Raw genomic sequence first — 47,853 nt, 5'->3', positions numbered from 1 at the left:
CGCCCGGGAGCCGTCGGCGCGTTCCCGCGCCGCACCCGAGGAGGAACCGCATGGCCATCGTGAGCCTCGCGAACGTCAGCAAGTCGTACCCATCGCCCGAGCGGGGCGCCCCGCGCATCGTCGCCGTCGACGACGTCAGCCTCGAGATCGAGGCCGGCGAGGTCACCGGCATCATCGGCTACTCGGGCGCGGGCAAGTCCACGCTCGTGCGGCTGATCAACGCGCTCGAGCCCGTGACCGAGGGCACCGTCACGATCGACGGCCGCGCGATCACCGGGCTGCCGGAGCGGGAGCTCCGCGCCGTGCGGCTCGGCATCGGCATGATCTTCCAGCAGTTCAACCTCTTCGAGGCGAAGACCGTGGCGCAGAACGTCGCCTACCCGTTGAAGGTCGCCGGCTGGGGCAAGGCGGAGATCACCGCGCGCGTGCAGGAACTGCTCGACTTCGTCGGGCTCGCCGACAAGGCGCGCGCCTACCCGGACCAGCTCTCGGGCGGACAGAAGCAGCGCGTCGGCATCGCGCGGGCGCTCGCCACCCGCCCGCGGATCCTGCTCGCCGACGAGGCGACGAGCGCGCTCGACCCCGAGACGACGCAGGAGGTGCTCGCGCTGCTGAAGCGCGTGAACGAGGAGTACGGCGTCACCATGGTCGTGATCACGCACGAGATGGACGTCATCCAGTCGATCGCGACGAAGGTCGCCGTGATGGACGGCGGCCGGGTCATCGAGCAGGGCGACGTCTTCGACGTCTTCTCCGACCCGCAGCACGCCTCCTCCCGCAAGTTCGTCTCGACCGTCGTGCAGGGGGTGCCGTCCCCGGCGGAGCTCGCGGTGCTGCGCGAGCGGCACCCAGGCCGGATCGCGACGTTCTCCTTCCGCGACGGGGATGCCTCGCAGGCCCGCGTCTTCGTCGAGCTCGCCCAGGCCGGGCTCGAGTTCGAGCTCGTGTACGGCGGCATCAACGACATCCGCGGTCGCGCCTTCGGCCACCTCACGCTCGCGATCCGCGGTGAGGAAGCCGCGATCGACCGGGCGCTCGCCCGCATCGGGGAGCTCGTGGCGGTCACCGAGCCGCCCGTCGGGGACGGCGCGCAGAACGGGGAGGCCCGCTGATGGACAAGCTCATCGACCTCGGGCCCGAGTTCTGGACCGCCGCCGGCGAGACCCTCTACATGGTGTTCTTCACCATGCTGTTCGGCGGGCTCGCGGGCCTCGTGCTCGGCATCGGCCTCTACGTCACGCGCAAGGGCGGGCTGCTGCCGAACACCGTCGTGAACAACGTGCTGAACGTGCTCATCAACTTCTTCCGGCCGATCCCGTTCATCATCTTCATCGCCGCGGTGCAGCCGCTCACCCGCGCCGTCATCGGCATCGGGATCGGCACGAACGCCGCCGTGTTCGCCCTCTCGCTCGCGGCCTCCTTCGCGATCGGCCGCATCGTCGAGCAGAACCTGCTCACCGTGAAGCCGGGCGTCATCGAGGCGGCCCGATCGATGGGCGCCGGGCCGTGGCGCATCCTCACCACGGTCGTCATCGGCGAGGCGCTCGGGCCGCTGATCCTCGGCTACACCTTCATCATCGTCGCGGTGATCGACATGTCGGCGATGGCCGGTTTCCTCGGCGGCGGCGGCCTCGGCTACTTCGCCCAGCTCTACGGCTACCGGCAGTTCGAGCCGATCGTGACCTGGGCCGCGGTGCTGCTCATCATCGTGTTCGTGCAGATCGTGCAGTACCTCGGCAACTGGCTGGCCCGCAAGGTGCTGCGGCGCTAGCCCCCGACGCCGCCCGCGCCTCGTCGGCGCGGGCGGCGCCGCGTCAGTGGCCGCCGGCGACCGTCGCGAGCTCGATCGGCGCGGCGGGCAGCTTCACGCTCTCGACGAGCTCGCCGGCGTCGAGGTCGACGAGGTGGATGGTCGAGGCGGCCGGGTCCGTCACGTAGGCGCGGTGCCCGTCGACGCGGAGCGCAGGGCGGGCCTGCTGCCAGTCGAGCGGCTCGGTCCACTCCTCGAGCACGGGGATCGTCGCGGTCACCGTGCCGGACGCCGGATCGATGACGTGGATGGCGCCGTCGGTGCCGAGCACGAGCGCCTCGCCGTGCGGCCCGCGGGCGAGCGAGCGGAAGGTGTAGCTCGTGCCGAGCTCGACGAGTCGCAGCGTGCCGGCCTCGGTGTCGACGAGGCTCACCCGGGTCGGCCGCTCGAGTTCCGCCTCGGCATCCGTCTTGTAGTCGCCGAGCACGACGGCGGACTCCGGCGAGCCGGCCTGCGTGCCGATGCGCCCGTAGGCGTCGGGCGACGCGACCTTCGTGAAGGCGCCGTCGCGGAAGACGAGGGCGCCGTCCTGGCAGCCGACGACGATCGCCCCGCCCGCCGCGACCGTTTCGCCGTGCACGCCGGGGCAGCGCTCGTCGCGGGCGAGTTCGGCGCCCGAGGCGTCGAAGACGGCGACGCCCGTGCGCGCTTCCTCGGTGCCGAGCGTCGACAGGAGGGCGTCGCCCGGCAGGGCGACGGCGACGCCGTGGTGCGCCGCCGCGCTCTCGTGGGTGCGGAGCTCGAGCGGGTCGAGTCCGCCTGCGGCGACCGCGTCGGCGAGCCCGGATGCCTCGAACAGCTGCACCTCGCCGGTGCCGTCGGCGAAGAGGGCGGTGACGCCCTCGTTCGTGGTGACGTGGCCCGCATGGTCGGCCTCGAACACGAGCTCCGTGAGCTGCGGCGTCTCACCGTAGTAGTGCGCGTGGTCGCCGTGCTGCTCCGCCTCGAGGCCGGTGTCGAGCACGCGGAAGCCGGCGTCCGTCGAGACGAGCACGTGCCGGCCGTCGCCGGCGGGGTTCACCCGGAGGAAGCCGGGCAGCTCGAGCTCGGCCGCGACCTCGAGGGTGTCGCCCTCGAGCACGAGCAGGCCGCCGTCGTAGCTCGCGACGAGGCGCGGGGCGGCGAGCTCACGCGCGGCGGGCTCGGTCGTGGAGTCGGGCTGCGCGGCGGGCGTCTGGCCGCCGGGGGAGGCGCAGGCGGCGAGGGTGAGGAGCAGGGCGGGCGCGGCGACGGCGGTCAGGCGCAGGCCTCGACGGCGAGGCGGGGGACTGGTGCGTGTGATCATGGCCGCCACGCTATCGTTAACGATAATCATTCTCAAAAACGAGCCTCAAGAAGTCATGAGCTCGGTGCCGGGTCAGGCGAGCCGGCCGTGCACCGGCCTGGCGTGCTCCGGGGGCTCGCCGACCTCCTCGACGGTGTGACCGCTGCAGGCGATCGCGGTGACGCTGGCCCGCTCGACGCGCGACACGGCGAACCAGCGCATGGCGTCGCGCAGCCGACACCACCCGACCAGGTACCAGCGGCCGTTCGTGGAGGCGAACAGCACGGGCTCGACGTCGCGCGTGGTCGAGGTGCCGTCCGCCGCGGTGTAGTTGAGGCGGACCACCCGCTGCTCGGCCAGCGCCTGCTCGAGCGCCGAGCTGACGGCACGCGAGGCCGGCGGAGGCGCATCGACCCAGATCCGGTGGGCCAGCTCCTCGGCCCGCGCTCGTGTCCTCGGGTCGAGGACGTCGAGGATCTTGCGGATGCCGGCGGCCGCCAGATCGGCGTACGGCGCATCGGATGCCGCGGACGACGCCGCGAGGAGCGCCACGGCCTGCGCGGGGGAGAGGGTGACGGGCGGCAGCGTGGCGTACTCGGCGAGCCCGTACCCGCCGCCGGGGCCCGGCCGGGACCAGACCGGCGCGCCGCTGCGCTCCAGTGCGTCGAGGTCGCGCTTGACTGTGCGCACCGACACCTCGAACTCCCGGGCCAGGCGGTCGGCGGAGACGCCGCGGGCACCGCTGCGGCGCAGCATCTCCGACAGGGCGTGCAGTCGTTCGGCGCGCTTCATGGGCCCGGCCTCAGCAGGGTCCGGGGGGAATCGAATTCATGCCAGAAATAGTGACACACCGGTGTCCGCCGAGGCTGCGAGGGTGGTCGCATGACCACCACTGCGAACCATCCGACCATCGTCCTCATCGCCGGCCACTGGCTGGGCGCCTGGGCGTGGGACGACGTCCTGAGCCACCTCGGACCCGACCGCGCCGTCGCGCTGACGCTGCCCGGGCTCGACCCAGCCGACCCCGAGCGCGCGTCGAGGACGCTCGACGAGCAGGCGGCGGCGATCCTGGACACGATCGCGCAGCAGGGCGACCGCCCGGTCGTCCTCGTCGCCCACAGCGGGGCCAACGTGCCCGTGAGCCTCGTGCTCGACCGTCGTCCCGAGCTCGTCGCCCGGGTGGTCTGGGTCGACTCCGGCCCCGTGGCCGACGGCAGCGTCTTCGCCCCCGAGCTCCCGGACGCGCTTGTCGAGCTGCCGCTGCCGCCGTTCGAGGAGCTCGGGCAGCAGGCGAGCCTCGACGGGCTGAGCGCCGAGGCCCTCGCGCGGTTCCGGGATCGGTCCGTCCCGGAGCCCGCCACGGTGCTCCGTCAGCCCGTCGAGCTCGCGAACGAGGCCAGGCACGGCGTCCCGACGACCCTGGTGTGCTGCTCGATCCCGGCCGAGCAGGTGCGGGAGCTGGTCCGGGCGGGGCATCCCATGTTCGCCGAGCTCGCGAAGCTGGACGGCTTCGACGTCGTCGACCTCCCCACGGGGCACTGGCCCATGTGGAGCCGAGCGGCTGACCTCGCGGAGGTCATCCTCGCCGAGGCGTCCACGGCGGCGACCGACGCCTAGGCGGGCTCCTCGAAGCTCACGATGAGCTTGCGCAGGAGCCCTGCGAGGCGCTTCTGCTCCGCGGGCGGCAGGCTGCCGAGCAGCTCGGCCTCCGCGTCGACGAGGCGGGTGATCGCGGCATCCACCCGGGTGAGGCCGGCCTGGCTCATCTCGACGAGGATGCCCCGACCGTCGTGCGGATCGGTCTGCCGGCTCACGAGCCCGCGGGCGACGAGCCGGTCGATGCGGTTCGTCATCGCCCCGCTCGAGACGAGGGTCTGCTGCAGCAGGGCCTTCGGGGACAGCCGGTAGGGCGCACCCGCCCGGCGGAGCGCGGAGAGCACGTCGAACTCCCACGACTCGAGCTCCGAGCGCGCGAAGGCCTGCTTGCGCTCCCGGTCGAGGTGCTTCGAGAGCCGCGCCACCCGGGAGAGCACCTGCAGCGGGGAGAAGTCGAGATCCGGGCGCTCCCGCTCCCAGTCGGCGACGATCCGATCCACCTCGTCCGCGTGCGTCATCCGGCCATTATCGCCCGGGGCGCGACCCCGCTCGCGACCCCGCGTCGTCGGCCGTCATGCCGCGGCGCGCGCCGTGGCAGACTTGATGGCGCGCAACGGCACGCCGCGGCGCGGTCCGCCATGGTGTAACGGCAGCACGACAGCCTTTGGAGCTGTGAGGCCCAGGTTCGAATCCTGGTGGCGGAGCATGAGCGATCAGAACCTCGCGATCATCGTCCTGGCGGCAGGACAGGGCACCCGCATGAAGTCGGCGACCCCGAAGCTGCTGCACCCGCTCGCCGGCTCGCCGGTCGTCGGGCACGTGCTGCGCACCGCGCGGGCGCTCGACGCCGCGCACGTGCTCGCCGTCGTGCGGCACGAGCGCGACCGGGTCGCCGAGACCATCGAGGCGGAGCTGCCCGGCACCACCATTGTCGATCAGGACGAGATCCCCGGCACCGGCCGCGCCGTCGAGCAGGCCGTCGCCGCACTGCCCGCCGACTTCGCTGGCGAGGTGCTCGTGCTGAACGGCGACGTGCCGCTGCTCGACGCCGACACGCTCGCCGCGTTCCTCGCGCAGCACCGCGACACCGGTTCCGCCGCTTCGGTGCTCTCGGCCATCTACGACGACCCGCACGGCTACGGCCGCATCGTTCGCGGCCCCGCCGGCGGCTTCGACCGCATCGTCGAGCAGAAGGACGCGAGCGAGGTCGAGCGGGCCATCCCCGAGATCAACGCCGGCATCTACGCCTTCGGTGCCGCCGCGCTCCGCGACCAGCTCGCGAACCTCACCACCGAGAACGCGCAGGGCGAGAAGTACCTCACCGACGTCATCCAGCTGCTCCGCGAGGCGGGCAGCGAGGTCGAGGCCGTGCCCGTCGCCGAGCCGTGGCTCGTCGCTGGCATCAACGACCGCGCCCAGCTCTCCGAGACGGCGGCCCGGCTGAACGCGCTCATCGTGCGCGGCTGGCAGCTGAACGGCGTCACGATCGAGGACCCGGCGACCACCTGGATCGACCTCGCGGTGACGATCGAGCCGGACACCACCATCCGGCCCGGCACGCAGCTGAAGGGCGCGACGACGATCGCCACCGGCGCGATCGTCGGCCCCGACACCACCCTCGTCGACTGCGAGATCGGCGCCGGCGCGCACGTCAAGCGCACCGACGGCACGCTCGCCGTGATCGGCGCGGGCGCCGAGGTCGGGCCGTTCGCGTACCTCCGCCCGGGCACCGTCCTCGGCGACGGCGGCAAGATCGGCACCTTCGTCGAGACGAAGAACGCCGAGATCGGCCGTGGCAGCAAGGTGCCGCACCTGAGCTACATCGGCGACACCCGCATCGGCGAGCAGTCGAACGTGGGCGCCGGTTCGATCACGGCGAACTACGACGGGGTGAACAAGCACCGCACCGAGATCGGCTCCCACGTGCGCACTGGCTCGCACGGGGTCTTCGTCGCGCCCGTTACCATTGGAGACGGCGTCTACACGGGCGCCGGAACGGTCGTCCGCAAGGACGTCCCCGCCGGAGCGCTCGCCGTGAACGTCGCACCGCAACGCAACATCGAGGGGTGGGTCACGACGCATCGTGCCGGGACTGCGGCCGCCCAGGCGGCCGAGGCCGCCGGCACGGCCGCCGCGACCGACGCCGAGTGACACGAGGCCGGACCGGCTGAGAGGACGAACACATGTCGGGTATCGAGACCACCGGATCCAAGCGCCTCGTGCTGGTGTCGGGGCGCGCGCATCCGGAACTCGCCGAGCAGATCGCCCGCGAGCTGGGCGCCGAGCTGGTGCCGACCGATGCCCGCACCTTCGCGAACGGCGAGATCTACGCGCGCTACGACGAGAGCGTGCGCGGCTCCGACGCCTTCGTCATCCAGTCTCACACCTCCCCGATCAACGAGTGGCTCATGGAGCAGCTCATCATGGTCGACGCGCTGAAGCGCGCCTCGGCCAAGCGCATCACCGTCGTCGCGCCGTTCTACCCCTACGCCCGGCAGGACAAGAAGGGCCGCGGACGCGAGCCGATCTCGGCCCGCCTCGTCGCCGACCTGTTCAAGACCGCCGGCGCCGACCGCATCATGTCGATCGACCTGCACGCGGCGCAGATCCAGGGCTTCTTCGACGGCCCCGTCGACCACCTCTTCGCCATGCCGGTGCTGCTCGAGGAGTTCAAGAACTCCCTCGACCCGGCGACCCTCACGGTCGTCTCGCCCGACATGGGCCGGGTGCGCGTCGCCGACATCTGGAGCGACAAGCTCGGCGCCCCGCTCGCCATCATCCACAAGCGCCGCGACCCGCTCGTGCCGAACCAGGTCTCGGTGCACGAGATCGTCGGCGACGTGGAGGGCCGCGTCTGCCTCCTCGTCGACGACCTCATCGACACGGGCCGCACGATCGTGAAGGCGGCCGAGGCGCTCAAGGCGAACGGCGCGATCGGCGTCGTCGTCGCCGCGACCCACGCCGTGTTCTCGAACCCGGCCGTCGAGATCCTGCAGTCCGACTTCATCGACCGCGTCGTCGTCACCGACACCCTGCCGATCCCGGCGGAGAAGCACTGGGACCGGCTCACGATCCTGCCGATCGCGCCGCTGCTTGCCCGCGCCATCCACGAGGTCTTCGAGGACGGCTCGGTCACGAGCATGTTCGACGGCGCGGCCTGATGGCCGAGCCCGGCGAGCAGGCGGCGTCCGGCGAGCAGGCGGCATCCGGGCGCCCCGCGCTGCCCGGTCGGCCCTGGGTCGCGAGCTACGCCGAGGGCGTCCCCGACGACCTCCCGGCCGTCGAGGGCTCGCTGTACGACCTGATCCGGCACTCGGTCGAGACGTACCCCGAGCACGTCGCGCTCGAGTTCTTCGGACGCGAGACGACGTACGCCGAGCTCGGCGCCGAGATCGAACGGGCCGCCGAGGGGCTCCGCCTCCTCGGCGTGCAGAAGGGCGACCCCGTCGCCATCGTGCTGCCGAACTGCCCGCAGCACATCGTCGCGTTCTACGCCGTGCTCCGCCTCGGCGGCATCGTCGTCGAGCACAACCCGCTGTACACGCCGCGCGAGCTGCGGCACCAGTTCGAGGACCACGGAGCCCGCGTCGTCGTCGCTTGGGACAAGGTGGTCGACACGCTGCAGGCGTTCCCCGCCGACCTGAAGCTCGCGCACATCGTCTCGGTCGACCCGACCCGGGCGATGCCGTTCGGCACCCGCCTCGCGCTCCGGCTGCCGATCGCGAAGGCCCGTGAGTCCCGCGCCGCGCTCACGACGAAGGTGCGCGGCACGGTGCCGTGGCCCGAGCTCGTCGAGGCCCAGCCGATCGACGCGCACATCATCGCGCCCGAGGTCGACGACGTCGCCCTCATCCAGTACACGAGCGGCACGACCGGCAGCCCGAAGGGCGCCACGCTCAGCCACGCGAACCTCATCGCGAACGCGGCGCAGTCGCGCAGCTGGGTGCCCGAGATCCCGCGTGGCAGCGCCGTCGTCTACGCCGTGCTGCCGATGTTCCACGCCTATGGGCTCACCCTCTGCCTCACCTTCGCGATGAGCATGGGCGCCCGGCTCGTGCTCTTCCCGAAGTTCGACCCCGACCTGGTGCTCAAGGTCGTGAAGCGCCGACCGCCGACGTTCCTGCCGGCGGTGCCGCCGATCTACGAACGGCTCACCGCCGCCGCGGCCGCCGAGGGGGTGCCGCTCGCCGGCATCCGCATCGCCATCTCCGGCGCCATGCCGCTCTCGCCCGCCGTCGTCGAGCCGTGGGAGGCTGCGACCGGCGGCTATCTCGTCGAGGGCTACGGGCTCTCGGAGTGCTCGCCGGTGCTGATGGCGAATCCCGTCGCGCCGAACCGCAAGGCCGGCACCGTGGGGCTGCCGCTGCCGGGCACGGAGTGCCGCGTCGTCGACCCGGAGGAGCCGACGCGCGACGTCGAGCCCGGCGCCGAGGGCGAGCTCGTCGTGCGCGGTCCGCAGGTCTTCTCCGGCTACTGGAAGAAGCCCGACGAGACCGCCGCGGTCTTCGTCGAGGACCCCGAGGGCGGCGCGCCGTGGTTCCGCACGGGCGACATCGTCTCGATCGACGACGAGGGCTTCGTGCGCATCGTCGACCGCATCAAGGAGCTCATCATCACGGGCGGGTTCAACGTCGCCCCGAGCGAGGTCGAGGAGGCGCTGCGCACGCACCCCTCGGTCGCCGACGTCGCGGTGGTCGGGGTGCCGGACGCGCACTCGGGCGAACAGGTCGTCGCCGTCGTTGTGCTGAAGCCGGGGCAGCAGCTCGACGAGGCCGGCATCCGCCAGGCGGCGCGCGACCAGCTGACGCCGTACAAGGTGCCCAAGCGGGTCGTCGCGGTCGAGGAGCTGCCGCGCTCGCTCATCGGCAAGGTCATCCGGCGCGAGGTGCGCACACGCCTCATCAACGCCGAGGCCGGCCAGGGCTGACGCGGGATCGCTCGATGGGGTTCCTCGACGGCGAGACCAGGGCGGCGCTCGACGCGCTCGCGGCCCTCGATGCGGACGGGGATGGCCCGGCGGCGCTCGACCGCGTCCGGGCCGTGCGCCGGCTGCTGCGCGCGCTCGAGTCCGAGCCCGCCGTGCTCGCCGCGGTGCGCGAGGCCCGGGACGGCGGGGCGGACTGGGCCGAGGTCGCCGCCGCGGCCGGGCTGAGCGAGGGCGCGGCGAAGCAGCGCTGGGCCGGCGACGACGCGGCCATCGCCGAGCGGCGCGAGGCGAGCCGGAAGCGCAAGCGCGAGCGGCCGTCGAGCCGCCCGAGCGAGCTGCCCGGCCTCTCCGTCGCCGAGGCCGCGGCCAAGCTCGGCGTCACCGCGCAGGCGATCTACCTGCGGGTCAGCCGCGGCCAGCTCGCCTCGCGCACGGTCGAGCTGCCCGACGGGCGCAAGTACAAACGGGTCTTCCCCGACGGCGACGCGCCGGAGGGCTGAGCCCGGGCGCGGGGCGCGGGGCGCGCGGCGCGAGCTACGCGGGCACCTCGTCGGGGCCGAGCACGCGGGGCGGCGCGCCCGGTAGGAGACCGAGGTTCGCGATCGGGCGTGGTTCGCCCGAGGCATCCGCGTAGCAGATCCAGCCCGCTCCGCCCGGCCCGAAGAGCTCGAGCGCGACGTGCGAGCCGGCCGCGTCGCGGTCGTACGCCGAGACGATGACGGCGCAGCTTCGCGCCGCGCTCGACTGCGCGACCGAGACGGTCGAGAGCACGATGGGGGCGAGCATCGCGACGAGCGCGACGATGACGGTGAAGCGGATGACCCGGCTCCGGCGTTCCCAGCGGGACGGCCCGTCCGGTGCGGAGCCGTCGTCGGCGAAGGCGAGCTCGGCCGGCACCTCGTCCCAGTCGCGCGGGCCGCGGGGGCCCGGCTCGCCGGGCTCGGCGGGGTGGCGGGGTTCGAGGTCGCGCGGGGCCATGGGATCCAGTCTCGCATCCGCGGCTGGGAGCGGGCGGCCGCGGGGCGCCGCCTCCCTCAGGGACCGGCGAACAGCGAGTCAGGGGCCGGCGAACACCGGGTCAGGGGCCGGCGAACACCGAGGCGATCCCGGCCGCGGCCGCGGCGAGCGTCGCCGCCGAGACGGCGAGCATGAGCCAGGGGGCGGGCGTGTAGCGGCCCTCGCTGAGCTCGCGACGGCGGATGCCGCCGACCGCGCCGACCGCGCCGGCCGCGAAGAAGAGCACCGTGCCCGTCACGATCAGCCACGGCTCGCCCGCGACGAGCCCGGTGCGCAGCGCCAGCAGGGCGTTCACGGCGACGACGAGCGCGGTGCGCGTCCACGACAGCGCCGTGCGCTCGGGCTGCAGCCCCGGATCGCGGATGACGGCGCTCACGGCAGGATCAGGAACACCGTGAGCACGACGGAGGTGACGAGGCAGACGCCCGCGAGCACCGGCAGCGACCAGCTGAAGCGCAGCGGCCGGTCGTGCCGCATCGCGATCTCGTTGCTGCGCCAGCGGAAGTACGAGAGCAGCCCGAGCCCGGCGGCGGCGACCCCGAGGCCGACGGAGAGCACCGTGACGAGCGCGCGCGGGCCGATGCCTGCGGCGAACTCGTGCAGCAGCACGCCGCCCGCGATGAGGGCGAGCGCCGTGCGGATCCAGGCGAGGAAGGTGCGCTCGTTCGCGAGGGAGAAGCGGTAGTCGGGGTCCTGCCCCTCCTGCTTCCAGCGGGGTTCCGGCATGCGCGGCCTCCTCGGCGGTGTCTGCGGTGTGCGTCGCGGGTCGTCGTGAGCCTAACGGCCGCGAGCCCGGCCCGCGTGCAGCGGGGCCGGGCTCGCCGGGGCATCCCGAGTTCAGTGCGAGGAGGGCGTGGTCTCGATCTCGCTGCGGTCGCCCGACCAGAGCGTGTGGAAGACGCCCGGCTTGTCGACGCGCTGGTAGGTGTGCGCGCCGAAGAAGTCGCGCTGACCCTGCACGAGGGCGGCGGGCAGGCGCTCGGCGCGGAGCCCGTCGTAGTACGCGAGCGAGGACGCGAAGGCGGGGGCGGGGATGCCGGCCTGCGCCGCCGCCACGACCACCCGGCGCCACGCCTGCTGCGCACCAGCCACGGCGTCGCGGAAGTACGGCGCGACGACGAGGGCCACGAGCTCGGGGTCCTCGGCGTAGGCGTCCGCGATGCGGTTCAGGAAGCGGGCGCGGATGATGCAGCCGGCGCGCCAGATGCGGGCGATGTCGCCCTTCTTGACGTCCCAGCCGAACTGGGCGGCACCCGCGATGATCTCGTCGAAGCCCTGCGAGTAGGCGATGATCTTCGAGGCGTAGAGCGCCTGGCGGACGTCCTCGATGAAGGCGTCGGCGTCGGCGACGACCCAGCCGCCGTCGGGGCCGGGTAGCGAGGCGGCGGCCTCGCGCTGGGCGCGCTGCGAGGAGAGGCTGCGGGCGAAGACGGCCTCGGCGATGCCCGAGACGGGGACGCCGAGGTCGAGCGCGTTCTGCACCGTCCAGGCGCCGGTGCCCTTCGCGCCGGCCGAATCGAGGATGACGTCGACGAGCGGCGCACCGGTGTCGGCGTCGACCTGGCGCAGCACCTCTGCGGTGATCTCGATGAGGTAGCTCTCGAGCTCGCCCGTGTTCCACTCGGCGAAGATGTCGGCGATCTCCGCCGGCGACTTGCCGGTGCCCTGGCGGATCAGGTCGTATGCCTCGGCGATGAGCTGCATGTCGGCGTACTCGATGCCGTTGTGCACCATCTTCACGAAGTGGCCGGCGCCGTCGGTGCCGACGTGGGTGACGCAGGGGGCGCCGTCCTCGGGGGCGCGGGCGGCGATGGTCTCGAGGATCGGTCCGAGCGTCTCGTACGACTCGGCGGTACCGCCGGGCATGATCGAGGGGCCGTTCAGCGCGCCCTCCTCGCCGCCGGAGATGCCCGTGCCGACGAAGTGGATGCCGGTCGGGCTGATCTCGCCCTCGCGGCGGATGGTGTCGTGGAAGTTCGCGTTGCCGCCGTCGACGATGATGTCGCCGGGCTCGAAGCGGCTCACGAGCTCGGAGATGACGGCGTCGGTGCCGCGGCCGGCCTGCACCATGATGATCGCGGTGCGCGGCGTCGCGAGCGAGGCGACGAACTCGTCGTAGCTCTCGGCGGCCACGAAGCCCGCCTCGGGGTGCTCGGTCACGAGGGTGCGGGTGCGCTCGGGGGAGCGGTTGAACACCGCGACGGTGTTGCCCTCCCGGCTGGCCAGGTTTCGGGCCAGGTTCGAACCCATGACGGCGAGTCCGACGACTCCGATGTTCGCGACGGCTTCAGGCAAGGCATTCTCCTCGGAACGGGAAAGTGGGGTCTTCTCAGCGTAGTGCGCGGAGCGGGCGCGGTGTTCCGCGCGACGTCCGCCGACGCGCGGGCGAGGCCGGGCCGGCCGATCGGGTAGACTGGGCGATTGAACTTCGGCGAGGGAGGCCGCGGGCGGGCGAGAGCCGGCTCGAGGCATCCGTGATCGACGCGGTCGAATGCGACTCACGGCGATTCCTCACGCGCACCCCTCGGGTGCCGCGCGTTCGAGTTGAAGAGAACAGACCCCAGATCTGGGCCGGCAGAGCGCACCATCCCGGAGCGCAGCAGCGTGAGCCCGCAAGGAGAACCACCATGGACGAAGACAACAAGGTCGAAGCGCTCGAGCGCGACTCGTTCGGCAAGGGTGCGGCGCGCAAGCTCCGCGCCGCCGGCCGCATCCCCGCCGTCGTGTACGGCCACGGCACCCAGCCGGTGCACGTGAGCCTGCCCGCCCACCAGATCGGCCTGATCGTGCGCAAGGCGAACGCCGTGCTCGACCTGCAGATCTCGGGCAAGAGCCAGCTCGCGCTCGTCAAGGACGTGCAGAAGGACCCGGTGCTGCAGATCATCGAGCACCTCGACCTCATCGTCGTGAAGAAGGGCGAGAAGGTCCAGGTCGAGGTGCCGGTGCACCTCGAGGGCGAGTCGGCTGCGGGCACCGTCGCCGACCTCGACTCGCACACCCTGACCCTCGAGGTCGAGGCCACCCACATCCCCGAGAACGTCGTCGTCTCGGTCGAGGGCCTCGAGGAGGGCACCCAGATCCACGCGAAGGACGTCACCCTGCCGAAGGGCGCCTCGCTCATCAGCGACGCCGACGCGCTCGTCGTGAACGTGCACGTGCCGCAGAAGGTCGCGGACGTCGAGGAGACCGCCGAGGGCGAGGAGGCCGCCGAGGCCCCCGCCGAGGAGGCGGCCGCGGAGTAAGCTCCGCGCCCGGCGCACGAGGGCCCGCCCCGATCCCCGGATCGCGGCGGGCCCTCGTCGTTCCCGGGGCCGCTCCGTTCGGCAGGGCCGGGACGGGCGGTCGTCGTCCGGTACGCTCGGACATCGGGCCGATCGGCCCGATGGACCGGATCGGAGCGCGGCATGGCGTGGTTCCGGCGGCGGCGACGAGAGGATCCCGAGGTGGCGCAGAACACCTGGCTGGTGGTCGGCCTCGGCAACCCCGGCGCGCAGTACGCGGGCAATCGGCACAACGTGGGCCAGATGGTGCTCGACGAACTCGCCGGCCGGCTCGGCGCGCCCTTCAAGAGCCACAAGACGCCGTCGCGCGTCGCCGAGGGCTTCCTGCGCCCCGGCGGGCCGAAGCTCGTGCTCGCGAAGCCGAACAGCTACATGAACACCTCGGGCGGTCCGGTCTCCGCGCTCGCGAAGTTCTACGACGTCCCCGCCGAGCGGCTCGTCGTCGTGCACGACGAGCTCGATCTGCCGTTCGACACGGTGCGGCTCAAGCAGGGCGGCGGCCACGGCGGGCACAACGGGCTGCGCGACATCTCGAAGGCGCTCGGCGCCGACTACCTGCGCGTGCGCGTCGGCATCGGCCGGCCGCCCGGCCGGCAGGACCCGGCCGACTTCGTGCTGAAGGACTTCTCCGGCACCGAGCGGCAGAGCCTGCCGAACCTGCTCGCCGACGCGGCCGACGCGGTCGAGGCCATCGCCGACGACGGCCTGCTCGCCGCGCAGCAGCGCTTCCACGCGCCGAGCTGAGCCGGGCGCAGCACCGCCCGCCTCGCCCGCTAGATCAGCCCGCGGAGGAACTCCTCGGGGCTCGTGCCCGCGGCCCGTGCGCGCTCGACGAGCCTCGCGTGCTCGTCGGTGGTCAGCTCGAGCGTCATCGCCAGCCAGTCGGCCGCCGGGTCGTCGAAGTCGAAGAGGGCGGTGTCGGCGGGGGAGCGGTCGTCGTGGAGCGAGGGGGCTTCGTCCTCGAAGACCTCGGCCGCGCCGATCGGCTCGGTCGTCGCCAGCACCTGCGCGGCCGCCGCGGCGTCCGCCTCGCACGCACCCGACCAGCCGGGCCCCGACGGCACCGCCGACCCGCGCCGGTACGCCTCGGCGACCGCGCGGGCCCTGGCGTCGGCGGCCTCGTTCATGGGATGCCCGACGTGGCCCTTCACCCACTCGAAGCGGTAGCGGCGGCCGGCGATGGCCTCGTCGAGCTGCTTCAGGAGCTCGACGTTCAACACGGGCTTGCCGTCGGACTTGCGCCAGCCCTTGCGCTTCCAGTTCGGCATCCACTTCGTCACCGAGTTGATGACGTACTGGCTGTCGCACTGCACGAGCAGCTCCTCGTCGAGGTGCGCGGTCGCGCGGAACAGCTCGAGCACGGCGGTGAGCTCGCCCTGGTTGTTCGTGGCGTGCTTCCAGCCGCCCGCCGCCCAGCAGTCGTCGGCGACGTACCAGGCCCAGCCGGCCGGGCCGGGGTTGCCGAGGGCGGAGCCGTCTGCGGCGGCGATGATCATGCGTGGGGTCCTTCCGTCTGGCCGGGCCAATCGTATCCGGAGCCACCGCGGGCGGCGGACGGCGGATGCCTCGCCCGGCCGTCGTGTCGGCGGGGCGACGTAGACTTCTCCGGTGAGTCTGCAGGGTCTGAACACGGCGCTCTCGCGCGCCTCCACGATCGAACGCGCCCTCGGCGAGGCCCAGCACAGCGCGGACTTCTCGGCCCCGGCCGGCCTCGACGCGCCGCTGCTCGCCGGGCTCCTCGAACGCCGCAGGGCGGCCGGACTGGCCCCCGTGCTCCTCGTCGTGACCGCCACGAGCCGCGAGGGCGAGTCGCTGCGCGGCTCCCTCGCGCCCTACCTGCCGGCCGACGCCGAGCTGCTCGAGTTCCCGGCGTGGGAGACTCTGCCGCACGAGCGGCTCTCGCCGAGCGCCGAGACGGTCGGGCGACGGCTGCACGCCATCCGCCGGCTGCACGAGTGGGGCGCCGCCCCGGGCGAGCGGCATCCGCTCGTCGTCGTCGCCTCGGTGCGCGCCGCCCTCCAGCCCATCGCCGACAACCTCGCCGCGCTCGCGCCGATCGAGCTCGTCGCCGGCGCGCGCGGCCACGACCTCTCCGAGCTCGCGCTGCGGCTCGTCGACCTCGCCTACGCGCGCGTCGACATGGTGGCCCGCCGCGGCGAGTTCGCCGTGCGCGGCGGCATCCTCGACGTCTTCCCGCCGACGGCCGACCACCCGGTGCGCGTGGAGTTCTTCGGCGACGAGGTCGAGGAGCTGCGGGCCTTCTCCGTCGCCGACCAGCGCTCGCTGCCCGAGCCCGTCGAGCGCGTGCAGCTCGCGCCGAGTCGCGAGCTGCTGCTCACCCCGGCCGTGCGCCAGCGGGCGCGCGAGATGGTGCACGAGTTCCCGAGCCTGTCGCAGATGCTCGAGAAGATCGCCGAGGGCATCCCCGTCGAGGGCATGGAGTCGCTCGCCCCGGCCCTGACCGAACGGCTCGTGCCGCTCACGCACTACCTGCCCGCGCAGTCGGCGATCGCCGTCATCGCGCCCGAGCGCGTCGCCGGCCGGGCCGCGAGCCTCGCCGAGACGAACCGGGAGTTCCTCGCCGCCGCATGGAGCGCCGCCACCGTGGGCGCCGGCGCGCCCATCGATCTCGACGCGGGCGACTTCCTGACCCTGCGGGAGCTCCGCGACGCCGCCACTGGTTCCCTGAGCTCGTCGAAGGGCACCGCGTCGGGCGAGGCCGACCTCAAGCGCGTCTGGTGGACGCTGTCGCCCTTCGACGCCGGCGAAGCCGCCGACGACGTCGAGCACGACGCGAGCTACGTGCGCATCGCGGCGAACGCCGTGCCGAGCTTCCAGGGCAACGTGACCGGTGCCGTCGAGCACGTCGCCGAGCGCATGCGCGAGGGCTGGTCGCTCGTCGTGGCCGCCGCCGGGCAGGGCCTCGTCGAGCGCGCCCGCGACGTGCTCGCCGAGGCGGGGCTCGCCGCCCGGCTCGTCGACGAGGTGCCGGCCGAGCCCGAGCCCGGCGTCGTGCTGCTCGTGCAGGCCGAGGCCGCGCGCGGCTTCGAGGTGCCCGAGGCGAAGCTCGGCCTGCTCGCCGAGGCCGAGTTCTACGGGCGTTCGGCCGCCTACGACCAGCGCGCGGGCAAGAAGCTCGCCACGCGCCGCCGCAACGTCGTCGACCCGATCCAGCTGAAGCCCGGCGACCACGTCGTGCACGCGACGCACGGCATCGGCCGCTTCGTCGAGCTCGTGCAGCGCGAGGTCGCCACGGGCACCCGGCCGAAGGGGCCGAGCCGCACGGCCGGCATCGCCCAGCAGCCGACCACGGTGCGCGAGTACCTCGTGCTCGAGTACGCGCCGTCCAAGCGCGGCCAGGCCGGCGACCGGCTCTTCGTGCCGATGGACCAGCTCGACCTGCTGAGCCGCTACGTCGGCGGCGAGGCGCCGTCGCTCTCGAAGATGGGCGGCAGCGACTGGGCGCAGGCGAAGGGCCGCGCGCGCAAGGCGGTGCGCGACATCGCGGTCGAGCTCGTGAAGCTCTACTCCGCGCGGATGGCCGCCAAGGGCCACGCCTTCGGCCCCGACACGCCGTGGCAGCACGAGCTCGAGGAGGCGTTCCCCTACACCGAGACGAGCGACCAGTTGCAGACCATCGACGAGGTGAAGGCCGACATGGAGCGGCCGATCCCGATGGACCGCCTGCTCGCGGGCGACGTCGGCTTCGGCAAGACCGAGGTCGCCGTGCGCGCGGCGTTCAAGGCGATCCAGGACGGCAAGCAGGCGGCGATGCTCGTGCCGACGACGCTGCTCGTGAAGCAGCACTTCGAGACCTTCACGGAGCGCTTCGCCGGCTTCCCGGTGCATGTGCGCGCCCTCAGCCGCTTCCAGACCGACAAGGAGGCGCGCGAGACCATCGCGGGCCTCGCCGACGGCACCGTCGACCTCGTCATCGGCACCCACCGCATCCTCACCGAGAAGGTGCGGTTCAAAGACCTCGGGCTCATGATCATCGACGAGGAGCAGCGCTTCGGCGTCGAGCACAAGGACGCGCTGAAGAAGCTGAAGACCAACGTCGACATCCTCGCGATGAGCGCCACGCCCATCCCGCGCTCGCTCGAGATGGCGGTCACCGGCATCCGCGAGATGTCGACGCTCGCGACGCCGCCCGAGGACCGCCACCCGATCCTCACCTTCGTCGGGCCGTACACCGAGCAGCAGGTGGCCGCGGCCATCCGCCGCGAGCTGCTGCGCGAGGGCCAGGTGTTCTTCGTGCACAACCGGGTCTCGTCGATCAACCGCGTCGCCGCGCAGCTCGCCGAGCTCGTGCCCGAGGCGCGCATCGCCGTCGCGCACGGCCAGCTGCCCGAGCACACGCTCGACCAGATCGTGAGCGACTTCTGGGAGCGCAAGTTCGACGTGCTCGTCTCGACGACGATCATCGAGACTGGCCTCGACATCTCGAACGCGAACACGATCATCATCGACCGCGCCGACAAGTACGGCCTCTCCCAGCTGCACCAGCTGCGCGGGCGGGTGGGCCGAGGCCGCGAGCGGGCGTACGCGTACTTCCTGTACGACCCGTCGAAGCCGCTCAGCGAGACCGCGCACGACCGGCTCTCCACGATCGCCGCGAACAACGAGCTCGGCGGCGGCATGCAGATCGCGCTGAAGGACCTCGAGATCCGCGGCGCCGGCAACCTGCTCGGCGCCGAGCAGGCCGGGCACATCGCGGGCGTCGGCTTCGACCTGTACCTGCGCATGATCGGCGAGGCCGTGTCGGCGTTCCGCGGGGAGGTCGCCGAGGGGCAGACGGAGCTGCGGCTCGAACTCCCCGTCGACGCGCACATCCCCGACGACTACGTCGACAGCGAGCGGCTGCGGCTCGAGGCGTACCAGAAGCTCTCGGCCGCGAGCGGGCCGGCCTCGAAGGAGGGCCAGATCGACCAGGTGCTCGAGGAGCTCGTCGACCGCTACGGCACCCCGCCCGAGTCGGTCGAGCACCTCGTCGCCGTGTCGCGGCTGCGCCGCCAGGCGCAGCTCGCCGGGCTCGCCGAGGTCATCGCGACCGGTTCGAAGCTGCGCATCGCCCCCGCGAAGATCCCCGACTCCAAGCGGGTGCGGCTCGAGCGGCTGTACCCGGGGGCGAAGCACTTCGCCCAGAACGACGTGATCCTCGTGCCCTTCCCGACGCCGGGCGGCGAAGCGCCGGGCGACGGCGACCTCATCGAGTGGGTGTCCAGGCTCGTGGCGAACATCTTCGAGCAGACGCCCGCGGCCGCCGAGCAGAGCTGAGCGGCAGGGCCCGGGCCCACGCGGCTCGGGCCGGCGGGCTGCGGCCGGCCCGCGCGCCGGGAGGAGATCGTCGCCGAGGGAGGATGCCTCGGGGGATCGGGTCCTCCCGAGGTGCGAATCTCCTCCCGCGGCGTCGGGCACGCAGGCAGCCGGGGGTCGGGCCGGCCTAGGGCTTCAGGTGGCCCCACTCGGCGAGGAACTCCGCGACCGTCATCGTCTCGAGGTCGAGTCGGATCTGCTGCAGCAGCACGTCGGCCTCGACGAGCGAACCGGCCCTCGTGCGGATGACGGGGGCCGCCGTGTCGGCACGCACCACGACGAGCTCGGCGACGGAGGGGCCGCCGAGGCTCGTCGCCTCGCCGGCGACGACGAGCGCCGTGTGCACGAGCTTGCCGAGGCCCCGGAGCCGACGCGGGCGGAGCTCTGCGCGCAGGTGCGCGCTCGCCGGCTCGGCGCCGTCGGGCAGGCCGTCGTCGGGCAGGCCGTCGTCGGGAACGTCCGCCGCGCTCATCGGGAGAACGCCCCGCCCACGCCGGCCTTCGCCCCACGGCGGCGGTACTGCGCCGAGCGCAGCGACACCGCGACGGCGGACACGACGATCGCGACGCCCGAGCCGAGCAGCACGGCGAGCGTGCCCTCGTCCGCGACCTCCGGCAGCCCGGCGAAGGCGAGCTCGTTCATCAGCAGCGACACCGTGAAGCCGATGCCGCCCAGCGCGCCGACCACGAGCAGGTCGCCCCAGGTGAGCGGCGTGCTGTCGCGCCGCCGCGCCACGAGTGCGCCGATGCCGCCGCCGATCAGGATGCCGACGATCTTGCCGACCGGGAGTCCGACGAGGATGCCCCAGAACGCCGGGTCGAGCTGCGAGGGGCTGAGCTGCGGCACCGCGACCATCGCCGCGGAGAGCGCGAAGAGCGGCAGCACCACGCCGTTCGACCAAGGCTCGAGCGCGTGCACGGCGCGGCCGCCGGGGCGGCGGGCCATGACGAGGCCGAGGGCGACGCCAGCGATCGTCGCGTGCACCCCCGACTGGTACACGAAGTACCAGGCGAGCACCCCGAGCAGGATCAGCACGCCCACGATGGGCCACTGCGGGCGGCGCGAGAGGATCCACGCCGAACGGGGCTTCATCATGCGGCTGACCGCGCCGAAGAGGGCGATCGCGATGCCGGCGAAGCCGAGCGAGGCGAGGTCGGCGTCGCTCGTGAAGAAGAACGCGATGATGAGGATCGCGATGAGGTCGTCGAGCACCGCGAGCGCGAGCAGGAACACCCGCACCCGGGTGGGGATCCAGGTGCCGAACACCGCGAGCACGCCGAGCGCGAAGGCGATGTCGGTCGCCGTCGGGATCGGCCAGCCGTCGACGGTGGCCGTGCCGGCGGTGAACGCCAGGTAGATGAGGGCGGGCACCACGACGCCGCCGACTGCGGCGATCGCGGGCAGCAGCGCCTTCGAGAGGCTGTTCAGCTCGCCGATGACGAGCTCGCGCTTGAGCTCGACGGCGACGATGAAGAAGAAGATCGCGAGCAGACCGTCGCTGATCCAGTGGCCGATCGAGAGGTCGAGGCCGAGCCACGGCAGCTCGAGGTGCTCGGTCTTCAGCGCGAGCAGGCCGGGGCCCGCCGAGGTGTTCGCGAGCAGGAGCCCGAGGGCGGCGGCGACGAGCAGGAGCACGGCGGCCCAGCGCTCGGATCGGAGGAGGTTCATGCGAGCCTTTCGTACGGTCTTCGATCACGTTCGCCGACCAGACTTCCCGGCACTCCGCGAACGATCCTACCGTCCAGGGGCTGCGCGGCCCCTACGCTGGGGCGGTGACCCTCTCGCTCTGGGCGACGCTCCTCGCCGCCTGCTTCGTGATCAGCTTCACACCGGGCGCCGGGGCGATCAATACCATGGGCAACTCGCTCGCGGTCGGCTTCCGCCGCTCGATCTGGGGCATCCTCGGTCAGCAGGCCGCGCTCGTCGTGCACATCGTGATCGTCGCGGCGGGCGTCGGCGTGCTCGTCGCCTCCTCGCCGCTCGTCTTCGAGATCATCCGCTACGCCGGCGCCGCCTACCTCGTGTATCTCGGCATCCGCCAGATCCTCGCGAAGCCGAGCGCCGTGCCGGAGCCGAGCGTCGCGCCGGAGCCGGTGGAGGCGGAAGCGGACGCGGATGCCTCGCCGGCCGCCGTCGCGCGCGGCGAGTCGCGCTGGTCGATGTTCCGCCGCGGGCTCTGGGTGAACCTGCTGAACCCGAAGGCGATCGTCTTCTTCCTCGCCTTCCTGCCGCAGTTCATCCGCCCCGGCCTGCCGCTGCTGCCGCAGTACCTCGTCGTCGGGGCGACCGTGGTGATCGTCGACGTCATCGTGATGTGGGGCTTCTTCGCGGTCGCGGCGCAGGGCCTGCGGCGGCTGACCACGTCGGCGCGGGGGCAGCGGATCGTGAACCGCATCTTCGGCAGCCTGTTCATCGGCGTCGGCGTGCTGCTCGCGGTCGTGCACTAGGCCCACCCGCTGCCGGCCCGCGCGCCTAGGCTGGGCGCATGACCGCCGCCGCTCACCCCGCCCTCGACGAGCTCATCGCCACGGTCGCGCTGCTGCGCGCCCCGGGCGGCTGCCCCTGGGACGCCGAGCAGACGCACGCCTCGCTCGTGCAGTACCTCGTCGAGGAGTGCTGGGAGCTCATCGACGCGATCGAGTCCGGCGACCGCGCCGAGATGATCGAGGAACTCGGCGACGTGCTGTACCAGGTGCTCTTCCACGCCGACCTCGCCGCGCACACGCCGGGCGAGGACTTCGACCTCGAGGACGTCGCCCGGCACATGACGGCCAAGATGGTGGTGCGGCATCCGCACGTCTTCGGCGACCGCGAGGCGGAGACCGCCGAGGACGTCGTGGGCTTCTGGGACGAGCTGAAGGCCGACGAGAAGCCGCACCGCACGAGCGTGCTCGACGGCGTGCCGATGGGCATGCCGGCGCTCGCGCTCGCCGCGAAGGTGCTGACGAAGGCCGAGAAGGCCGGCGTCGCGCCGAGCCCGCGGACGGATGGCCCGCGGGTGACGCTCTCGGGCGCGCCGTCGCCGAGCGACTCCTTCCCGGCGGACGAGGCCGAGCTCGGCGAGGCGCTGCTCCGGCTCGTCGCCGAGGCCCGCGACCGGGGCCTCGACGCCGAGCGCGCGCTGCGCGGCGCCGTCCGGGGCTTCAGCGCCGAGGTGCGGGCGGCCGAGGCATCCGCGCAGACGGAACCGCGCTAGCCGCCCGGCGACGCGGGCACCCGTCCGCGCCTGGAAGAATGGGCGCATGGCCCAGACCGTCACGCCTCCGCGCGGCATGCGCGACTTCCTGCCCGCCGAGAAGGCCCGCCGCGAGCACGCGCTCGGCGTCATCCGCGGGGTCTACGCCGCGCACGGCTTCGACGAGATCGAGACGCCGGTCATGGAGGACAGCTCGAGGCTCCACGCGGGCCTCGGCGGCGACAACGAGAAGCTCGCCTTCGCAGTGATGAAGCGCGGCCTCGGCGAGGCCGAGCTCAGCGCCGCGGCCGCGGCGGGCGACCCGCTCTCGCTCGCCGATCTCGGCCTGCGCTACGACCTCACGGTGCCGCTCGCCCGGTTCTACGCGACGCACCGCGCGGCCCTGCCGCCCGTGTTCCGCTCCATCCAGATCGCCCCGGTCTGGCGGGCCGAGCGCCCGCAGAAGGGGCGCTACCGCCAGTTCGTGCAGTGCGACATCGACATCATCGGCGACGCCACCCCGCTCGCCGAGCTCGAGCTGCTGACGGCCACGGTCGCGACGCTCGACGCGCTCGGCCTCGCCGGCTGCACCATCCGCCTGAACGACCGGCGCATCCTCGCCGGCATCCTCGCCGCCTGGGGGGTGCCCGCCGAGCTCCGCGAGCGCGCGCTCATCACCGTCGACAAGCTCGACAAGATCGGGGTCGACGGGGTCGCCGCCGAGCTCGTCGAGACCGGCGCGGTCGCCTCGCCCGACGCCGTCGTCGAGGCGCTGCACGGCCTCACCGCCGCCGACTGGCACCTGCACGACGGCGTCGCCCCGCCGCCCGCCTGGCTCGACCTCGACGCCTACGCCGAGCTGCGCGCCCTCCGCGAGGCGCTGCCGGGCGCGGCCATCGAGTTCGACCCGACGCTCGTGCGCGGCATGGGCTACTACACGGGCACGATCTTCGAGATCGCGCACCCCGAGTTCGGCTACTCGCTCGGCGGCGGCGGACGCTACGACGGCATGATCGGCCGCTTCCTCGGGCAGGAGGTGCCGGCCTGCGGCTTCTCCATCGGCTTCGAGCGCATCGTCGACCTGCTGGAGCTGCGCGACGCGGGCCGCCCCCGGGCCGTCGTCCTCGTGCACGACGGCGCGGTGCCGGCCGAACGGCTGCTCGCGATCAAGCGCGAGCTCGTCGCCTCCGGCGTCCGCGTCCGGCTGGAGCGCCGGGTGAAGAACTTCCGAGCGCTGCTCGACCGGGTCACCGCCGACGGCTTCGACGCCTTCGCGAGCGTGACGGCCGAGACGGCGGATGCCTCGGCGCTCGAGTTCCGGGAGCTCGGCGAGTAACCGGTGCCCCGCGGCGCCGGCGCCCCGCGGAGTTGTGGCTCCCGCCGACGCCCCTAGACTGGGCGGCGGATCACGATGGCGTCGTCCACACCTTCCCAACCCCACGAAGCCCCCATCAGAGGAGTCCACTGTGGCATTCATCGAAGCAGTCGGCGCGCGCGAGATTCTCGACTCGCGCGGCAACCCCACCGTCGAGGTCGAGGTCCTCCTCGACGACGGATCGCTCGCCCGGGCGGCCGTGCCCTCGGGGGCGTCGACCGGGGCGTTCGAGGCCTACGAGCTGCGCGACGGCGACGCCGACCGCTACCTCGGCAAGGGCGTGCAGAAGGCCGTCGACGCCGTGCTCGACGTGCTCGGCCCGGCCATCGAGGACCTCGACGCGAGCGACCAGCGCCTCGTCGACGCCGCCCTCATCGAGGCCGACGGCACCGACAACAAGAGCCGCCTCGGCGCGAACGCCATCCTCGGCGTCTCGCTCGCCGTCGCGAAGGCCGCGGCCGACGCCGCCGACCTGCCGCTCTTCCGCTACCTCGGCGGCCCGAACGCGCACGTGCTGCCCGTGCCGATGATGAACATCATCAACGGCGGCGCGCACGCCGACACCGGCGTCGACATCCAGGAGTTCATGATCCTCCCGGTCGGCGCGCCGACCTTCTCCGAGGGCCTCCGCTGGGGCGTCGAGACCTACCACGCGCTGAAGAGCCTGCTGAAGGCCAACGGCCTCTCGACCGGCCTCGGCGACGAGGGCGGCTTCGCCCCCGACTTCGCGCACAACCGCGCCGCGCTCGACTTCATCTCCGAGGCCGTGCAGAAGGCGGGCTTCACGCTCGGCACCGACATCGCGCTCGGCCTCGACGTCGCGTCGACCGAGTTCTTCGAGAACGGCGTCTACCGCTTCGAGGGCAAGGACCGCAGCGCGGCCGAGATGAACGCGTACTACGCCGAGCTCGCCGAGGCGTACCCGCTCGTCTCGATCGAGGACCCGCTGGCCGAGGACGACTGGGCCGGCTGGGCCGAGCTCACCGCCTCGCTCGGGCAGAAGCTCCAGCTCGTCGGCGACGACCTGTTCGTGACGAACCCGAAGCGCCTCGCCGACGGCATCGCGAAGCACGCCGGCAACTCGATCCTCGTGAAGGTGAACCAGATCGGCACCCTCACCGAGACCCTCGACGCCGTGAAGCTCGCGCAGCGCGCCGGCTACACCGCGGTGCTCTCGCACCGTTCGGGCGAGACCGAGGACACGACGATCGCCGACCTCGCGGTCGCGACCGACTGCGGCCAGATCAAGACGGGCGCGCCCGCCCGTTCCGAGCGGGTCGCCAAGTACAATCAGCTTCTGAGGATCGAAGAAGAGCTCGGTGAGGCCGCGGTGTACGCCGGCCGCACGGCGTTCCCGCGCTTCACGGCGTAAGACGATCGCGGCGCGAGCCGCGACAGCAGGGGGTGGCCAGGCGGCCGCCCCCTGCTGCGTTCCCCGGGCGATCGGCCGGGAAGGAGGCGCGATGAGCGGACCGAAGCGCCCCCAGCGCCCCGGCCGGCCGAAGCCGGCGAAGCGGGCGGACGCCGGAACCCCGGCTGCCCAGGAGCCGCAGGCCGAGCCCCGGCCCGAGCGAACGCGCGAGCCCCGCCCCGAGCGCCAGCCGCGCAGCGCCCGGCGGCGCGCCGCCTCGTCGGCCGCGCAGGCGCCCGAGGCCGGAGCCGTGCGGCAGGGATGGCTCGGCGGCATCCGCTTCTCGGGGTTCTCGCTCATCATGATGGGCCTGCTCGTGCTCGCCGTCGTCGTGCTCGCTCCCACGGTCTCCTCCTTCGCCGCGCAGCGGCAGCAGATCGCCGAACTGCGCGCCGAGGTCTCCCAGCAGGAGGCCGAACTCACGAAGCTCCGCACCGAGCGCGAGCGCTGGAGCGACGAGACGTTCATCGTCACCCAGGCGCGCGAGCGGCTCTACTACGTGCTGCCCGGCGAAGTGAGCTACCTCGTCATCGACGACCGCAGCGACGCCGACAAGACCGAGGCCGAGCACGCGGTCTCCGCCGACGTGACCGAGGCGGAGCACGACTGGCTCTCCAGCCTGCTCGACTCCGTCATGACCGCCGGCCTCGCACCCGGCGCGACCGACCCGAGCGCACCGCCCGCCGACCCAGCAGCGACCACGCCGCCCGCCGCGGCCACCCCCGGAGGTACCCGATGACCCGCCCGCCGTTCGAGCCCGTCGCCGAGCGCGACCTCCGCATCGTCTCGGCGCAGCTCGGCCGTGAGGCGCGCAACGTCGTCGGCATCGCCGCCCGCTGCGTGTGCGGTGCGCCGACGGTCGTCGCGACCGCCCCCCGCCTCGCCGACGGCACGCCCTTCCCCACGTTCTACTACCTGAGCCACCCCGCCGCGACGGCCGCGATGAGCTTCCTCGAGGCCGCGCAGCTCATGGTCGAGTGCAACGAGCTGCTGCACGCCGACGCCGAGGTGGCCGCCGGTTACGCCCGCGCCCACGAGGACTACCTGGCCGACCGCGCGCAGTTCGGCGAGGTGCCCGAGATCGCGGGCGTCTCGGCCGGCGGCATGCCCACGCGCGTGAAGTGCCTGCACGCCGTCGCCGCGCACGCGCTCGCCGCGGGGCCGGGGGCGAACCCGATCGGCGACCTCGCGCTCGCCCGCTCCAGCTGGACGCCCGAGGTCTGCCAGTGCGCCGACTACGGGGTGGACGACGCCGCTGCCGCGGGCGGCGCGCCGCCCGCCGAGGAGCCCGGCCGATGACGGGCCGCCGGCGCGGCGGGCGCGCGTCGCGGATCGTGCGCGGGCTCGCGCTCGCGGCCGCGACCGCGGCGCTCGTCGGCGTCGGCGCGGCCCCGGCGCACGCGGACACCGTGCGCGACCTCGAGTACTGGCTGAGCGAGTACGGCTTCTCGACCGCCTGGAACACGACGAAGGGCAAGGGCGTCACGGTCGCGGTGATCGACACGGGCGTCGCGGGCACCGTCGTCGAGCTGAAGGGCGCGATCACCGGCGGCACGGATGTCTCGGGCCTCGGCTCGCCCGACGGGCAGACCCCGGTGGGGGAGAAGCCCGAGCACGGCACCATGGTCGCCTCGCTCCTGGCCGGCCGCGGCTCGACGCCCGGGAACGGCGTCATTGGCGTCGCGCCCGAGGCATCCATCCTGACCGCGTCCGTCGCCTTCGGCGAGGACACCGGCGCCGCCGCTTCGAACGACGAGCAGATCGCCGAGGCCGTGGTCTGGGCGGTTGACAACGGCGCCGACGTCATCAACATGTCGCTCACACGCAACACCCGCGACTGGCCCGAGAGCTGGGACGCCGCGTTCATGCACGCCTTCGAGCACGACGTCGTGATCGTCGCGGCGGCGGGCAACCGGGGCAGCGGCACCACGGAGGTCGGCGCCCCAGCCACGATCCCGGGCGTGCTCACCGTCGCCGGCGTCGACCGCGAGGGCAACGCGAGCTTCGACGCGAGCTCCCAGGGCATCACGATCGCGGTCGCGGCGCCCAGCGAGGACCTCGTCGGCGTGCGCCCCGACGGCTCCTACGTGCAGTGGAGCGGCACGAGCGCCGCCGCGCCCATCGTCTCCGGCCTCGTGGCGCTCGTGCGCGCCCAGTACCCCGAGCTCGACGCGGCGAACGTCATCAACCGCGTGATCTCCACGGCCGATCCCAAGGGCCACCCGGTCGGCGGGCCGCTCTACGGCTACGGCATCATCGACCCCGTCGCCGCGCTCACCGAGGACGTGCCGAAGGTCGATGCGAACCCGCTCGGCAGCCTCTCCGACTGGATCCGGCTGCACCGCCGGGCGAGCGGCGAGGCGCCCGCGACGGAGGCGCCCGACGAGCAGATCGTGCCGATCGCCGACCCGCCGCTGCCCGAGTCGGCGAGCACCCAGACCCTGCTGCCCACCTCATGGACGCTCGCATATATCACGATCCCGCTCTCACTGGTCGCGGGATTTGGTACGCTAGCAGCGCTGTTGGGCATCGGCGCCACTCGGCATATCAGGCGGAGCACCCGCGGCGGCGGGGACTGACCGCCCATCCCCACAAATCAAGGAGTCCATTCACCGTGCCCAAGATTCTCATCGTCGGTGGCGGGTATGCAGGTTTCTACACCGCGTGGAAGCTCGAGAAGTGGCTGCGTCCCGGCGAAGCCGAGGTCACCGTGGTCGACCCGCTGCCCTACATGACGTACCAGCCGTTCCTGCCCGAGGTCGCGGCCGGCTCGATCGAGGCCCGCCACGCGGTCGTCGCGCAGCGCCGCCACCTGAAGAAGACGAACGTCGTCACGGCCAAGGTCACGAAGATCGACCACGCGGCCAAGACCGCGACGATCACGCCGGCCGAGGGTGAGCCGTGGCAGTTCGACTACGACGTCGTCGTGGTCACCGGCGGCGCCGTCTCGCGCACCTTCCCGATCCCCGGCATCGCCGAGAACGCGATCGGCCTGAAGACCATCGAAGAGGCCGTCGCGATCCGCGACCGCCTGCTTTCGAACTTCGACAAGGCGTCCAACCTGCCCGCCGGTCCCGAGCGCGACCGCCTGCTCACCGTCACGGTCGTCGGCGGCGGCTTCGCCGGCATCGAGGTCTTCGCCGAGCTGCGCTCCTTCGCGAGTGCGCTGCTCGAGTACTACCCGCAGCTCAGCTTCGAGGACACCCACTTCCACCTCATCGAGGCGATGGGCCGCATTATGCCCGAGGTGTCGCTCCCCACCAGCCACTGGGTGATCAAGCACCTCGACCAGCGCGGCGCGCAGATCCACCTCGACACGCAGCTCACGAGCGCGGTCGACGGCAAGATCGAGCTGTCCACGGGCGAGAGCTTCGAGTCCGACCTCATCGTCTGGACCGCCGGCGTCATGGCCAACCCCGCCATCGTGCGCACGAGCGACCTCCCCGTCGAGGAGCGCGGCCGCATCAAGACCCGTGCCGACCTCCGCGTCGGCGACGACGACGACATCGTGGCCGACGCCTGGGCGGCCGGCGACATCTCGGCCGTGCCCGACCTCAGCGGCGGCGGCGTCGGCGGCTACTGCGTGCCGAACGCCCAGCACGCCGTCCGTCAGGGCAAGCTGCTCGCGAAGAACGTCGTCGCGGTGCTCCGCGGCGAGGAGCCCAAGAACTACGTGCACAAGAACCTCGGTGCCGTCGCGGGCCTCGGTCTCGGCTCGGGCGTGTTCCAGTCCGGCAAGCTGGCCATCAAGGGCCTGCTCGCCTGGTTCGCGCACCGCGGCTACCACGGCCTCGCGATGCCGAGCTGGGAGCGCAAGTTCCGCGTGTTCTGGGGCTGGTGGAACAACTTCTGGCTCGGCCGCGACATCGTGTCGCTGTCGGCCGTGCAGCGCCCGCGCGCCGCGTTCGAGGAGTTCGCCGCCCGTCCGAAGCCGGCCGCCGACGCCGCGCCGACGACGCCCGCTGCGCCCGCGAAGGCGGAGCCGAAGGCCGCGCCCGCCAAGGCCGAGCCGAAGGCCGCGGCGAAGAAGGCTCCGGCCGCGAACGCCGAGGCCGGCGAGGCCGCGCCCAAGAAGGCTCCGGCCAAGCGCACGACCGCGAAGAAGGCCGCTCCGGCCGAGCCCGCGGCCGAGGCGCCCGCCGCCGAGGCGAAGGCCGAGGAGGTCGTCGCCGCCAAGTAGGCGGTCCGGCAGCTGACTACACTGTGACGCGGCGTCGCCCCTCGGGCGGCGCCGCGTTCGGCGTCTCGGGCGAGTGCGCCCGGCCGCCGCGCCCCCATAGCCCAACCGGCAGAGGCAGGCGGCTTAAACCCGCTCAAGTCTGGGTTCGAATCCCAGTGGGGGCACGGGGCACGGGGCACGGGGCACGGGGCACCGGGCACCGGGCACGCGGCGACGTTCCGCGCGAGGCGGGCCCTGACCGCGCTCAGTCGAGGTGGTCGAGCCGGCGCAGGATGAGGCCCTCGCGCAGCGCCCAGGGGGAGACGTCGAGCTCGTCGACGTCGAACACCCGCATCGCCTCCGAGAGCACGACGGCGCCGGCGACGATCTGGAAGGTGCGGTCGGCGGTGATGCCGGGCAGCGCGGGCCGGGCGTCGGCGGGGATACGGGCGAGCCGGGGGATCCAGTCGTCGAGGCCCTTGCGCTTCAGCATCGCGCGGCCCGACGATCCGACGCCGTCCTCGGTCCAGCCCGCGAGCCGGGCGAGCGAACGAATCGTCTTCGAGGAGCCGACGACGTGGTCGGGGCCGACATAGGCGCGGAAGTCGCCGAGCGCGCCCTCGATGACCCGCCGCGCGTGCTCGCGCAGCCGGCCGACCTGCTCGACCGAGGGCGGGTCGTCGGGCAGGAAGGCGATCGTCGAGCGCCCGGCGCCGAGCGGGAGCGAGCGCGCCACGTCGGGCACCTCGTCGCCGCCGAGCGCGATCTCCAGCGAGCCGCCGCCGATGTCGAAGAGCAGGATGCGGTCGGCCGACCAGCCGTACCAGCGGCGCACCGCGAGGAAGGTGAGCCGGGCCTCGTCCTCGCCGGAGAGCACGTCGAGCCGGATACCGGTCTCGCGCTCCACGAGGTCGAGCAGGTGCTCGCCGTTCGCGGCCTCCCGGATCGCCGAGGTGGCGAACGCCAGCAGCTCCTCGATGCCGGCCTCCCGCGCGGCCCTCGCCGCCTCGCCGACGGCCGAGAGCACCGCCTGGACGCCCTCCGAGCTGATCGCCCCGTCGGGCTCGAGGTAGCGCATGAGGCGCAGCACCGACTTGTTGGAGGCCGTGGGGATGGGGCGGGCGCCGGGGTGGGCGTCGACCACGAGGAGGTGGACGGTGTTGGAACCGACATCGAGAACACCGAGGCGCATGAAGCGAGCGTAGCGATCCGAGGCCGGATGCTGCATACTGAGGCGACTGGGTCAACTGTCCCAGTTCGTCGCGACGCGGTCGTCGCGACGACTCGACGGCGAGGAGGACGCGATGGCGCGGATGTCCGCCGCCGACCGCCGCTCGGCGCTCATCGAGGCCGCCCTGCGGGTCGTGTCCCGCGAGGGACTCGCTCAGGCGACGACGCGCGCGATCGTGGCCGAGGCCGGCATGAGCCTCGCGAGCTTCCACTACGCCTTCGAGTCGCGGGACGAGCTCGTCGACGAGCTCATCGGCGCCGTCGTGGCCCGCGAACGCAAGGCCGTGGCACCCGAGGAGCTCGTGGCCGCGGCCGGCGAGGGCGCGACGCTCGCCGAGCTCGTCGAGGCCGGGCTGCTGCGCTACTTCGAGCACCTCCGCGCCGATCCCGAGCACGAGCAGGCCATGCTCGAGCTCACCCAGTACGCGCTCCGCTCGCCGGAGCGGCATCCCCTCGCCGTCGCGCAGTACGAGCGCTACGCCGAGCTCGTCGTCGAGGCCCTCGAGGCCGCCGCCGCGCTCACCGGCGCGCGCTGGCGGCTGCCCGTCGAGCACGTCGCCCGGGTGCTCGTCGCCTTCACCGACGGCCTCACCATCACCTGGCTGGTCGACCGCGACGACGCGGCCGCCGCCCGCGTCGTCGCCGCCGCGGCCGACGCCCTCTCGAGAATGGCGGACCCCCGATGACCCGAATCGACCCCGGCGCGCCCGACCCCGGCGCCGGGCCCGGCGCAGCGCCCGGCCCGCACGGCATCGGCGTGGGCACCGCGAGCGGCGCGGTCGGCGCCTTCGCCGAACCGGTCCGCCGCGTCTCGGCGGGCTGGATCGCGGCTTTCGCGACCGTCTGGTTCGGCGTGTGGATGGCGCAGCTGACGCCCGTGCAGCTGCTGCTGCCCGCCCAGATCGACGCCGAGCTGCACCCGGAGAACTGGGTCGACTCGGTGCTCGCCTTCGGCGTCATCTCCGGCATCGCGGCCGTCGCGACGATCATCGCCTACCCGCTCACCGGCGCCATGAGCGACCGCACGACGAGCCGATTCGGCCGGCGGCGGCCGTGGATCGCGATCGGCGCGCTCGTCTTCGCCCTCTCGCTCGTGCTGCTCGGCTTCCAGACGGAGATCTGGGCGATCGGCGCGGCGTGGGTCGCGGCATCCGTCGGCTTCTGCATCATGACCGCGGCGCTCACCGCGACGATCTCCGACCAGGTGCCGGTCGGCCAGCGCGGCTTCGTGTCCGGCTGGATGTCGGCCCCGCAGGCGGTCGGCATCATCGCGGGTCTGCTGCTCGTCACCGAGCTCGTCGCGGGCCAGGTGGCCGGCTACGCGGTGCTCGCGCTCCTGCTCGTGCTGCTCGCCGTGCCGTTCCTGCTGCGCCGGGACCAGCCCCTGCTCGCCGCCGACCGTGCGCGGGTGACCGCGCGAGGCATCCTCTCCTCCCTGTGGATCAGCCCGCGCCGCTACCCCGACTTCGGCTGGACGCTGCTCAGCCGCGTGCTCGTCTCCGTCGGCAACGCGCTCGGCACGAGCCTGCTGCTGTACTTCCTGATGTTCGGTCTGAAGGACGAGCACGCCGAGGACGACCTCATCGTGCTCACGCTCATCTACATGGTGTTCGTCGTGCTCGCCTCGCTCGGCCTCGGCCGCTGGTCGGACCGCACCGGCAAGCGCCGGGTGTTCGTCTTCGTCGCCTCCGGGCTGCAGGCGCTCGCCGCGCTGCTGCTCGCCCTCGTGCCCGACCTCACCGTCGCGATGATCGCGGCGGGGCTGCTCGGCGCCGGCTACGGCTGCTTCCTCTCGGTCGATCAGGCGCTCGCGACGCAGGTGCTGCCGGACGCGGCGAGCCGCGGCAAGGACCTCGGCATCATGAACATCGCCTCCGCCGTGCCGCAGGCGATCGCCCCGCTCATCGGGGCCGCCGCGGTCGTGCTCACCGGCTCCTTCGTGCTCGTGTTCGTGCTGTCCGCCGCCTTCGCCGCGGCGGGCGCGTTCGCGGTCGCCCGGGTGCGGAGCGTCGCATGAGCGCCGCGAAGCGGCCGGCCCCGACGGGCGGCACGACGCGCGGAACGACGCGCGGCACGACGACGAAGAAGCCCACGACGAGAACCAAGGAGGCCCCCGGCGTGACGGCCATCGATCTCCGGCTCACGGGCCGGCCGACGGCGGATGCCGCGGTCTGGCGCGACCCGGCCGAGTACTGGACCCGGATGACTGCGGCCACCGCCCACCTCGACGCGCCCGTCGGCGCGCTGCATCTCGGGGCGCTGCGGCACAATGCCGCCGACATGGTGCGCCGGGCCCAGGGCACGCCGATCCGGGTCGCCTCGAAGTCGATCCGCGTGCGCGGCGTCATCGAGGCGCTGCTCCGGATGCCCGGGTACCGGGGCGTGCTCGCCTACACGCTCGCCGAGGCGATCCGGCTCGCCGACACCGTCGACGACGTCGTCGTCGGCTATCCGACGGCCGAGCGCGGCAGCATCCGGCGCCTCGCCACCGACCCCGAGCTCGCCGCGAGGATCACCCTCATGGTCGACTCGCCCGCCCAGCTCGACCTCGTCGACGCGGTGCTGCCCCCGGGCGAGCGCGAGACGATCCGCGTGTGCCTCGAGCTCGACGCCTCCTGGCAGGCGCCCGTGCTCGGCCACCTCGGCGTCCGCCGCTCGCCGATCCACGAGCCCGACGACGCCGGGGCCTTCGCGGCCTACCTCGCCGCCCGACCGGGCTTCGCGCTCGTCGGCGTCATGTCGTACGAGGCGCAGATCGCCGGCGTGCAGACCGCGCCGCCCGGCAAGCCCGTCGACGGGGTCATGAACCGGTGGATGCAGTCGCGCTCCATGCCCGAGCTGCTGGAGCGCCGCGCGCGGGCGATCGCCCGCATCCGCGAGCACGCCGAGCTCGAGTTCGTGAACGGCGGCGGCACCGGCTCCCTCGAGGCGACGAGCGCCGACCCGTCGATCACCGAGATCGCCGCCGGCTCCGGCATCCTCGCCGGCCACCTCTTCGACGGCTACACGCAGTTCGCCCCGGCCCCCGCGGCCGCCTTCGCGCTCGACGTCGTGCGCCGGCCGAGCGCCGAGCACGCGACGATCCTCGGCGGCGGCTGGATCGCCTCCGGCCCGCCCGGGCCCGACCGCCTGCCGCGCATCGTCTGGCCCGAGGGGCTCGAGCTCCTGCCCCGCGAGATGGCCGGCGAAGTGCAGTCGCCCGTCACCGGCCGCGCCGCGAGGCGGCTCCGGGTGGGCGAGCGGGTCTGGCTCCGCCACACGAAGTCCGGCGAGCTCGCGGAGCACCTGAACTCCTTCGCGGTCGTCGACGGCGACGCGGTGATCGGCGAGCTGCCGACGTACCGCGGCGAGGGCTGGGCGTTCCTGTGAGGCGGAGACCGCAATGAGCGGGACGACGACGGACGGCGCGCGCGAGCGCGGAGCGGTGACGAGAGGACGGGATGCCGTGGCGGCGACGGGCGCGATCTGGCGCAACTGGGGGCGCACCGAGCAGGCGCGGCCGGTGCGGGTCGAGCGGCCCGCGAGCGCGGAGGCAGTGCAGCGCGCGGTGACCGCGGCCGCCGCCGCGGGGCTCGCGATCAAGCCCGTCGGCGCCGGACACAGCTTCACCGGCATCGCCGTGGCTCCGGGCGTGCAGCTCGACCTCGATGCGATCGAGGGCGTCCTCGACGTCGACGTGGAGCGCGGCCGGGTGACGCTCGGCGCGGGCACCCGACTGCACCGGCTGCCCGCCCTGCTCGCGCCCTACGGGCTCGCGCTGCCGAACATGGGCGACATCGACCGGCAGTCGATCGCCGGCGCCACCTCGACCGGCACCCACGGCACGGGCCTCGGCTTCGGCGGCCTCGCGACCCAGATCGTCGGCGCGAAGCTCGTCACCGGCACGGGGGAGCTGCTCACCGTCGACGAGGCATCCCGCCCGGAGCTGCTGCCGGCCGTGCGCCTCGGCCTCGGCGCCCTCGGCGTGCTCGTCGAGCTCACGCTCCAGCTCGTGCCGCGGTACGTGCTGCACGCCGACGAGCACCCGGAGCCGCTCACCGAGGTGCTGGACGGCTGGGAGCAGCGCGTGCGCGGCGCCGACCACTTCGAGTTCTACTGGTTCCCGCACACCGAGATCGCGATGACGAAGACGAACACCCGGCTGCCGGGCGACGCGCCCCGCAAGCCGCTCGGCCGGCTGTCGCGCTACCTCGACGACGAACTGCTCGCGAACGGCGTCTACCGCGGGGTCTGCGCGCTCGGCACCGTGGTGCCGCCCGTGGTGCCGTTCTTCGCCCGCCAGGTGGAGCGGCTGCAGGGCAGCCGCGACTTCGCCGACTTCTCGCCGAAGGTGTTCGTCACGAACCGAACCGTGCGCTTCCGCGAGATGGAGTACGCCGTGCCGCTCGCCGCCGTGCCAGAGGCGCTGCGCGAGGTGCAGCGGCTCATCGAGCGGCGCGGCTGGCGGATCAGCTTCCCGGTGGAGGTGCGCGCGGCCGCGGCCGATGAGAACTGGCTGTCGACGGCGCACGGCCGGGAGACGGGGTACCTCGCGGTGCACCGCTACTTCCGCGAGGACCCGACGGAGTACTTCCGCGCGGTCGAGGAGATCATGCTCGCCCACGAGGGGCGGCCGCACTGGGGCAAGATGCACACGCTCGACGCCGCCGCACTGCGCGAGCGCTACCCGCGCTTCGACGACTTCCTCGCCGTGCGCGAGGAGCTCGACCCCGAGTGGCGCTTCCGCAACGACTACCTCGACCGGGTGCTCGGCGCGGAGTCGGGCCGTGCGGGTCGCCGGACGCTCGCCGGCTAGGGCGTGCGGCGGCGGAGAGTGATGGAGCCGACGACGATGGAGCCCACGATCCAGGCGCCGATGACGAGCAGCTTGCCGACGACCCACGCCGTGGACTCCGAGTCGGCGGCGACGGCCTGCAGGGCGTCGATCGCGTAGCTGAGCGGGAGCCACTCGCTGATCGCCTCGAGCACGGCGGGCAGCTGGTCGCGGGGGATGAAGATGCCGCCGAGCAGGATCTGCGGGAACACGAGCACCGGCATGAACTGCACGACCTGGAACTCGGTGCGCGCGAAGGCGCTCGCGAGGAGCCCGAGCGCCGTGCCGAGCAGCGCATCGGCGACCGCCACCGCGAACAGCAGCCAGATCGAGCCCGAGATCTCGAGCCCGCACACCCACACGGCGAACGAGACCGCGACGGCCGTCTGCACGACGGCGAGCAGCCCGAAGGCGAGCGCGTAGCCGAGGATGAAGTCGCCCTTGCCGAGCGGCATCGACAGCAGCCGCTCGAGCGTGCCGCTGCGCCGCTCGCGGAGGGTCGCGATGCTCGTGACGAGGAACATCACGATGAAGGGGAACAGCGCGATCATCGCGGGCCCGATGCCGCTGAAGACGTCGGTGTCGGTGAAGATCCAGGCGACGAGGCCGATCAGCAGGCTCGGCACCACGACGAGCAGGCCGATGGTGCGCGGATCGTGCCGGATCTGCGCGAGCACCCGGCCCGCGGTCGTGAAGGTGCGGCTGAGGGTCATCTCGGCTCCTCCGCTTCGGGGTCGGCGGGGGCGTGCGCAGGTGCGGCGGATGCCTCGTGGCGGCCGTGGGCGCGCCGCTCGCGCTCGGCGGGGGAGCGGAGGTCGGGCTCGCCGCGCTCGATCAGCCGCAGGAAGGCCGCCTCGACGTCGTCGGTGCCGGTGACCTCCAGCACTCCGTCGACGGTGTCGTCGGCGAGGAGTTCGCCGTCGCGCATGAGCAGCAGCCGGTCGCAGCGCTTCGCCTCGTCCATGACGTGGCTCGACACGAGCAGGGTCACCCCGTCGTCGGCGAGGGCGCGGAACAGCGCCCACAGCTCGACGCGCAGGACCGGGTCGAGGCCGACCGTCGGCTCGTCGAGCACGAGCAGTTCCGGGGAGCCGAGCAGGGCCGCGGCGAGGGAGACCCGGCCGCGCTGGCCGCCCGAGAGGGTGCCGACGAGCCGCTCGGCGACGGGGCCGAGCTCGGTGCGGTCGATCACCCGCTCGACGTCGGACGCCGGGGCGCCGAGCACGCGGCGGAAGTACCGGAGGTTCTGCCGCACGGTGAGGTCGTCGTACACGCTCGGCTGCTGGGTGACGTAGGCGACGCGGGTGCGCAGCGCGGCGCTGCCGGCCGGCAGCCCGAGCACCTCGATCTCGCCCGAGCGGATGACCTGCACGCCGACGATCGCGCGCATCAGCGTCGTCTTGCCGCTGCCGCTCGGGCCGAGGAGCCCGACGATGCGGCCGCGCGGCACGGCGAGCGAGAGCCCGTCGAGCACCTCGTTCCGGCCGCGGCGGACGTGCAGCCCGCGGACGACGACGGCGGCGCCGCTCGAGGCATCCGCGTTATTCATCATGCGGGGAATTCTTCGCCGCGGGCCCGGCGCTGTCAAGCCCTGCGCCGCCGTCGAGGTGGAACTGCACGACGGGCGCGAGCCGGCGCACGATCTCGCCGGCATCCAGGCTCGCGAGCGGCTCGGCGACGAGCACGTAGCGCACCATGATGAGCCCGACGATCTGGGAGACGGCGAGCTCGGCGCGCAGCTCCGCCTCGCCCTCGTCGACGCCGGCCTCGACGAGTCGGGCCGCGATGCGGTGCATGAGCTCGCGGCGGAGGAACTCCCGCAGCATCCGCGACACGGGGCCGTGCCCGACCGCGCCGCGGAGCGCGGCGAGGGCGGCCGGACGCACCGCCGGCGAGTCCCAGGCGCGCAGGACGCCGGCCACGAGCCCCGCGCCGACGGCGTCGAGCGGCCCGTCGAGCGCGCCCTGGACGATACGGTCCGGCCGGAGCGGCACCTCGACCACCGCGGCGACGAGGGCCTGCTTGTCGTCGAAGTAGTGCCGGATCAGCGCCGGGTCGACCTCCGCGCGCCGCGCGATCGAGCGGATCGACGCCGCCTCGTAGCCGCGCTCGGCGAACTCCTGCGTCGCGGCGGCGACGATGCGGCCGCGCGCCGCGCCGACCTCCGCGGCCCGCGGGCGGCCGCGGCGGCGACCGGGGACCCGGATGCCCTCCTGCTCCACGAGCGAGAGCCTACGCCCCGGCTGCGCGTGCGCGACACGTCGCGGGTGAGCCGGGAGTGAGAAGCCTTCGAGTCTCATGGGAAACCGGGCCGCCACCGGGGCTCGCGGATAAGATGAGACGGCACCCCGATTCCCGCAGGCTAGGAGCTGATCAGCCATGGAATGGCTCATTCCCGTCATCATCGTCGTCGCGCTGGTCCTCATCATCGGCATCTACCTGTGGGCCACGTACAACTCCCTCGTCACGCTCAACGTGCGCGTCGACGAGGCGTGGAGCGACATCACGGTGCAGCTGAAGCGTCGTGCCGACCTGATCCCGAACCTCATCGAGGCGGTCAAGGGCTACGCCGCGCACGAGAAGTCCGTGTTCGAGTCGGTCACCCAGGCCCGCGCCGAGACCCTGCAGGCGCAGGGCCCGGTCGAGGCCGGAGCCGCCGAGAACCACATGCAGCAGGCGCTGAAGTCGATCTTCGCGGTCGCCGAGGCGTACCCGCAGCTGCAGGCGAGCCAGAACTTCCTCCAGCTGCAGTCCGAGCTCGTCGACACGGAAGACAAGATCCAGGCCTCGCGCCGCTTCTACAACGGCGGCGTGCGCGAGCTGAACACGAAGATCAAGGTCTTCCCGAACACCCTCTTCGTGCGGGGCCTCGGCTTCCACGAGCGCGAGTTCTTCGAGGTCGCGGAGCCGGCGGCGATCGCCGAGCCGCCGCGCGTGCAGTTCTGACGCGAGTGGAGCGCTGACGCCACCCGATGTATCGCGCAATCGCCAAGAACAAACGCAACACCGTCTTCACGATCCTGCTGTTCCTGCTGATCATCGGCGGGCTCGGCTGGCTCGCGGCCGCCATCTACGGCAACCTGACGATCGTCATCATCACGCTGGTGGTGGCGATCGGCTACGCCCTCATCCAGTACTTCACGGCCGACCGGCAGGCGCTCGCCATGTCCGGTGCCGTCGAGATCACCTCGAAGGCCGAGCACCCGAGGCTCTGGCGCGTCGTCGAGAACCTCTCGATCACGACCGGCACGCCGATGCCGCGCGTCTACGTCGTCTCCGACCCGGCGCCGAACGCCTTCGCGACCGGTCGCGACCCGCAGCACGCCTCCGTCGCCGCGACCACCGGGCTCCTCGAGCTCATGGACGACGCGGAGCTCGAGGGCGTCATGGCGCACGAGCTCGGGCACGTGCGCAACTACGACATCCGGCTCTCGATGATCGTGTTCGGGCTCGTCGTCGCCGTCGGCTTCATCTCCGACATGCTCGTGCGCATGGCGTTCTTCGGCGGCCGGGGCAACAACAACGGCAACCCGATCGTCATGATCTTCGGCATCGTCGCGATGCTGGTCGCCCCGCTCGTCGCGACGCTCGTGCAGCTCGCCGTGTCGCGTCAGCGGGAGTACCTCGCCGACGCCACCGGCGCGATGACCACCCGGCACCCCGACGCGCTCGCTCGGGCGCTGCTCAAGCTCGAGGCGTACGGCCGGCCCATGCAGCGCCAGAACACCTCGATGGCGCACCTGTGGATCGCCGACCCGCTGAAGCCCGGCATCGTCGACCGCCTCTTCGCCACGCACCCGCCGATCCCCGAGCGCGTGAAGCGCCTCGAGGAGATGGGCGGCAGCTTCTAGGCTGCGCGAGCAGTGAGTGGCGCCAGGTGCCCGCTCACTGCTCGGCGTGCGCCAGGTGCCCGCTCACTGCTCGGCGTGCGCCTCGAGGAAGGCGTAGACCTCGGCGTCGTCGACACCGGGGAACGTGCCGGAGGGCAGCGGCGAGAGCACGTGCGCGTGCAGGCGGGCGCTCGGCCAGGCCCGCCCCGCCCAGCGCTCTGCGAGCCCGTCGGGCGCCCGGCGGCAGCAGTTCTCGTCGGGGCAGCTCGAGGTCGCCCGCAGGGTCGTCTCGCGGCCACGGAACCACTTGGCCTGGTTGAACGGCACGCCGACCGTGATCGAGAACTCCGCGGCATCCGTGCGACCCGTCTGCGTCGCGCACCAGAAGGTGCCGGCCGGGGTGTCGGTGTACTGGTAGTTCTCCGTCGTACGGTTCGTGTGCTCGAAGGCGGTGCGGGCGCTCCACTTCTTGCAGACCCACTGCCCCTCGATCGAGCCGGTCACATCGGTGGGCAGCGGCAGGCCGTCGTTCTCGTAGCCCTTCAGCAACGCCCCGTCGCCCGCCACGCGGAGGAAGTGCAGCGTCATGTCGAGGTGCGAGGTCGCGAGGTTGGTGAAGCGCAGCGCCGCGGCCTCGTGGGTGACGCCGAAGGCGTCGCGGAAGTCCTCGATCGCGAGCCGACGCTCCTTCTTCGCCTCCTGCAGGAAGGCGACGGATGCCTCCTGCGGCATCAGGCACGCGGCCGCGAAGTAATTGATCTCGAGGCGCTGCCAGAGGAACTCGTCGTAGCTCGCCGGCGGCGTGTGGCCGAGCAGTCGGTGCGCCATCGCCTGCAGCGCCATCGAGCGCAGGCCGTGACCGCCCGGGATCGAGGCCGGGGGCAGATAGATGCGGCCGTTCTCGAGGTCGGTGATCGAGCGCGTCGAGTCGGGCAGGTCGTCGACGTAGATCAGCTTGAAGCCGAGCCGCTCGGCCATCACACTGACCTCGCGGTGGGTGAGGGCGCCCGAACGGTGCCCGGAGGCGCGCACCTGCTCCTCGGCGAGCCGCTCGATGTCCGGCAGGTAGTTCGCGCGCTCGCGCATCCGCTCCCGCATCTCCGTGTTCGCGCGCCGGGCCTCCTCGGGCGTCGCGATCGCCTCGCTCGCGCGGCGCTGCAGCTCGCGGTGCAGCCCGACGATCGACTCGAGGGTCTCGTCGCTGATGCCGCGGCCCGCGCGGATCGGCGGCAGGCCCAGGCTCGCGTAGAGCGGGCTCGCCTGGGCGCGGCCGAGTTCGAGCTCGAGCGCCGCGCGCCGGCTCGGCGCCTCGCGGGAGAGCAGCTCGGCGAGCTCGACGCCGAGGGCGGCGGCGAGGGCGTCGAGGGTCGAGAGCTTCGGCTCGCGCTTGCCGTTCTCGATGAGGGAGAGCTGGCTGCCGGCGAGATCGACGAGCTCGCCGAGCTGGTCGAGCGTGAGCCCGCGCTCGCCGCGGAAGTGACGGATGCGGTGCCCGAGCGTCGCGAGGTCTGCTGTACCGGCCTTCATGGCTTAAGGATATCGAAAGATCGGCAATTCTTTCCATCTGTTTCGTCCAGATGACTGGACGGTCTTCCCGCATTCTTGAAGGACAGACCGATTCCGGTCCGGCCGAGCGACATCGCCCGGCACCCAGCAGGAAGGCGCGACGACGATGACCCTCTCCGAATTCTCCATCGGAACGGACTCCGACGCCCGCGAGACCCCCCGCGGCACCACCGACCCGGCCCTGCGCGCCTGGGTCGACGAGATCGCCGCCCTCACCAAGCCCGACGAGATCGTCTGGTGCGACGGCTCCAAGCAGGAGGCCGACCTCCTCACGAAGCAGCTCGTCGCCGAGGGCAAGCTCATCAAGCTCAACCCCGAGTGGCGCCCCAACAGCTACCTCGCCCGCACCGACGCCTCCGACGTCGCCCGGGTCGAGGACCGCACCTTCATCTGCTCGACCTACGAGGAAGACGCCGGCCCGACGAACAACTGGCGCGACCCGCGCGAGATGCGCGAAGAGCTCGTCGACGTCTTCGACGGCTCGATGAAGGGCCGCACCATGTACGTGGTGCCCTTCTCGATGGGCCCGCTCGGCGGCCCCATCTCGCAGCTCGGCGTCGAGATCACCGACTCGCCCTACGTCGTGCTCTCGATGGGCATCATGACCCGCATGGGCGAGCAGGTCTACCGCCTCATCGAGGCGGGCGAGCCCTGGGTGCGCACCGTGCACTCGGTGGGTTACCCGCTGGTCGACGGCGTCGGCCAGCGCCGCGACGAGATCGAGTGGCCGTCGAACCCCACCAAGTACATCGTGCAGTTCCCGGACTCGCGCGAGATCTGGTCGTTCGGCTCGGGCTACGGCGGCAACGCCCTGCTCGCCAAGAAGTGCTTCGCGCTGCGCATCGCCTCGGTGATGGCGCGCGACGAGGGCTGGCTCGCCGAGCACATGCTGCTCATCAAGGTCACCTCGCCGGCCGGCAAGGTCTACCACATCGCCGCGGCGTTCCCCTCGGCGTGCGGCAAGACAAACCTCGCCATGCTCCGCCCGACCATCCCCGGCTGGACCGTCGAGACGATCGGCGACGACATCGCGTGGATGCGTCCGGGCGACGACGGCCGCCTCTACGCGATCAACCCCGAGGCCGGCTTCTTCGGCGTCGCGCCGGGCACCGGCGAGACGACCAACCCGACCGCCGTGCAGACCCTCTGGGGCAACACGATCTTCACGAACGTCGCGCTCCGCCCCGACGGCGACGTCTGGTGGGAGGGGCTCACCGACGAGGTGCCCGAGGAGCTCACCGACTGGCAGGGCCAGCCGTGGACCCCGGCCTCCGGTCGTCCCGCCGCGCACCCGAACTCGCGCTTCACGGTCGCGGCCGCGCAGTGCCCGCAGATCTCAGACGACTGGGACGCCCACGACGGCGTGCCGATCGACGCCATCCTCTTCGGCGGCCGCCGTGCGACCAACGTGCCGCTCGTCGCGCAGGCCCGCTCGTGGAAGCACGGCGTGTTCATGGGCGCGACGATCTCGAGCGAGAAGACCGCCGCGGCCGAGGGCACCGTCGGCGAGTTGCGCCGCGATCCCTTCGCCATGCTCCCGTTCTGCGGCTACAACATGGCCGACTACTGGGGCCACTGGGTGAAGATGGGCCGCGTGCTGGGCGACCGCGCGCCGCAGATCTTCCAGGTCAACTGGTTCCGCAAGGGCGCCGACGGCTCTTTCCTGTGGCCCGGATTCGGCGAGAACTCGCGCGTCATCGAGTGGATCGTCGGCCGCCTCGAGGGCGAGGCCGGCGCCGCGGAGACGCCGATCGGCCTGCTGCCTGCCGAGGGCTCGCTGAACCTCGACGGCCTCGAGATCACGGACGGGGAGCTCGAGCAGCTCTTCCACGTCGACCCCGCCTCGTGGCTCGCCGAGTGCGAGCTGACCGAGGAGTACTTCGCCCAGTTCGGCGACCGGGTGCCCGCCGCCCTGCGCGCCGAGCTGTCGAGCCTCCGCTACCACCTCGAGCACGGGCAGGTGCCCGTGACCGACTGATCGAGGTCCCGTCGATCGTGCGCCCCGGCCACCGGGGCGCACGATCGAGCGGAGGAGGATCGCGCCGGGGTCCCAGGTCTGGCGCGATCCTCGTCCGCTCGATCGGCTCGATGACGGGAAACGGCGCGGGATGCGTCATCATGGGATGCGCAGACCGATGGATGCTGCGGGCGCTGTGGGCACGGGAAGGCGCACCGCCCGCGGCATCCATGGGTCTACGGACCCGCCGCGGGCGTTGTGGGCACGGGAAGGCGCACCGCCCGCGGCAAACTCGCTTCATGAGCGACGAACGGCCCGCTTCCGATCGGAGGCGGGCCGTTCGTCGCGCCGGCGGGGCTCAGACGAGCAGCTGGTGCTCGGCGAGCTCGCGGTAGAGCGGCACGGTGGCGACGAGCTCCGCGTGGGTGCCCTCGCCGATGATGCGGCCGCCGTCGAGCACGACGATGCGGTCCGAGTCGACGACGGTCGAGAGCCGGTGCGCGATGACGATGAGCGTGCGGCCGGCGGCGACCTCGTCGATCGCCTCGCGCATCATCCGCTCGTTCACTCCGTCGAGCGAGGATGTGGACTCGTCGAGCAGCAGGATCGGCGGCGCCGCGAGCAGGGCCCGGGCGATCGCGAGGCGCTGCCGTTCGCCGCCGGAGAGCATGATTCCGTCCTCGCCGACCTGGGCGCCGAGGCCCGCGGGGTCGCGCGCGAGGACGCCGCCGAGGTTCACGGACTGCAGCACGTGCTCGCACTCCTCGTCGCTCGCCGTCGGGTTGCCGAGCAGCAGGTTGTCGCGGAGGGTGCCGGCCAGCACCGGGGCATCCTGCTCGACGTAGCCGATCTGCGCGCGCAGCTCGGCGCGGTCGATCGAGCGAAGGTCGAGCCCGCCCATCCGCACTTCGCCGACCGAGGGGTCGTAGAAGCGCTCCACGAGCGAGAGGATCGTCGACTTGCCGGCGCCCGAGGGCCCGACGAGGGCGACGCGCTGCCCGCGCGGCACCGCGAAGGAGACGCCGCGGAGCACGGGCTGCCGTTCGGTCACGGAGGGCTCGGGATCGTGCGCGTCGGCCGAGTCGTTGCCCGGGTCGGCGGGATCCTGCGGCGAGGTCTGCGCGTAGGCGAAGTGCACATCGTCGAACTCGATCGCCGGGGCGTCGGGGCGGACGCCTTCGTTCGCGGGGCCGACGACGACGGCGAGCGGGGCGAGCTCGCGGTCGTGCGCGTCCTCGTCGGGCAGGTCGAGGATCTCCTGGATGCGGCCCAGTGCGCCGAGCGCCTGGTTGACGGAGGTGATCGCGCCGAAGGCCTGGCCGAGCGGCAGGATCATCATGAACAGGAACAGGATGAACGCGACGAGGCTCGCGACCGTGATCGCGCCCGACGCCACCCGGAAGCCGCCGACGCCGAGCACGACGAGGAACGACACCTGCATCGCGATGCCGGCGATCGGCACGATGAGCGCGGAGATCTTCGCGACCTTCACGCCCATCCGCCAGGCGCCCTCGGCCTCGGCCTGCACATCGGCGAGCTCGCGCTCGGTGGCGCCGGCCGCGCGGATGGTGCGCACGGAGCTGATCGCCCGCTCGACCGAGGCGGCGACGTCGCCGACCTTCGCCTGCGCGGCGTGCGAGGCCTCGCGGACGCGGGCCGAGAGCAGGGTGACCGTGGTGATGGCGACCGCGATGACGAGCACGGTGAGCCCGAGCAGCACCGGGTCGATGACGAGCATCGCGATGAGCGCGCCGACGAAGGTGACCGCGCCGCCGACGGCCTCGACGAGGCCCTGCGTGAGCACCGCCCGCAGCATCGTCGTGTCGCTGCCGACGCGCGAGACGAGGTCGCCCGTGCGGCGGGTGTCGAACTCCGCGATCGGCAGCCGCAGCAGCTTCGCGACGAGCTGCTTGCGGCTGGACAGCACGACGCCCTCGCCCGTGCGCTGCAGCAGGTAGTGCTGGTAGCCGGTGATGATGCCGCTGACCACGACGAGCGCGATGAGCGCCCACACGATCCAGCCGAGCGGGTCGCCGGCCTCGACGACGGTGATGACCTGGCTGACGAGGAGCGGCTGCGCGAGGCTCGCGAGCGCGCCGACGATGGACAGGATCGCGACCCACACGAGCACTGGACGGTGCTCGAACACGAACGGCAGCAGCTGCCGGAAGGTGGCGCGCGGGCCGGGAGGTGTCTCTCGGCGGCCGAAGCGGGAACGGGCGGGAGAGGTCGGGGTGCTCATCGGTCTAGCAGCCTACGCGGTCGGCCTCGGAGAAGGCTCAGGGGCGGCCGGGGTACGGCACGATGGAGGGATGACCCGTCCTGCGCTCGTCGCGATCTCGCACGGCACCTCCTCGCCCGACGGCAGCGCCGCCGTCCGCGGCCTCGTCAAGGCCGTCGGCGCGCGACTCATGCGGGGCGGCGGCATGCTCCCCGGCGCGGCCGGGCACGCGGCGTCGGGCGCGGCCGCGCTGCGCCTCGGCCACGTCGACGTCGAACAGCCCGACGTGCCGGCCACGCTCGCGAGCCTGCCCGCCGGGATGCCCGCGGTCGTCGTGCCGCTGCTGCTCTCCGCCGGGTACCACGTGCACGTCGACCTCGCCGAGGCGGTCGGCGCGGAAGGCGCGCGGGCGGTCGAGCTCGCGGCGGCCCTCGGCCCCGACGATCGGCTCGCGCGGGTGCTCGTGCGACGCCTGCTCGAGGCGGAGTGGCGGCCCGGCGACGTCGTCGTGCTCGCCGCCGCGGGGTCGAGCGACGCGCGCGCCGTGGCCGACTGCGCGGAGATGGCGGAGCGGCTCGCCCGAGAGCTCGGCGCCCCCGTCTCGCCCGGCTACCTCTCGGCCGCGGAGCCGACGCTCGAGGCGGCCGTGCGGCGCGCGGTCGCCGGGGGCGGCGCGGCCGCCGACGGCGGCGCCGCAGGGGGAGCGGCCGGCGCCCAGCGCCGCGTCGTCGTCGCGAGCTACCTGCTCGCCCCCGGGTACTTCCAGGACCTCGCCGTCGACACCGCCCGTGCGGCGGGGGCGGTGGCCGTCACCGAGCCGCTGCTCCGGGCGGGCGTGCTGCCCCCCGACGAACTCGCCGAGCTCGTCGTCGACCGCTTCAGCGCGGCCGCCGCCCGGATGTCAACCATGTGACGCAAAACGGCGCAGCGAGACATCCCGTTTCCTCCCGTGACGACCGCGTCGTCACGAACGTGCCGCCCGAATCCCGCTCGCCTAGCGTCGCAGCCACGGCGAGCACCGCCGTCCCTCCGACGGGGGTGAGCAGCTAGGGAGCGGGCATGACGCTGGGCGAGACGGAGACGAGGCCGGCCGAGCAGGCCGCGCCGCCCCGGCGCTCGGCCGGGGTCCGCCCGGCGCGCGGCTCCAACAAGCCCAACGGGCAGTGGAAGGTCGACGGCCGCGCCCCGCTCAACGCCAACGAGGAGTGGAAGCAGCAGGACGGCGGGCTCGCCGTGCGCGAGCGCATCGAGCAGACGTACGCCGCCGGCGGCTTCGCCAGCATCGACCCGACCGACCTGCACGGACGCTTCCGCTGGTGGGGGCTCTACACCCAGCGCAAGCCCGGCATCGACGGCGGCAAGACCGCGACCCTCGAACCGCACGAGCTCGAGGACGAGTACTTCATGCTGCGGGTGCGCATCGACGGCGGGCAGCTCACCACCGAGCAGCTGCGCACCATCGGCGGCATCTCCACCGAGTTCGCCCGCGACACCGCCGATCTCACCGACCGCCAGAACGTGCAGCTGCACTGGGTGCGGGTCGAGGACGTGCCCGAGATCTGGCGCCGCCTCGAAGCCGTCGGTCTCTCCACGACCGAGGCGTGCGGCGACGTGCCCCGGGTCATCCTCGGCTCGCCCGTCGCGGGCATCGCCGCCGACGAGCTCATCGACCCGACGCCGCAGATCGAGGAGATCCAGCGGCGCTACCTCGGCGACCCCGAGTTCGCGAACCTGCCCCGCAAGTTCAAGAGCGCCATCACGGGGCATCCCAGCCAGGACGTCGTGCACGAGATCAACGACGTCGCCTTCGTCGCGGTCGAGCACCCCGAGCTCGGCGTCGGCTACGACCTCTGGGTCGGCGGCGGCCTCTCGACGGCCGCGCACCTCGCCGTGCGCACCGGCACCTTCGTGACCCCGGACCGGGTCGCCGAGGTGTGGGAGGGCGTCGTCTCGATCTTCCGCGACTACGGCTACCGTCGGCTGCGCAACCGCGCCCGCCTCAAGTACCTCGTCGCCGACTGGGGCGCCGAGCGCTTCCGCGAGGTGCTCGAGACCGAGTACCTCGCCACCCCGCTGCCCGACGGCCCCGCCGCGCCGAAGCCGATCGCCCAGGGCGACCACGTCGGCGTGCACCGGCAGCGCGACGGCCGCTTCTACCTCGGCGCGACGCCGCTCGTCGGCCGGCTCTCCGGCTCGACCCTCACCGCGATCGCCGAACTCCTCGAGAGCGTCGGCTCCGGGCGCCTGCGCACCACCCCGCACCAGAAGCTCGTGCTGCTCGACATCGAGGAGCGCGACGTCGAGCGGGTCGTCGCCGGGCTCGACGGGCTCGGGCTGCAGGTGCGGCCGAGCCTGATCCGGCGGGGCACGATCGCCTGCACCGGCATCGAGTACTGCAAGCTCGCCATCGTCGAGACGAAAGAGACCGCCTCGCGCGCGGTCGTCCGGCTCGAGGAGCGGCTCGCCGGGCTCGAGCTGCCGCACCCGATCAGCCTGCACGTGAACGGCTGCCCGAACTCCTGCGCGCGCATCCAGACCGCCGACATCGGCCTCAAGGGCCAGCTGCTGCCCGACGGCGACGGCGGCCAGACGCCCGGCTTCCAGGTGCACCTCGGCGGCGGGCTCGCCTCCGCGCACCGCGAGGAGGCCGGCACCGGGCGCACCGTGCGCGGGCTCAAGGTCACCGCCGACGGGCTCGCCGACTACGTCGAGCGGGTCGTGCGCCGCTTCCTCGCCGAGCGCGACGAGGCTGCGGCGGAGACCTTCGCCGCGTGGGCGCACCGGGCCGACGAGGAGGCGCTGCGATGAGCGCGGCAGCCGGGACGACGCTGGCGCCCAGGCGGACGCCGACGCGGGACACGGATCCGGTCGGCGGGGAGGCGCGGCGATGAGCGTGGCACTGGCG

The 47,853-nt window shown here is 73.0% G+C and carries 42 protein-coding genes, 2 tRNA genes and 1 pseudogene; 29 read left to right on the top strand and 16 right to left on the bottom strand.

Going from position 1 to position 47,853, the window contains the following annotated elements:
- The first annotated feature begins 50 nt into the window (after positions 1-50).
- Both IEY71_RS17090 and IEY71_RS17085 read left to right on the top strand, forming a co-directional pair.
- Positions 51-1,112, top strand: coding sequence for a methionine ABC transporter ATP-binding protein (locus tag IEY71_RS17090; protein ID WP_189086588.1), 1,062 nt, complete (start codon positions 51-53; stop codon positions 1,110-1,112).
- Entirely contained in the window at positions 1,112-1,771 is a 660-nt protein-coding gene (locus IEY71_RS17085; protein WP_189086587.1) for a methionine ABC transporter permease, read from the top strand. The genes IEY71_RS17090 and IEY71_RS17085 overlap by 1 nt, the downstream gene beginning before the upstream one ends.
- 43 nt (positions 1,772-1,814) lie before the next feature.
- Here the strand turns inward: IEY71_RS17085 and aztD are convergent, their stop codons facing one another.
- Together aztD and IEY71_RS17075 are read right to left on the bottom strand one after the other, a co-directional pair.
- Positions 1,815-3,095, bottom strand: a complete 1,281-nt coding sequence (gene aztD / locus IEY71_RS17080; protein ID WP_189086586.1) for a zinc metallochaperone AztD — start codon at positions 3,093-3,095, stop codon at positions 1,815-1,817.
- A gap of 72 nt (positions 3,096-3,167) precedes the next feature.
- Positions 3,168-3,866: a helix-turn-helix transcriptional regulator gene (locus IEY71_RS17075; protein ID WP_189086585.1), complete on the bottom strand. Its 699-nt coding sequence runs from the start codon at positions 3,864-3,866 to the stop codon at positions 3,168-3,170.
- A 90-nt stretch (positions 3,867-3,956) separates the two neighbouring features.
- Here IEY71_RS17075 and IEY71_RS17070 point away from each other — a divergent pair, with 90 nt between their 5' ends.
- On the top strand, positions 3,957-4,691 hold the full coding sequence (locus IEY71_RS17070; protein ID WP_189086584.1) for an alpha/beta fold hydrolase: 735 nt from the start codon (positions 3,957-3,959) through the stop codon (positions 4,689-4,691).
- Here the strand turns inward: IEY71_RS17070 and IEY71_RS17065 are convergent.
- A complete protein-coding gene (locus tag IEY71_RS17065) occupies positions 4,688-5,188 on the bottom strand; it encodes a MarR family winged helix-turn-helix transcriptional regulator (protein WP_189086583.1) in 501 nt (166 codons plus the stop codon). The genes IEY71_RS17070 and IEY71_RS17065 overlap by 4 nt on opposite strands.
- A 114-nt stretch (positions 5,189-5,302) precedes the next feature.
- Between IEY71_RS17065 and IEY71_RS17060 the strand changes: the two genes are divergently transcribed.
- From IEY71_RS17060 to IEY71_RS17040, 5 genes are all read left to right on the top strand, one after another.
- Positions 5,303-5,374: transfer RNA gene (locus IEY71_RS17060), tRNA-Gln, on the top strand.
- Position 5,375: 1 nt separating this feature from the next.
- Positions 5,376-6,821: a bifunctional UDP-N-acetylglucosamine diphosphorylase/glucosamine-1-phosphate N-acetyltransferase GlmU gene (gene glmU / locus IEY71_RS17055; protein WP_189086582.1), complete on the top strand. Its 1,446-nt coding sequence runs from the start codon at positions 5,376-5,378 to the stop codon at positions 6,819-6,821.
- A 32-nt stretch (positions 6,822-6,853) separates the two neighbouring features.
- Positions 6,854-7,831: a ribose-phosphate diphosphokinase gene (locus IEY71_RS17050; protein ID WP_189086581.1), complete on the top strand. Its 978-nt coding sequence runs from the start codon at positions 6,854-6,856 to the stop codon at positions 7,829-7,831.
- On the top strand, positions 7,831-9,597 hold the full coding sequence (locus IEY71_RS17045; protein WP_189086580.1) for a long-chain-fatty-acid--CoA ligase: 1,767 nt from the start codon (positions 7,831-7,833) through the stop codon (positions 9,595-9,597). Before IEY71_RS17050 ends, IEY71_RS17045 begins: the two co-directional genes overlap by 1 nt.
- 14 nt (positions 9,598-9,611) lie before the next feature.
- Positions 9,612-10,097, top strand: coding sequence for a hypothetical protein (locus IEY71_RS17040; RefSeq protein WP_189086579.1), 486 nt, complete (start codon positions 9,612-9,614; stop codon positions 10,095-10,097).
- A 34-nt stretch (positions 10,098-10,131) separates the two neighbouring features.
- On the opposite strand, the gene IEY71_RS17035 is transcribed toward IEY71_RS17040, so the two are convergent.
- The 4 genes from IEY71_RS17035 to gnd all read right to left on the bottom strand — a co-directional run bounded on the left by IEY71_RS17035 (position 10,132) and on the right by gnd (position 12,864).
- Complete coding sequence (locus IEY71_RS17035; protein ID WP_189086578.1) at positions 10,132-10,575, bottom strand: hypothetical protein; 444 nt, start codon at positions 10,573-10,575, stop codon at positions 10,132-10,134.
- A gap of 100 nt (positions 10,576-10,675) precedes the next feature.
- The gene (locus IEY71_RS17030) at positions 10,676-10,990 is read right to left on the bottom strand and encodes a DUF202 domain-containing protein (protein WP_229781824.1); all 315 of its coding nucleotides are present in this window, start codon (positions 10,988-10,990) and stop codon (positions 10,676-10,678) included.
- Positions 10,987-11,340 (bottom strand): YidH family protein, encoded by a 354-nt coding sequence (locus IEY71_RS17025; protein WP_189086577.1) that lies wholly within the window; start codon positions 11,338-11,340, stop codon positions 10,987-10,989. Before IEY71_RS17025 ends, IEY71_RS17030 begins: the two co-directional genes overlap by 4 nt.
- 111 nt (positions 11,341-11,451) lie before the next feature.
- Positions 11,452-12,864 carry an NADP-dependent phosphogluconate dehydrogenase gene (gnd, locus tag IEY71_RS17020; RefSeq protein WP_229781828.1) on the bottom strand — a complete coding sequence of 471 codons (1,413 nt, stop codon included), beginning with the start codon at positions 12,862-12,864 and terminating at the stop codon, positions 11,452-11,454.
- 377 nt (positions 12,865-13,241) lie between these two features.
- On the opposite strand from gnd, the gene IEY71_RS17015 reads away from it, so the two are divergent.
- Both IEY71_RS17015 and pth read left to right on the top strand, forming a co-directional pair.
- On the top strand, positions 13,242-13,856 hold the full coding sequence (locus IEY71_RS17015) for a 50S ribosomal protein L25/general stress protein Ctc (protein ID WP_189086575.1): 615 nt from the start codon (positions 13,242-13,244) through the stop codon (positions 13,854-13,856).
- Positions 13,857-14,018: 162 nt separating this feature from the next.
- On the top strand, positions 14,019-14,639 hold the full coding sequence (gene pth / locus IEY71_RS17010) for an aminoacyl-tRNA hydrolase (protein WP_189086574.1): 621 nt from the start codon (positions 14,019-14,021) through the stop codon (positions 14,637-14,639).
- A 29-nt stretch (positions 14,640-14,668) separates the two neighbouring features.
- On the opposite strand, the gene IEY71_RS18640 is transcribed toward pth, so the two are convergent.
- Positions 14,669-15,391 (bottom strand): ribonuclease H family protein, encoded by a 723-nt coding sequence (locus IEY71_RS18640; RefSeq protein WP_189086573.1) that lies wholly within the window; start codon positions 15,389-15,391, stop codon positions 14,669-14,671.
- A 112-nt stretch (positions 15,392-15,503) separates the two neighbouring features.
- Here IEY71_RS18640 and mfd point away from each other — a divergent pair, with 112 nt between their 5' ends.
- Positions 15,504-19,172, top strand: coding sequence for a transcription-repair coupling factor (mfd, locus tag IEY71_RS17000; RefSeq protein WP_189086572.1), 3,669 nt, complete (start codon positions 15,504-15,506; stop codon positions 19,170-19,172).
- Between the two features lie 166 nt (positions 19,173-19,338).
- On the opposite strand, the gene IEY71_RS16995 is transcribed toward mfd, so the two are convergent.
- Positions 19,339-19,683: a hypothetical protein gene (locus IEY71_RS16995; protein ID WP_189086571.1), complete on the bottom strand. Its 345-nt coding sequence runs from the start codon at positions 19,681-19,683 to the stop codon at positions 19,339-19,341.
- Positions 19,680-20,879 (bottom strand): Na+/H+ antiporter NhaA, encoded by a 1,200-nt coding sequence (locus tag IEY71_RS16990; RefSeq protein ID WP_189086570.1) that lies wholly within the window; start codon positions 20,877-20,879, stop codon positions 19,680-19,682. The genes IEY71_RS16995 and IEY71_RS16990 overlap by 4 nt, the downstream gene beginning before the upstream one ends.
- A gap of 104 nt (positions 20,880-20,983) precedes the next feature.
- Here IEY71_RS16990 and IEY71_RS16985 point away from each other — a divergent pair, with 104 nt between their 5' ends.
- The 9 genes from IEY71_RS16985 (at position 20,984) to IEY71_RS16945 (ending at position 29,516) form a co-directional block, all read left to right on the top strand.
- Positions 20,984-21,658: a LysE family transporter gene (locus IEY71_RS16985; RefSeq protein WP_189086569.1), complete on the top strand. Its 675-nt coding sequence runs from the start codon at positions 20,984-20,986 to the stop codon at positions 21,656-21,658.
- 38 nt (positions 21,659-21,696) lie between these two features.
- Positions 21,697-22,407 carry a nucleoside triphosphate pyrophosphohydrolase gene (locus tag IEY71_RS16980; RefSeq protein ID WP_189086568.1) on the top strand — a complete coding sequence of 237 codons (711 nt, stop codon included), beginning with the start codon at positions 21,697-21,699 and terminating at the stop codon, positions 22,405-22,407.
- Between the two features lie 46 nt (positions 22,408-22,453).
- Complete coding sequence (gene hisS, locus IEY71_RS16975) at positions 22,454-23,722, top strand: histidine--tRNA ligase (RefSeq protein WP_189086567.1); 1,269 nt, start codon at positions 22,454-22,456, stop codon at positions 23,720-23,722.
- A gap of 130 nt (positions 23,723-23,852) precedes the next feature.
- The gene (eno, locus tag IEY71_RS16970; protein WP_189086566.1) at positions 23,853-25,133 is read left to right on the top strand and encodes a phosphopyruvate hydratase; all 1,281 of its coding nucleotides are present in this window, start codon (positions 23,853-23,855) and stop codon (positions 25,131-25,133) included.
- Between the two features lie 91 nt (positions 25,134-25,224).
- On the top strand, positions 25,225-25,911 hold the full coding sequence (locus IEY71_RS18460) for an FtsB family cell division protein (protein ID WP_229781823.1): 687 nt from the start codon (positions 25,225-25,227) through the stop codon (positions 25,909-25,911).
- Positions 25,908-26,471: a DUF501 domain-containing protein gene (locus tag IEY71_RS16960; RefSeq protein ID WP_189086565.1), complete on the top strand. Its 564-nt coding sequence runs from the start codon at positions 25,908-25,910 to the stop codon at positions 26,469-26,471. Before IEY71_RS18460 ends, IEY71_RS16960 begins: the two co-directional genes overlap by 4 nt.
- On the top strand, positions 26,468-27,751 hold the full coding sequence (locus IEY71_RS16955) for a S8 family serine peptidase (protein ID WP_189086564.1): 1,284 nt from the start codon (positions 26,468-26,470) through the stop codon (positions 27,749-27,751). Before IEY71_RS16960 ends, IEY71_RS16955 begins: the two co-directional genes overlap by 4 nt.
- Positions 27,752-27,786: 35 nt before the next feature.
- Positions 27,787-29,352 (top strand): NAD(P)/FAD-dependent oxidoreductase, encoded by a 1,566-nt coding sequence (locus tag IEY71_RS16950; RefSeq protein WP_189086563.1) that lies wholly within the window; start codon positions 27,787-27,789, stop codon positions 29,350-29,352.
- 90 nt (positions 29,353-29,442) lie between these two features.
- Positions 29,443-29,516: transfer RNA gene (locus tag IEY71_RS16945), tRNA-Leu, on the top strand.
- 80 nt (positions 29,517-29,596) lie between these two features.
- On the opposite strand, the gene IEY71_RS16940 is transcribed toward IEY71_RS16945, so the two are convergent.
- Complete coding sequence (locus tag IEY71_RS16940; RefSeq protein ID WP_189086562.1) at positions 29,597-30,523, bottom strand: Ppx/GppA phosphatase family protein; 927 nt, start codon at positions 30,521-30,523, stop codon at positions 29,597-29,599.
- 112 nt (positions 30,524-30,635) lie between these two features.
- Between IEY71_RS16940 and IEY71_RS16935 the strand changes: the two genes are divergently transcribed.
- The 4 genes from IEY71_RS16935 to IEY71_RS16920 all read left to right on the top strand — a co-directional run bounded on the left by IEY71_RS16935 (position 30,636) and on the right by IEY71_RS16920 (position 35,356).
- Entirely contained in the window at positions 30,636-31,247 is a 612-nt protein-coding gene (locus IEY71_RS16935) for a TetR/AcrR family transcriptional regulator (RefSeq protein ID WP_189086561.1), read from the top strand.
- On the top strand, positions 31,244-32,578 hold the full coding sequence (locus IEY71_RS16930; protein ID WP_189086560.1) for an MFS transporter: 1,335 nt from the start codon (positions 31,244-31,246) through the stop codon (positions 32,576-32,578). Before IEY71_RS16935 ends, IEY71_RS16930 begins: the two co-directional genes overlap by 4 nt.
- A 185-nt stretch (positions 32,579-32,763) precedes the next feature.
- Positions 32,764-33,930 (top strand): alanine racemase, encoded by a 1,167-nt coding sequence (locus IEY71_RS16925; RefSeq protein ID WP_229781827.1) that lies wholly within the window; start codon positions 32,764-32,766, stop codon positions 33,928-33,930.
- A 76-nt stretch (positions 33,931-34,006) separates the two neighbouring features.
- The gene (locus IEY71_RS16920; RefSeq protein ID WP_229781826.1) at positions 34,007-35,356 is read left to right on the top strand and encodes a D-arabinono-1,4-lactone oxidase; all 1,350 of its coding nucleotides are present in this window, start codon (positions 34,007-34,009) and stop codon (positions 35,354-35,356) included.
- On the opposite strand, the gene IEY71_RS16915 is transcribed toward IEY71_RS16920, so the two are convergent.
- From IEY71_RS16915 to IEY71_RS16905, 3 genes and pseudogenes are all read right to left on the bottom strand, one after another.
- Positions 35,353-36,087, bottom strand: coding sequence for an ABC transporter permease (locus IEY71_RS16915; protein ID WP_189086557.1), 735 nt, complete (start codon positions 36,085-36,087; stop codon positions 35,353-35,355). The two genes, IEY71_RS16920 and IEY71_RS16915, sit on opposite strands and share 4 nt — an antisense overlap.
- Before the next feature lie 332 nt (positions 36,088-36,419).
- Positions 36,420-36,923, bottom strand: a pseudogene (locus tag IEY71_RS18635) (ABC transporter ATP-binding protein); the annotation flags it as partial.
- A complete protein-coding gene (locus IEY71_RS16905) occupies positions 36,916-37,596 on the bottom strand; it encodes a TetR/AcrR family transcriptional regulator (protein ID WP_229781821.1) in 681 nt (226 codons plus the stop codon). The gene IEY71_RS16905 and the pseudogene IEY71_RS18635, both read right to left, overlap by 8 nt.
- 157 nt (positions 37,597-37,753) lie before the next feature.
- Between IEY71_RS16905 and IEY71_RS16900 the strand changes: the two genes are divergently transcribed.
- Entirely contained in the window at positions 37,754-38,320 is a 567-nt protein-coding gene (locus IEY71_RS16900) for a LemA family protein (RefSeq protein WP_189086555.1), read from the top strand.
- A 26-nt stretch (positions 38,321-38,346) separates the two neighbouring features.
- Positions 38,347-39,225: a M48 family metalloprotease gene (locus tag IEY71_RS16895; RefSeq protein ID WP_189086554.1), complete on the top strand. Its 879-nt coding sequence runs from the start codon at positions 38,347-38,349 to the stop codon at positions 39,223-39,225.
- A 63-nt stretch (positions 39,226-39,288) separates the two neighbouring features.
- Here the strand turns inward: IEY71_RS16895 and IEY71_RS16890 are convergent, their stop codons facing one another.
- Positions 39,289-40,731 carry a helix-turn-helix domain-containing protein gene (locus tag IEY71_RS16890; RefSeq protein ID WP_189086553.1) on the bottom strand — a complete coding sequence of 481 codons (1,443 nt, stop codon included), beginning with the start codon at positions 40,729-40,731 and terminating at the stop codon, positions 39,289-39,291.
- Positions 40,732-40,876: 145 nt separating this feature from the next.
- On the opposite strand from IEY71_RS16890, the gene IEY71_RS16885 reads away from it, so the two are divergent.
- Positions 40,877-42,748: a phosphoenolpyruvate carboxykinase (GTP) gene (locus IEY71_RS16885; protein WP_189086552.1), complete on the top strand. Its 1,872-nt coding sequence runs from the start codon at positions 40,877-40,879 to the stop codon at positions 42,746-42,748.
- Positions 42,749-43,085: 337 nt separating this feature from the next.
- Here IEY71_RS16885 and IEY71_RS16880 read toward each other — a convergent pair whose 3' ends face one another.
- Complete coding sequence (locus IEY71_RS16880) at positions 43,086-44,969, bottom strand: ABC transporter ATP-binding protein (RefSeq protein ID WP_189086551.1); 1,884 nt, start codon at positions 44,967-44,969, stop codon at positions 43,086-43,088.
- Positions 44,970-45,039: 70 nt separating this feature from the next.
- Here IEY71_RS16880 and IEY71_RS16875 point away from each other — a divergent pair, with 70 nt between their 5' ends.
- Entirely contained in the window at positions 45,040-45,861 is an 822-nt protein-coding gene (locus tag IEY71_RS16875) for a sirohydrochlorin chelatase (protein WP_189086550.1), read from the top strand.
- Between the two features lie 146 nt (positions 45,862-46,007).
- Positions 46,008-47,756: a nitrite/sulfite reductase gene (locus IEY71_RS16870; protein WP_189086549.1), complete on the top strand. Its 1,749-nt coding sequence runs from the start codon at positions 46,008-46,010 to the stop codon at positions 47,754-47,756.
- Positions 47,757-47,853: the final 97 nt, after the last annotated feature.

This window comes from Agromyces mediolanus (assembly GCF_014648575.1).
GTDB lineage: Bacteria > Actinomycetota > Actinomycetes > Actinomycetales > Microbacteriaceae > Agromyces > Agromyces mediolanus.
This window is presented reverse-complemented; position numbering and strand designations above follow the sequence as displayed.

What these genes read in the sequence shown, in the direction of transcription:
- IEY71_RS16955 (WP_189086564.1), top strand. Translation starts at nt 26,468, where the DNA reads ATGACGGGCCGCCGGCGCGGCGGGCGCGCGTCGCGGATCGTGCGCGGG.
- IEY71_RS16980 (WP_189086568.1), top strand. Translation starts at nt 21,697, where the DNA reads ATGACCGCCGCCGCTCACCCCGCCCTCGACGAGCTCATCGCCACGGTC.
- pth (WP_189086574.1), top strand. Translation starts at nt 14,019, where the DNA reads ATGGCGTGGTTCCGGCGGCGGCGACGAGAGGATCCCGAGGTGGCGCAG.
- IEY71_RS17015 (WP_189086575.1), top strand. Translation starts at nt 13,242, where the DNA reads ATGGACGAAGACAACAAGGTCGAAGCGCTCGAGCGCGACTCGTTCGGC.
- IEY71_RS17070 (WP_189086584.1), top strand. Translation starts at nt 3,957, where the DNA reads ATGACCACCACTGCGAACCATCCGACCATCGTCCTCATCGCCGGCCAC.
- IEY71_RS17065 (WP_189086583.1), bottom strand. Translation starts at nt 5,188, where the DNA reads ATGACGCACGCGGACGAGGTGGATCGGATCGTCGCCGACTGGGAGCGG.
- IEY71_RS16880 (WP_189086551.1), bottom strand. Translation starts at nt 44,969, where the DNA reads ATGAGCACCCCGACCTCTCCCGCCCGTTCCCGCTTCGGCCGCCGAGAG.
- IEY71_RS17075 (WP_189086585.1), bottom strand. Translation starts at nt 3,866, where the DNA reads ATGAAGCGCGCCGAACGACTGCACGCCCTGTCGGAGATGCTGCGCCGC.
- IEY71_RS16960 (WP_189086565.1), top strand. Translation starts at nt 25,908, where the DNA reads ATGACCCGCCCGCCGTTCGAGCCCGTCGCCGAGCGCGACCTCCGCATC.
- IEY71_RS17035 (WP_189086578.1), bottom strand. Translation starts at nt 10,575, where the DNA reads ATGGCCCCGCGCGACCTCGAACCCCGCCACCCCGCCGAGCCCGGCGAG.
- IEY71_RS17085 (WP_189086587.1), top strand. Translation starts at nt 1,112, where the DNA reads ATGGACAAGCTCATCGACCTCGGGCCCGAGTTCTGGACCGCCGCCGGC.
- IEY71_RS17090 (WP_189086588.1), top strand. Translation starts at nt 51, where the DNA reads ATGGCCATCGTGAGCCTCGCGAACGTCAGCAAGTCGTACCCATCGCCC.
- IEY71_RS16900 (WP_189086555.1), top strand. Translation starts at nt 37,754, where the DNA reads ATGGAATGGCTCATTCCCGTCATCATCGTCGTCGCGCTGGTCCTCATC.
- IEY71_RS16870 (WP_189086549.1), top strand. Translation starts at nt 46,008, where the DNA reads ATGACGCTGGGCGAGACGGAGACGAGGCCGGCCGAGCAGGCCGCGCCG.
- IEY71_RS18460 (WP_229781823.1), top strand. Translation starts at nt 25,225, where the DNA reads ATGAGCGGACCGAAGCGCCCCCAGCGCCCCGGCCGGCCGAAGCCGGCG.
- IEY71_RS16890 (WP_189086553.1), bottom strand. Translation starts at nt 40,731, where the DNA reads ATGAAGGCCGGTACAGCAGACCTCGCGACGCTCGGGCACCGCATCCGT.
- IEY71_RS17025 (WP_189086577.1), bottom strand. Translation starts at nt 11,340, where the DNA reads ATGCCGGAACCCCGCTGGAAGCAGGAGGGGCAGGACCCCGACTACCGC.
- IEY71_RS16995 (WP_189086571.1), bottom strand. Translation starts at nt 19,683, where the DNA reads ATGAGCGCGGCGGACGTTCCCGACGACGGCCTGCCCGACGACGGCCTG.
- IEY71_RS16895 (WP_189086554.1), top strand. Translation starts at nt 38,347, where the DNA reads ATGTATCGCGCAATCGCCAAGAACAAACGCAACACCGTCTTCACGATC.
- IEY71_RS16940 (WP_189086562.1), bottom strand. Translation starts at nt 30,523, where the DNA reads ATGCGCCTCGGTGTTCTCGATGTCGGTTCCAACACCGTCCACCTCCTC.
- IEY71_RS17050 (WP_189086581.1), top strand. Translation starts at nt 6,854, where the DNA reads ATGTCGGGTATCGAGACCACCGGATCCAAGCGCCTCGTGCTGGTGTCG.
- IEY71_RS18640 (WP_189086573.1), bottom strand. Translation starts at nt 15,391, where the DNA reads ATGATCATCGCCGCCGCAGACGGCTCCGCCCTCGGCAACCCCGGCCCG.
- IEY71_RS17045 (WP_189086580.1), top strand. Translation starts at nt 7,831, where the DNA reads ATGGCCGAGCCCGGCGAGCAGGCGGCGTCCGGCGAGCAGGCGGCATCC.
- IEY71_RS16885 (WP_189086552.1), top strand. Translation starts at nt 40,877, where the DNA reads ATGACCCTCTCCGAATTCTCCATCGGAACGGACTCCGACGCCCGCGAG.
- aztD (WP_189086586.1), bottom strand. Translation starts at nt 3,095, where the DNA reads ATGATCACACGCACCAGTCCCCCGCCTCGCCGTCGAGGCCTGCGCCTG.
- IEY71_RS16925 (WP_229781827.1), top strand. Translation starts at nt 32,764, where the DNA reads ATGACTGCGGCCACCGCCCACCTCGACGCGCCCGTCGGCGCGCTGCAT.
- IEY71_RS16875 (WP_189086550.1), top strand. Translation starts at nt 45,040, where the DNA reads ATGACCCGTCCTGCGCTCGTCGCGATCTCGCACGGCACCTCCTCGCCC.
- hisS (WP_189086567.1), top strand. Translation starts at nt 22,454, where the DNA reads ATGGCCCAGACCGTCACGCCTCCGCGCGGCATGCGCGACTTCCTGCCC.
- IEY71_RS16990 (WP_189086570.1), bottom strand. Translation starts at nt 20,879, where the DNA reads ATGAACCTCCTCCGATCCGAGCGCTGGGCCGCCGTGCTCCTGCTCGTC.
- glmU (WP_189086582.1), top strand. Translation starts at nt 5,376, where the DNA reads ATGAGCGATCAGAACCTCGCGATCATCGTCCTGGCGGCAGGACAGGGC.
- IEY71_RS16930 (WP_189086560.1), top strand. Translation starts at nt 31,244, where the DNA reads ATGACCCGAATCGACCCCGGCGCGCCCGACCCCGGCGCCGGGCCCGGC.
- IEY71_RS16935 (WP_189086561.1), top strand. Translation starts at nt 30,636, where the DNA reads ATGGCGCGGATGTCCGCCGCCGACCGCCGCTCGGCGCTCATCGAGGCC.
- IEY71_RS17040 (WP_189086579.1), top strand. Translation starts at nt 9,612, where the DNA reads ATGGGGTTCCTCGACGGCGAGACCAGGGCGGCGCTCGACGCGCTCGCG.
- IEY71_RS16915 (WP_189086557.1), bottom strand. Translation starts at nt 36,087, where the DNA reads ATGACCCTCAGCCGCACCTTCACGACCGCGGGCCGGGTGCTCGCGCAG.
- gnd (WP_229781828.1), bottom strand. Translation starts at nt 12,864, where the DNA reads ATGGGTTCGAACCTGGCCCGAAACCTGGCCAGCCGGGAGGGCAACACC.